Below are 55384 nucleotides of genomic sequence, written 5' to 3'. Positions count from 1 at the left end.
GGACGCGATGACCGACACGCACCAGTTCTTCGGCATCACGCAGCGCTTCGGCGTGAGCCGCATGCAGGCGCTGCGCCTCGCCGATCCGCAATACGCGTATCCGGTCGAAACCGCGCATGCGCTGCGCCACGTGCTCGAACAGGCCGCCCAAAGCGGCCAGCCGATCATGGTGTTCGTCGGCAACGCGGGGATGATCCAGATTCATACGGGCCCAGTCGCGAACGTGCGCGAGGTCGGCGCGTGGATCAACGTGCTCGACCCGGGCTTCAACCTGCACGTGCGCGAGGACCTGATCGCCGCCGCGTGGGTCGTGAAGAAGCCGACGAGCGACGGCATCGTCACGTCGCTCGAGCTGTTCGACCGGCAGGGCGACCACGTCGCGCTGCTGTTCGGCGAGCGCAAGCCCGGCAAGGTCGAACGCGACGACTGGCGCGCGCTCGTCGCGACGCTGCCGGCCGCGGCACGCGGAGGCGCGCGGTGAGCGCGCGACCGTTCGATCCGCGCCGCCGCGCCATGCTGGCGGGCGCGGCGGCCGGCGCGCTCGCCGGCGCGCTGCCCGGCAGCGTGCTCGCCCAGGCCGCACCGGCTGCGCCGAAGCGCGTGGTCGTGATCGGCGGCGCGCTCGCGGAAACCGCGTTCGCGCTCGGCGGTGCCGAGACGCCGCGCTACCGGCTCGTCGGCGCCGACACGACCTGCACGTATCCCGATGCCGCGAAGCGTTTGCCGAAAGTCGGCTACCAGCGCGCGCTGTCGGCCGAGGGGCTGCTGTCGCTGCGGCCCGATCTCGTGCTCGCGTCGGCGGAAGCCGGCCCGCCCACCGCGATCGCGCAGGTGAAAGGCGCCGGCGTCGCGGTGACGACGTTCGACGAACGGCACGACGTCGAATCGGTCCGCGCGAAGATCACGGGCGTCGCGCAGGCGCTCGACGTGCGCGACGCGGGCGCTGCGCTGCTGCAACGTTTCGACCGCGACTGGCAGGCCGCGCGCGACGCGGTCGCTGCCCGCGCGCCCGGCGGCGCGCAGCCGCCGCGCGTGCTGTTCGTGCTGAACCATACCGGCAACCAGGCGCTCGTCGCCGGCCAGCGCACGGCCGCCGACGCGATGATCCGCTACGCGGGCGCACGCAACGCGATGCAGGGTTTCGATCACTACAAGCCGCTGACGACCGAGGCGCTCGCGGCCGCCGCGCCCGACGTCGTGCTGATTTCCGACGAAGGGCTCGCGGCAGTCGGCGGGCGCGCGGCGCTGCTCGCCACGCCCGGCTTCGGCGCGACGCCGGCCGGCCGCGCGCAACGCGTCGTGTCGCTGGATGCCCTGTTCCTGCTCGGCTTCGGCCCACGCCTGCCGCTCGCCGTCACGACCCTGCACCGACGGCTGTCGGATGCACTCGCCTGATCCCGGATCGCCCCGATGCCCGCTCATGCTTCGCCCTTCCCCGCACCGTCGCCCGCGTCGCGCTCCGGCGCCGCGCGCATGGGCACGTCGCGCCGCTTCGCGCCGTTCGCGCTGGCCGTGCTCGCCGTTCTCGTGTGCGCGATGTCCGTCGTCGCGCTGTGCGTCGGCGCATACCGCATTCCGCTCACGGAAGCCTGGGCCGCGCTGACCGGCGACACCGCCGCGCAGCAGGCGCGCGCGGTGCTGCTCGACATCCGCGCGCCGCGCGTCGCGCTCGCACTGCTGGTCGGCGGCGGCTTCGGCGCGGCCGGCGCCGCGATGCAGGCGCTGTTCCGCAACCCGCTCGCCGATCCGGGGCTCGTCGGCGTGTCGAGCGGCGCGGCACTCGGCGCGACCACGATGATCGTGCTCGGCCCCGCGCTGTTCGCCGCGCACGTGGGTGCCGCCGCGTTGCCTGTCGCCGCGTTCGCGGGCGCGCTCGCGGTCGCCGCGCTCGTCTACCGGCTCGCCGCGTCGCGCGGCCGGCTCGCGTTGCCGCTGCTGCTGCTCGCCGGCATCGCGATCAATGCGCTGGCCGGCGCGGCGATCGGGCTGCTCACGTTCGTCGCCGACGATGCGCAGCTGCGTTCACTGACCTTCTGGAGCCTCGGCAGCCTCGGCGGCGCGCAATGGTCCGCGCTGGCGGCCGTCGCGCCGTGCGTCGCGATCGGCTGCGTGCTGCTCGCACGCGAACGCGACGCGTTGAACGCGTTGCAGCTCGGCGAAACCGAGGCACTGCACCTCGGCGTGCCGGTGCAACGGCTGAAGCGGCGCGTGCTCGTCGCGGTCGCGCTCGCGGTCGGCGCGCTGGTATCGTGCGCCGGCATCATCGGCTTCATCGGGCTCGTCGCGCCGCATTGCGTGCGTCTCGCGTGCGGCCCCGACCAGCGCGTCGTGCTGCCCGGCGCCGCGCTGCTCGGCGCGTTGCTGACGCTCGCCGCCGATCTCGCCGCGCGCACGGTCGCGGCGCCGGCCGAAATTCCGCTCGGCGTGCTGACCGCGCTGCTCGGCGCACCGTTCTTTCTGGCGCTGCTGTGGAAAAGCCGCGGCGCGCTCGGCGGGTAACCCTTTCTTCACGACGACCATGCTGACCGCTCACCATCTCGACGTCGCGCGCCGCCACAACGCCATCCTCCGCGACCTGTCGCTGTCGATCGAACCGGGCCGCGTGACCGCGCTGCTCGGCCGCAACGGCGCGGGCAAGAGCACGCTGCTGAAGACCTTCGCCGGTGAGCTGACCGGCAGCGTCGCGCCGAGCGGCGTGCGCGTGACCGGCCACATCACGCTGAACGGCGAACCGCTCGCGCGCATCGACGCGCCGCGCCTCGCGTGCCTGCGCGCGGTGCTGCCGCAGGCCGCGCAACCGGCCTTTCCGTTCAGCGTCGACGAAATCGTGCTGCTCGGCCGTTATCCGCATGCGCGGCGCAGCGGCGCGACGTCGCATCACGATCGCGACATCGCGTGGCGCGCGCTCGAACGCGCGGGCGCCGACGCGCTCGTCGGCCGCGACGTCACGACGCTGTCGGGCGGCGAACTCGCGCGCGTGCAGTTCGCGCGCGTGCTCGCGCAGCTATGGCCGGACGAAGAAGCAACGGAGAGCGGCCCGCGCTACCTGCTGCTCGACGAACCGACCGCCGCGCTCGACCTCGCGCACCAGCACCGGCTGCTCGACACCGTGCGCTCGGTCGCGCGCGAATGGCGGCTCGGCGTGCTCGCGATCGTCCACGATCCGAACCTCGCCGCGCGGCACGCGGATACGATCGCGATGCTCGCCGACGGCACGATCGTCGCGCACGGCACGCCGCGCGACGTGATGACGCCCGCGCATATCGCGCAGTGCTACGGGTTTTCCGTGAAGATGGTGGAAACCGGCGACGGTGCGCCGCCGGTCATGGTCCCGGCATGACGCCGCGGGTGCATGCGGGGCGGCCGCTTCCCGGTTGTCTCCCGGCCGTCGATCGGTGCGCCCGGCTTTCAAGCAGCCTCATTCGCGCTTCCCTTTCGAGGAGACTCCCGTGCCGCTTCCGATGACCCGCATCATCCTGTACGTCCAGGACGTCACGCTGCTGAAGGCGTTTTATCAACGCCATTTCGATCTGCCTGTCATCGAGGAAATCGACGGTGAATGGGCGGTGCTCGACGCGGGCGCGATCGAACTCGCGCTGCATCTGGCCGGCCCGGCGTTTCGCCACGCGGCCGAGCCGTCGAATGCGAACCCGGCGACGAACAACGTGAAGCTCGTCTTCCGGATCGACGCCGACATCGACGCGCATCGCGACCGTCTCGCGCGCGACGGCGTCACCGTGCGCGACGTCAAGCGCTTCGACGGATTCCCGTACCGGCTGCTCGACGGCATCGATCCGGAAGGCAATGTCTTCCAGGTGATGCAGCCGGACTGAACGCCGCCGCGCGGCCGCGCGTCAATGCCCGACGTCGGCCGCGCCGAAGGTCCGCATCTTCCACCCGAGCCGCACGGCCAGCATCCGCATCGAGAAACCGGCCACCAGCGCGACCACGGTCGCCGCGCCCGCATCGATGCCGAGATGCTGCATCCCGACGTACAACGCGCCCGTCACGAACGCGACGCTCGCGTACAGTTCCTCGCGCAGGATCAGCGGCATCTCGTTGCACAGCAGGTCGCGCAGCATCCCGCCGCACACGCCGGTGATCGCGCCGGCCAGCACGACGATGATCGGCGCGGCGCCGGTCGACGCGCCGATGTCGCAGCCGATGATCGTGAACGCGGCGAGGCCGATCGCGTCGACGGTGACGAACAGCGTCTTCATTCGCGCGACATGCCGGGCGGCCCACGATGCGACGGTTGCCGCGGCGAGCGTAATCACCAGGTATTCGGGATGCGCGATCCAGCCGAGCGGATAGTGGCCGAGCAGCACGTCGCGCACGGTGCCGCCGCCGAGCGCCGTCACCGCGCCGACGAGCGCGAGCCCGAAGCGGTCCATCCCGCGCCGCATGCCCATCAGCGCACCCGACATCGCTTCCGCGACGATCGCAATCAGATAAAGCGTATGCATGGTGCGCGTCAGTCGTCGGTACGGAACAGGTCGAGCACGCGTTCGCGCTCGGCCGCGTCGACGGCCGCGGGCATCGGCTCGTCGGGTTTGCCGCTGCCGGCCGGCGCATCGGAGGCGTCCTGCGCCGCCGCGCCGCCGCAGGCGAAGCGGCTGCGGATGTACGACGGCACGTCGGCCGTGCACGTGCCGCGCGTGTATTCGGCGTAGACGAAATCGCCGTCGACGAGCGCGACGTCCTGCGGCGGCGTCGCATCGACCGGTGTGCGTCCGTCGACGGCCGTCTTCATGTAGTCGAGCCAGACCGGCAGCGCCAGCGTCGCGCCGGTCGCGCGCCCCATCGGGCGCGGCGTGTCGTAGCCGAGCCACGCGACCGCGACGACCCCCGACGAGTAGCCGGCGAACCACACATCCTTCGACCCGTTCGACGTGCCCGTCTTGCCGGCCGCGTCGTCGCGGCGCAGCGCGAGCGCGCCGCGCGCGGTGCCGGCCTTCACGACGTCGCGCAGCATGCTGTCCATCAAGAACGCGTTACGCGCCGACACGACGCGCGCGCCTTCCGGCGTCGTGGCCTCGTACATCGCGCCGCCGTGGCGCTGCTTCACCGACAGGATCAGGCGCGGCTCCATCCGCGTCCCGCCGTTCGCGAACACGCTGTACGCGCTCGCGAGTTCGAGCGGCGTCACCGCGCCCGCGCCGAGCGCGAGCGGCAGCGACGCCGGATTACGCTGCGCGTCGAAGCCGAAATGCACCGCGTGCTGCTGCACGTAGCGCGCGTCGGTGGCCTGCATCAGGCTGACCGCGACCAGGTTCTTCGAGCGCACGAGCCCGCGCCGCACCGGGATGAAACCCTCGTAGCGGTTGCCGAAATTGCGCGGACGCCACGGCCGCGCGCCGGTTTCCTCATGGGTGAGCGTGCGCTGCGTATCGTCGACGAGCACACCCGGGAAGTAGCCCTTCTCCAGCGCGGCCGAATAGACGAACGGCTTGAAGCTCGAACCCGGCTGGCGATACGCCTGCAGCGCATGGTCGAACACGTTGCGATTGAAATCCGCGCCGCCGACGAGCGCAAGCATGTCGCCGGTGGCCGCATCAAGCGACACGAGCGCGCCTTCGAGCCCGTTGCGCGCATCGCGCTTCGCGCCCGGCTGCCGGCTCAGCGTACGCTGGAGCGCGGCTTCGGCCGCGCGCTGGTCGCGCATCGAGATCGTGGTCGTCACGTCGAGGCCGAGCGTATACGCGTCGTCGTGAAAGCGCTCGACCATCATCCGGCGCGCGCGTTCGGCGACGTACGGCGCGGCGACGATCCCGGGCGGCGGCGTGGTCGCCAGCGCGATCGGCGCGTCGACGGCTGCGCGATAAGTTGCGTCGTCGAGCTGACCGAGTGCGTGCATCCGCCCGAGCACGTAGTTGCGCCGCGCGGTCGCGCGCGCCGGATTGACGACCGGGTTGAACGCGGACGGCGCCTTCGGCAGCCCCGCGAGCACGGCCGCCTCGCCCGCGTTCAGCGCGTCGAGCGGCTTGCCGAAATACACGTTCGCCGCCGCCGCGAAACCGTATGCGCGCTCACCCAGGTAGATCTCGTTCATGTACAGCTCGAGCAGCTTGTCCTTGCTGTATTCGCGTTCGAGCTTGGCCGCCATCAGGATCTCGGCGAGCTTGCGGCTCAGCACCTTGTCGCGCGTCAGGTAGAAGTTGCGCGCGACCTGCATCGTGATCGTGCTGCCGCCCTGCCCCGGCTGCCCCGTCACGACGTTCGCGAACGTCGCGCGCGCGAGTCCGCCGACATCCACCGCGCCGTGCTGATAGAACTTCGCGTCCTCGGCCGCGAGCAGCGCGTGCCGCATCAGCGCCGGGATGCGTTCGAGCGGCACGAACTCGCGCCGCTCGACGCCGTATTCGGCGAGCAGATCGCCGTCGCGCGAGAAGATCCGCAGCGGCAGCGCGGGACGATAGACGGCGAGGTGCTCGACGGACGGCAGCTGCGTCCAGATGCGATTGATCGTCCATGCGCCGATGCCCGCGCACGCGAGCGTCAGGCCGAGCAGCGCGCCCGCGAGCGTGCGCCATGCGCGACGGCGGCGCGGCGGCGGCACGGGCGGCGGCGGAGGGGATGCGGTGTGGTCGGTCATGTCGGGCTCCTTCTTCGATGCTGCGACGGCCGGCGCGCGATATGCACCGACTGGTCACGAAAGGCGCGCATTGTCGAAGGGATCGCGCGAAACCGGAACATTCTTTAGCCAAAGTTTGGCTGGCTAAATTTTATTTAGGAATGGGTGTCGGGCCGTTCACGTCGAACGCGCGGGCACGTCAAACGCGGCCGGGAGAACCGCGCTGCGCGCGATCCGTTTCGCCTGTAGCATCGTGTGATGTTCGATCGATACCTCGGCCTGTGGGGCCTCGTACCCGACGGCGGCCCGATCCTGACCGCGAGCGGCGGCCTGTTGCCCGTTCTCTGGCAGGCGCGGCCCGCGATGCTGAAGGTCGCCACCTGCGACGAAGAGCGGCGCGGCAACGCGCTGATGACGTGGTGGAACGGGCACGGCGCGGCGCAGGTGTGGCAGCACGACATCGACGCGATCCTGCTCGAGCGCGCGCAGCCCGCGCCGTCGCTGGCCAAATTGTCCGCATCGGGTCACGACGACGACACGATGCGCATCGCATGCGGCGTCGTCGCCCGGCTGCACGCGCATCGCGCGCCGGAGCCGGCTTCGGTCGTGCCGCTGCGCGACTGGTTCCGTTCGCTGCTGTCGGACGACATTGGCGACGACGTGCTGCATTGCTCGGCAACGATCGCGCGCGAGCTGCTGGGCGGACCGCCCGTCGACGAAGTCGTCCTGCACGGAGACATCCATCACGACAACATTCTTCATTTCGGCGATCGCGGCTGGCTCGCGATCGACCCGAAAGGGCTGCGCGGCGATCGTGCGTTCGACTACGCGAACCTGTTCTGCAATCCCGCGCACGAGATCGCGGCCGATCCGGCGCGCTTCACGCAACGCGTCGTGTGCGTGGCCGATGCCGCACGACTCGATCGCCGTCGGCTGCTGAAGTGGATTCTGGCGTGGGCGGGCCTGTCGGCGGTGTGGCTGATGGAGGATGACCTGCTGCCCGACACGCGGTTGGCGGTCGCGCAGCTCGCCGCGCACGCGCTCGGCTTGTAGCCGCGCAACGCAGCGGCATCCGCGAGCAGCCGCGCATCGTCAGGATGCGCCGCATGCGTCCGTTCCACCTCCGAGGCTTGGAATCACCGGCTGCGCCTTTTCACCAGCGATGCGCGTGCGATGTGCAGCCGCATGAGATACGCAAACGCGACCGCACGGCGGACAAGGGCATTGAGGGCAAGTGCCTGCTCACGCGACCCGGCTTGCGCGCCCGATCACCGGTGATGCATGCGTGATGCATCAGCATGAGAGACGCAAACGCCCCCGCACGGCGTACAGGGGCATCAAATGCGAGCTCCCGCTCACGCGACCCGGCTTGCGCTCCCGATCAGGGTCTTGGGCTCCAGATACGCGCCGATGCCCCACCGGCCCATTTCCCGCCCCAGCCCCGAATGCTTGAAGCCGCCGAACGGCGCAAGCGGCTCGTGGGCCAGCGTATTGACGAGCACGCGGCCGGAATCGATCTGCAGCGCCACGCGCTCGCAGCGTTCGGAGTCCTTGCCCAGCACCATCGCGCTCAGGCCGTAGCGCGTATCGTTGGCGATGGCGATCGCATCGGCGTCGTCTTCGTAAGGGATGAGGGTCAGCACCGGCCCGAAGATTTCCTCCTGCGCGATCCGCATCCGGTTGTTCGCCCGGGAAAAGACCGTCGGTTTCACGAACCACCCGGCCTGCAAGCCGTCCGGCCGCCCTTCACCGCCCGTCAGCAGCACCGCGCCTTCTTCCTGCCCGATGCGGATGTAGTGCTGCACCCGCTCCCATTGCTTCGCGCTGACCATCGGCCCGATGTCGGTGCCGACATCGCGCGGATCGCCTGTGCGCACACGCGCCACCGCCTGGCTGATCGCGTCTTCGAATTCCGCGAGCCGATGGCGCGGCACCAGCACGCGCGTCCCCGCGATGCAGGCCTGACCGCTGTTCATGAATCCCGCCTGCAGCACGAGCGGCATGATGCTCGCGAAATCCGCATCGTCGAGCACCACCGTCGGCGATTTGCCGCCGAGCTCCAGCGTCACGCGCTTCATCGTCGCCGCACCGGCGCTCACCAGATGCTGGCCCACCACGGACGAGCCGGTGAACGAAATCTTCGCGACGTCGGGGCTGCGCGAGATCGCGTCGCCGACCACGTCGCCGCGCCCGTTGACGATATTGAACACCCCCTTGGGCAAGCCCGCCGCATGCAGCGCCTCGGTGACGACCTGCGTCTGCATCGCGCTCATCTCGCTGGGCTTGATGACCGCGGTGCAGCCTGCCGCCAGCGCGGTGGCCAGCTTGTTGCAGATGAACCCCGCATCGCTGTTCCACGGCGTGATCAGGCCGGCCACGCCGACGGGCGTCATGATCACGCGGGCCGAGCCGGCCTGCTCCTCGAACGCGAACGTCTCCAGCGCGGCGATGGCCTGCCGGATCGCGTCCGCCGGATAGGTCGCCATCCAGCGGCCGCGCTCGACCGGCGCGCCGTATTCGGTCACGACGGCCTCCATCAGGTCGTCTTCCCGCGCGACGACGGCGTCGCGCATGCGCTCGAGCGCGGCGATCCGTTCTTCCCGCGTGGTGCGCGACCAGCCGGGAAACGCGGCCTTGGCCGCGGCGATCGCCCGTTCGGCATCCTGCTCGTCGCCGAGGCGGACCTGCCCGATCACCCGCTCGGTGCTCGGGTCGTGCAGGTCAAACCATTCGTCGCCGTGCGGCGTCACGAATTCGCCGTCGATGTAGATCTGTTCGATGCGTTGCATGGTGCGTACTCCTTGTGTGCGTATCCGACAAGCCGTCATGACACGCAGTCTAAGAATACATTACTGTTCCGATAAGCCGTCTTATCTCTGATGACTCATCCCGAAAATCAGGACAATCGATGCACCGCACCGGAATGACCGAGCTGGAAGTGGTCCTGGCCGTCGCGCGCCGCAGCAGCTTTCGCGGCGCGGCGCTGGAGCTGGGCATGTCGACGACGGCGGTGAGCAGCGCCGTGGCCGGACTGGAAGCGCGCCTGAAGGTGCGCCTGTTCAACCGCTCGACGCGCAGCGTGTCGCTGACCGATGCGGGCCAGCGCTACGTGGAGCGCATCGCGCCCGCGCTCGCCGAAATCAGGAGCGCCGGCGAGGATGCCGCCGCCGGTCCCGACACACCGAGCGGCACGCTGCGCATCAACGCGCCGCAGGGGGCCGCGCATCTGTTGCTGGGGCCGCTGTTCCATCCGTACGCGCAGCGTTACCCCGACGTCCGCATCGACATCGTGAGCGAGTCGCGCCTGATCGACATCGTCGCCGAGGGGTTCGACGCCGGCATCCGTCTGGCCGAAGCCGTGCCGCAGGACATGATCGCCGTCGCGCTGTCGCGCGATATCCGCATGCTGGTGGTCGCAACGCCCGAGTATCTGAAGCGCCACGGCACGCCGCGCCATCCGCGCGACCTGCTCAAGCACCAGAGCATCGGCATGCGCATGGCCCACGGCGGCATCTATCACTGGGAGCTCGAACGCAACGGGCAGAAGCTGCAGATGGACCTGCCCGTGCGGTTCGCGCTCAACGAACTTGCCGCGATCAAGCAGGCGATCCTGTTCGGGCTGGGCATCGGCTTCATTTCCGAATGGTTCATCGGCGAAGAACTGAAGAGCGGCGCGCTGGTGCCGGTGCTGGCGCCGTGGTGCCCGTCGTTCGGCGGGCTGCGGCTCTACTATTCGGGCCATCGCTTCGTGCCCGCGCGGTTGCGCGCGCTGATCGACCTGGCGCATGAGCTGCGCCTGACCGATGCGCCGTTGAGCGTCGGACGCAAGGGATGACGCACGGGATGGCCCGCGCCGCCGCCGTTCGGGCGACGGCAAGGTTACCGGTCCTGGAATCGACATGCGCATCCCGGACAACCGCCGCGCAAAGAAAAAACCCGCCGGCATGCGCCGGCGGGTTTTTACATTCGACTGCTGGCGCAGCGCTTCAGCGCGCGGGGTTCAGCGTCAGGTTCATGTGACGGTTCACGTCTTTGTACAGCAGGTAGCGGAAGCGGCCGGGGCCACCCGAATAGCATGCCTGCGGGCAGAACGCGCGCAGCCACATGAAATCGCCCGCTTCGACCTCGACCCAGTCCTGGTTCAGGCGATAGACGGCCTTGCCTTCGAGCACGTACAGCCCGTGCTCCATCACGTGCGTTTCAGCGAACGGAATCACGCCGCCCGGTTCGAACGTCACGATGTTCACGTGCATGTCGTGGCGCATGTCGCTCATGTCGACGAAGCGCGTCGTCACCCATGCGCCGTTGGTACCCGGCATCGGGATCGGCTCGACGTCCTGCTCGTTGGTCACGAATGCGTCCGGCAGCGGAATGCCGTCGACGGCCTGGTAATGCTTGCGCACCCAGTGGAAACGCACCGCGGCATCGCTGACGTTGTGCAGCGTCCAGTCCGCGCCCGGCGGAATGAACGCGTAGCCGCCCGGCTTCAGCACGTGCTTCGTGCCCTGCAGCGTCAGCTCGGCTTCGCCTTCGACGACGAACAGCACGGCTTCGGCGTTCTTGTCCTGCTCGGGCTTGTCGCTGCCGCCGCCCGGGTTCACTTCGACGATGTACTGCGAGAAGGTTTCCGCGAAACCCGACAGCGGGCGGGCAATCACCCACAGGCGCGTGTTCGTCCAGAACGGCAGCCAGCTCGTGACGATGTCGCGCATCACACCCTTCGGGATCACCGCGTACGCCTCGGTGAACATCGCGCGATCGGTCAGCAGATCGGTCTGCGGCGGGTGGCCGCCGTGCGGCGCGTAATACGTTGTCTTAGACATAGTGCATCCAGGCAATGGGTTGGTCCGGCCCCGGGCGCCAACGGCATCGGGCGGCACGCATGCGCGTGGGGCACGCATGCGGCGGCGGGACATCGTTGCCGGGGTGGCTTGAAGGCGCACGCGCCTTCGTTCGGTCGGCCAGGCTTCGCGACGGGTTCGTCCGGTTCATCGGACGCAGCGGCCCATGCTTGCGGGGCCGGCGGCCGGGCCGTGGCGCTTCCGTTCATGCGGCGACGCGCGGCCGGCGGCACGGTTCGACGCCGTACGCGAGCATCGCCGACGATAGCGAAGTCGTTCGCAATCGACCAATTAAATGTTGCGATGGATTCCATTCGATTTCCCACTACCTGCCGGCACCCGCGATACGCGGTGAGGGAGCGTGGCGCGACGGTCTGGCTATCCGGGAAATCCTGACGGGCGGGGCCGTGCAAACGCACGTCGGAGGCGCTGGAGGCGCTGGAGGCGCTGGTACGCAACTGCGGTCACGCCGATCGCGCACGCGGGTCGCGATACATCCGGTTACGCAGATTGGCGTGCGCCGAAGCGTGCACGGCTGCGAGCCGCTCCGCACCGATCATGAGCCGTCGTCGAACCGGAACGGGCCAACGGGGCGGAACGAGGATCGAACGGGGTCGAATGGAACGCCAAGGATGTCGACGCTGCGCGGACGCATTCCGTCGCGAGAGGTGGTGTAGCCGGAAAACGGGGAAATGCTGCGAGGAGGGGAAACTGGCCGGCCCGTCGATCGGGCATCCGGCCGCGGCTGGTGAAGCCGGAAAATGTTCGCCGGTCTGGCCGGCGATGGCGGCCCGGCAGGCCGCCGGGCCGAATCTCGCGTCGGAAGCCGACGCCGTCTACGCGCCGGTGCGCGGTTCGCGCACCGTGCCGCGCGAGCGGCGATCAGTCCCAGTCGCGGTGGTGACGATGCTTGCGGTGGCGATAGCCACGATCGCCATGATCGCGCTCGTACGAGCTGCGCGACATGTTGCCGCCGAGCGCCGCGCCGGCGCCGCCGCCGACCGCCGCACCCAGCAGGCCACCCGTACGGCCACCCATCGCGTTGCCTGCCGCGGTGCCTGCGCCGCCGCCGAGGGCGCCGCCGATGATCGCGCCGGTGCGCTCGCGACGGTTCGACGTCACCGCGCCACCCGCGCCGCCGCCGATGGCGCCGCCGATCACCGAGCCCGTGCTGCCGCCGAGCGCACCGCCGACCGCTGCGCCGGCTACCCCGCCGAGCGCGCCGCCAAGCGCGTTGTTCATGTCACCTGCCAGAGCCGGCAGCGCAGTCGCGCCGGTCAGCGCGGCGACGACGAGAGCGGGGGCGATTTTCTTCCACATTCCCGTATTCTTCCTTGTTCGCAATCTGGTTATCGAAGGTCCGCTCGGTACGACGATCTGAATCGATCGACGTCGGGTCTGGCATTGTGCCGAACCGCGGACCAATTCATTTCAATGAGCTTGCGGCGAAGAATAGCACCGGTCCCGCATCCTTGCCGTCGACATTCTGGTAACAAGTTGTTTACGAACAGGCGCCCCCGAACGCCCGCACCAGAATGCCCGCAAACCCGCGCCGGCATTGACTCCGCCGAGGTTCCGGCCCTGCGCGACGACGGGTCGTCCATGCGGGGCTTCGCACGTTTGCGACACACGTGGCAACACATCGGGCACGTGTCGTGAGCGGGCCCGGAAACGACGGTCGGGGAAAAATGAAGGGGGTCAGTACACGCCGGGCAGCAGCCGCCAGGTTCGCGCGCAATACGCGTCGTACTCGGCGCCGAATTGCGCACGCAGCAGCGCCTCTTCGGAGCGGATACGCGCGACGAGCGGGATCATCGTCAACACGACCAGCAGCACGCCGACACCCGAGCGGAAGGCGAGCGCCCAGCCGACCGAATTGACGAGCAGGCCGAGATAGCTCGGATTGCGGATGCGGCGGTAGATGCCGTCGGTCACGAGCGTATGGCCCGGCTGGATCGCGACGAGCCCGCTGAAGCGCTTGCCGAGCACGAAGACGGGCCAGATGCGCAGCACGCCGCCCGCGATGTAGAGCGCGACGCCGGCCCAGCGCACCGCGTCGCCGCCGAAGGTCCAGAAGTCGAGCCGGTCGGTCAGCGCGGGCAGGTAGGCCAGCAGGAACCCGCTCACCCCGAACGCCGCGAGCACCCAGCGGTTGTCGCGGTTCTCGCGCTCGCCGCTGCTCAGGTTGCCTTCGGTGAACATCGCCGCGACGGCCATCGCGAGTGTCGCGACGACGACGGCAATCAGCGGCGGATGCGAGAAGAAGGCCGCGAACCCGCCGCTGCCGAGCACCGCGAGCCCGAGATAAACGAGCGTGGAGATGCCCGACAGGGCGGCGACCTTGCGGGTGACTGTCATGACTGCCTCGCCGGAGTGCGCTTTCCTGTGAAGTATAGGAACCGCGCACACGCCGCGCGGCGCGCCGCCGTCATGCGGCGCGCGAATCCGCGCGCATCGTCCGGCACGACGCCACGACCCTGGCCGGGGCGGCCAGGGCCCGCGCCCGGTGCCGGGTCAGCGGATGCGGAAGTTGCCGCCGATCCCGACGCTGACAGGCGGCGCGTAATACGCCGGCGCATAGCCGTAGTAGGCCGGCGCGGGCGCATAGCCGTACGGCGGCGCGACGTAGCAGCCGGACAGGCCGCCGATCAGGGCAAGCGTAATGAGAAGTCTGGACATGGCTCGATTCCCGGCGCGAAAGACGAATGGCACCTCGCGAACGCCGCGCCGCCGCGAGGTGCGGCGGCCGGCACGAAGAGGCGATCCGCCCTTCCTGTCGCTCGATGAAGCAATGCGCCGAGTCTAGCGCCGGGTCGGCCGGGCCGAGTTTCGCCGGCGGTTACACGTGTTACCTCGCATGACCGCCGAAACAGGTAATGGCGCGACGGCCGGTGTGCCGTGGCGCGCCGTGCCGCGTGCAATCGACGCGTTACACGAAGCGCGCGCGAATGCGCTGCGCGAGCGCTTCGAGCGTCGCCGCGTCGGCGATCTCGCGCGCGTGCATCCGCAGCTCGGCGCCTTCCCAGCGCGGGATCACGTGGAAGTGCACGTGCGGAACCGTCTGGCCGGCTGCCGCGCCGTTGAACTGGCCGATGAACACGCCGTCCGGCTCGAGCGCCGCGCGCACCGCCGCCGCGACGCGCTGCGTCATGCGGATGCCGGCCGCGGCTGCGTCGCCGGACAAGTCGAAGATCTGCGCGGCCGGCTCCTTCGGGATCACGAGCACGTGGCCGTCGGCCTGCGGCATCAGATCCATGATCGCGAGCGTCGTGTCGTCTTCCGCGACCTTCACGCACGGCAGTTCGCCACGCAGGATTCTGGCGAACGGGTTGTTGTTGTCGTAGGACATGTCGGGTTCCGATATCGGTTGGACTGGGAAAGCGCGAGTGCAATGCCGGACGATTATCGGACGACGACGGGTCGGATTTCAACTTGCCGGGCCGGGTCGCGCTGGCGCTCTCACCGAACGGCCATCTCTTGACCGCGAACGGCGACGCAGTCAACTGCCGACCCGCTGCAGCCGAGCGAGATCGTCGAATTCACGGTGGACGGGCGCTTCGTCGCGCAAATGCAGGTCGACACCGTTCCCGGGCCGCGTTCGGACAGGCGTTCGGGCACGGCCGCAAAGGCCAGCCGCAATTCGCAGCCGTCGACGACGACACGAATACCGCGACGGTCTGGACCCTGCGCTCCGACCACGACAACGCGCAGTGATACACCGCTTGAACGGGCCGCACGCGGCCCGTTCGACCTCGGCGATCGACACAGACGATTCGCACAGGCCGGGCAATCCGCGCCGTGTCGATGCTGCCCGGCATCGCCGCCCCTCGCGATTGCCACCGCCGGCCCGAACCTGCGACACTGCCGGTTCGTGTTCCGCCTTCAGACAACCGAGGACACCCGCGCATGACGATCCCCTTCAAGAAGCCGATCCTGCGCGGCGTCGCGCTCGCGGCCGTCGCCGCGATCGGCTACACGGGCTACATGCTGTCCCGGCTCGCGCCGGTCGCGACCGGTTATGCGGCGAAGGCGCTGTGTTCCGGCGTGTACGTATCGGGCCGCCCTGCCGCGTCCGTGATCGACGTCGACATCATGGCCGGCGTGCATCCGCTGCTGAAACTGGTGCGCCCGTCGATCGATCCCGACCATCATCGCGCCGTGGCGACCTTCGCCGGCTTCGCCCGGCGCGATGCCGACTTCCGGCCCGGGCTCGGCTGCACGCTCGCGATCGGGCCGTCGCCCGGCGCGTTACCGGCCGCGCTGCCGCCCCTCCCCGATCCGCCGCCCGCGCAGCCCGCACCAGCCGCGCCGGCCACGCCGCCGGCCGGCATCGACGCACGGAAACTGCAGACCGCGCTCGACCGCGCGTTCGAGGAGCCCGATCCGGCACGACCGCGGCGCACGCGCGCAGTCGTCGTGATGTGGCGCGGCCAGGTGATCGCCGAACGCTATGCGCCCGGCTTCACGGCCGACACGCCGCTACCCGGCTGGTCGATGACGAAGACTGTGACGGCCGCGCTGGTCGGCGCGCTCGTCGCGCAGCACAAGCTGTCGCCCGATACGTCGGCGCTGCTGCCCGAATGGCGCGGCAGCGGCGATCCGCGCGCGGCCATCACGCTCGACGAGCTGCTGCGGATGACGAGCGGCCTGCAATTCAACGAGGACTACGACGACCCGCTGTCCGACGTCGCGTTGATGCTGTTCACGCAGCCCGATACCGCGCGGTTCGCATCGGCGAAGCCGCTCGCGGCGACACCCGGCACGCAGTGGTCCTACTCGAGCGGCACGAGCGCGATCGTCGCACGCGTGATGCGCGAGGCGCTGGGCGGCAGCGGGGACGACTATCTCGCGTTTCCGCGTCGCGCGCTGTTCGCGCCGCTCGGCATGCGCAGCGCGGTGTTCGAGCCCGATGTGTCGGGCACACTCGTCAGTCCGTCGTACATGTATGCGAGCGCACGCGACTGGGCGCGCTTCGGGCAGCTTCTGCTGCAGGACGGCGTGTGGGACGGGCAGCGGCTGCTGCCGGACGGCTGGGTACGCTACCTGACGCGCGCGACGCCGCAGTCGTCGCGCCAGGAATACGGCGCGCAGCTGTGGGTCAGGGTGCCGGAGCCGTTCAACGATCGCGATCCGCACGCGGTCGCGATGCCGGCCGACGCGTTTCATGCGGTCGGCCATGAAGGCCAGTTCGTGAGCGTGGTGCCGAGCCGTCAACTGGTGGTCGTGCGGCTCGGGCTGTCGCGGCCGGAATCCGCGTGGAACCACGAGGCGTTTCTTGCGCGCGTGCTCGACGCGCTGCCGGCGCCCGGCGCGTGACGACGGGTACTTGGATCGATGAATCAGGCGTGAAGCGGCAGCGATGGCAACACGGCCGCCTCACGCGCTACCGGCCGGCTTACGGATTCGCGCTGCCCGCGTATTGCTTGAAGCCTTCGCGCGTCGCGAGACGTTCGATATAGCGTGACACCGCCGGCAATTCCGGATGCTCGAACGGCGTGCCGAACCAGCGATTCACCGACAGGCCGATCGGAATGTCCGCGAGCGTGAACGTGTCGCCGGCCACGTACGCGCCCGTCTTTTCGAGCTGCGCGTTCAGCACCTGCATGTGCTTCGTCCAGCCTGCGATCGACTGCGCGATGCCGGCCGGATCCTGGTGATCGGGGGATTTCCGCACGAGGCCGAGGAACGCGCCGACCCACGAGCGGTTCAGGTCCGCGCCCTGCCAGTCGATCCATTGGTCGACCCGCGCACGCGCCTGCGGCTCGGCCGGATACAGCGCGTCGCCGCCGTAACGATTCGCGAGGTAGCGGATGATCGTGTTCGATTCCCAGAGCACGAAATCGTCGTCCTTGATGACGGGCACGAGCGCGTTCGGGTTCAGCGCGAGATAGGCCGGATCGTTGGTCGTGCGAAAGCCCGCGCCCCAGTCTTCCTGTTCGAACGGCAGGTTCAGTTCGGTGCACAGCCACAGCACCTTGCGGACGTTGATGGACGGAATCTTGCCGAGGATGTGCAGCATGCAGTCTCCTTGTGAGGTCGGATGCGGAGCGTTCGGGGCGCACGACGCGCCACGAACGCATTCACGCCGAATTTATACACGACGGCGCGGCAAACGACATGCCGTACGCGGAAAATCCGCGTGCGGCCGGTTCGTCAGGTCGCGCAGCGCGTGCTCGGCCGTCGGGAACCGGAACATGAATCCGTCCTGATGCAGCCGCGCCGGCATCACCCTCTGCCCGTCCAGCAGCAGCGCGGCCATCTCGCCCATCGCGATGCGCAGCGGCGCGGCCGGCACGTGCAGAAACGCGGGGCGACGCAACACCTTCGACACGACCTGCACGAACTCGCGCTGGGTCAACGGCGCGGGTGCGACCGCGTTGTAGACACCGTGCATGCCCGGGTTCGACATCGCGCGTGCAATGATCCGCAGCACGTCGTCCCGGTGAATCCAGCTCATCACCTGCGTGCCGTCGCCGAATCGCCCGCCCATCCCGAAGTAGTGCGGCAGCAGCATCGGGCGCAACGCGCCGCCGGGGCCGAACACGAGGCCCAGCCGCAGCACCACCGAGCGCACGCCATGACGCTCGAGCGCCTGCGCGGACTGCTCCCACTGCCGGCACAGCCCGGACATGAAGCCGGTGCCGGCACTGCTGCGCTCGTCGAGCCGCTCGTCGGAAGGCCGCACGCCGTAGTAGCCGATCGCCGACGCCTGGATCCACGTGCGGGGCTTGACCTCGGCGGTCTCGACCCAGCGCATCAACGATTCCGTGACGCCGACACGGCTGGCGAGCAGCACCGCCTGCCGGCGCTTGCTCCAGCGCGCGCCCAGCACCGGTGCCCCCGCGAGGTTGATGACCGTGTCGAAACGCTCGTGCGGCCGCAGTTGCCCGGCGGACGTCACGCTGCGCACACGGCCCTGAAACTGGTAGGCCGCGCGCAGCGGGTCGCGCGCCAGCAACGTGACCGTATGGCCCGCATCGAGCAGGTGGTTCACGAGGGTTTCGCCGATGAAGCCGGTTCCGCCTGTGACGAGCACGTTCCCCGGCGGCTGCCCCGCAAACGGATTGGCGGCCGGCGCGCGCTGCCCGATCCGGCAGGCCGCGATTCCGTCGCGGAGGCCCGATACCGTCACGCCGACGGCAAACACGCTCAGCAACCCGCCGCGCCAGCCGAGGTCGAGTACCTGAAGCGCGGTCGGCTCGTGCGCCCAGACGGCCAGCTGCATCGCGATCATCCCGAACAGCGCGCCGCCGTTGACGGCCAGCAGCGTGTGCAGCACGCGCTCGGTCGCCGGCAGCTTGCGGCTCTGGTCCTCGACGACGAAATCCCACAACGTCAGCACCACCTCGACGACCACCACCGCCGCGAGGGCCGCGACCCACGCGCCGTGAAAGGCGACGTTCGCGATCGACGCGAATACGAGACCGTAAAGCACGGAGCGCACCGCGTGAATCCCCAGCTCGAGCCGCGCGCGCGGGCTGTGCGGCAGATCCTGCGTGAGCTCGTGGTGATAGAGCGTATCGAATGCGCCCATCGCGCCCTGCACGATCAGCAGGTTGAGCGCCCAGTCGTAAGCAGGCAAGGTGTTCATGGGGTATCCCTCCTCCACAGCCACACAAGTGGCGGCACCATCGCAACGAGTGCCGCCGCGTCGATCGCCACGTGGCCCGATACTCGGGCCTGCAATGAAAACAGCATGTCCTGCGGCGCCCAGATCGCCAGGCCGGCCAGCAGCCATCCCCACACTTCCCGCCGGCGCAGCCGGTTGCCGAGGTGGACGAGCGCCAGCATCCAGACCGACGCGCATTGCACCGTCGCGCCGATCAGCGACATCCACCAGACCTGCTGCGCGCGCGCCGGGCCGGGCGCCGCGCCCGCCCAGAAATGCAGCTCGATGACGCGGTGATACGCGTCGAGCCACGGCGTGCCGGCCACCCACGGAACGGCGATGCCGACGAGCAGATGCGCGAGCGCCGCGCCGTACATCCAGGTCACCACGATGCGGCGTACGTCGTCACGTGCGGGACGATCGGCCGCGGGTTCGGCGGGTTCTGCGGCACGGTCGCTACCGCACGCCGGCCCGTCGCACGTCGCTTCGGGGCGATAGCCGAGCCAGCGCGAAACGGCGTGCCGGTTGCGCGCGAAGCGGCGATACAGCGGTGCCAGCACACCGCGCACGACCGGCGCGCGAAGCAGCCGGACGAGCCAGCCGCGCCCGGTCAGCGCATGGGCGGCGAGGATGCCGTCCACACCGGTCAGCATGCGTCCGTCCGGCAGACGCGCATGAAGCTCGCGATTCAGCGCGGGCAGGCCGACGCCCAGCGGCGCCGGGTCGAAGCCCGGCCCGGCGATATCGACGAAAGCCAGCCGCTGATGCGCGTCGCGGGCGCCGAGACGCCGTATCTGCGCGACACATAACGGACATCGTCCGTCGAAGTACAGCACCAGTTCACTTGATTCCATGATTCGCATTCCTTCTTGTCTTTGCGTGCATCGTGAATCGATCGACTGCTTTCCCGCACGCCGTACCGCCGCTCCCGTGCGCGGCGGCCACGCGCTTACATCGGCTTGAGCACCATCAGGAAGTAGACGGACAGCATCGCGAAGAACGCCGGGTAGCCGAGCAGTTCCCAGCGCTTCGCATAGCGCCAGTAGCGCTCCGGCAATGCCGCGTCGCCGTTCGCATGGGCGAGCTTCGCCATCGACGCAAGTTCGAGCTGCAGCCACACGACCGGCAGCCAGCACGCCCCGGCGATCGCATACAGCACGATCGATGCGAGCAGCCACGGCGTATGCCACGGCCAGCCGGCGGTGTGCGCGAGCCAGAGCCCCGATGCCGGCTGGAAGATCACGGCCGGCGTCGTGAACCACCAGTCCGCGCGCACCACGAGGCGCGACACGGCCGCGATCGCGGGCACCGACTGCGTGCGGTTCGCGAAAAAGAGGTAGAACGCGGTGCCGAAGCCGGTGCCGACCAGCAGCACCGAGGACAGGATGTGAAGCGCCTTGATGACGAGATAGGTATTCATGCTTGTTCTTCTTCTGAAAAAAGGATCAACAGGATCGCGAGAATCGGCACGTTCTTGAGTACGGGGCCGAACGGCTCGGCGAGCAGCGCCGGCATCGTGATCGCGATGACGGCCGAGTACGCGACGATCAGCGCCGCTTGCGCCGCCCACAGGCGCCGTGAAGGCGCGGCGACGGTCGCGATGCCGAACGCGAAATCCAGCGCGCTGGCCGCGTACAGCGCGATCAGCGCGGGCAGCCCCGTGAGGTGCGCAGGCGCGAGCAGCGCGAGGCTCGCGGGCAGCGGATGGATGAACGCGCTGGCGATGGCCGTCCAGATCCACACGATCGCGAGCGCGCCGCGCAGCAACGGCCGACGCCACATCGCCAGCGCATCGCGACGCAGCGCGGCGGCTTCCGTGCCGATGAAGCCGTCGATCCCGCGCGGCGGCCGGCCGAGCATGGTCGTGACGGCGGCCGGATCGCCGGTGTTCCCGCCACGCAGCATCGTCCACGTGTCGCGCGTGAACATCGCGCCCGGCAGCGTGCCGAGCAACGCGGCCGCCGCGCCGGCCAGCGGGCCCGGCAGCGTCACGCGGGCGGCCGGAGGAAATCCCAGCGCGGCACGGTAGCGGGCCAGCATCTCGCGGTATTCGACTTCGTCGTTGCCGACCACGTCGATCACCGCGCGGCCGGCCGCCGACGCATCGCCCGGTTGCACGACGAGCCGCGCGACGACTTCGGCGAGATCGTCGACGTGCACGGGGCGCAGCCGCTGACGGCCGCCCGCCGGCAGCACCTGCACGGGCAGGCTCGCGAGCATCCGGAAAAACCGCGCGGACGCGCCGTCCGTGCCGTAGACGAGCGCGGGCCGCACGATCCGGAAGTCGATCGGCAGCGTCTGCAGGAAGCGGTCGGCGGCCAGCTTGCTGGCGAAGTAGCGCGTGCCGCCGCGCTCGACGCCGAGCGCCGAGATCTGGATCACGCGCCGCACGCCGGCGCGGCAGCACGCGGTAAAGAGTGCGCACGGCGCGGCACGGTGCACGGCGTCGAGCGTCGCGCCGCGCCGATCGGCGAGGATGCCGACCGCATTGATCACCACGTCGACGCCCTTCAGCCGCGCGAGCCACGCGTCGGGATCGATGTCGGCGGCGAAGTCGATCGCGACGTCGCACGGGCCGGCCGCATGCCGCACGCCGCGCAGCACGCGATGGCCGCCGGCTTCGAGCTGCGCGCACAGTGCCCGCCCGATGAAGCCGTTCGCGCCGCACACGAGGACCGTCATGCGGCGCGCCCCGGTGCGGCCCTGCGGGCAGGTCGACGGCAAGACAGCGTTCATTTTCATCCTCTACTTACAGTTATTTCTGTACAGACAGAAATAAAAACCCCAAAAAAAGCGGGCTGCCTGCCCGCACTGCGCGTAACGCTTACTTCGACGGCTTGCGCCTGACCGTCTGGCTGATCTTCGCGCCGATGCCGAGCGCCTTCATCAGCGTATCGGGCTTGAGCCGCAGCATCTCGTCCGACCAGGTCGTGAGCGTCTCGACGAACTGCAGCGTGTCGCGGATGCGCTGCTCGGTCTCGCGGCTCTCGTTCGCGATCTCCGGATTCGTCAGGCAATCGCGCAGCACCGTGAGCGTCGGTTCGATCTCGCGCTGCCGCCGCCCTTCGACGATCAGCTTGAACAGTTCCCAGATGTCGGTCGACGTCTCGAAGTGGTCGCGGCGATCGCCCAGCACATGCACGACCTTCGCGAGCCGCCATGCCTGCAGCTCCTTCAGGCTCGTGCTGACGTTGGAGCGCGCGACGTTGAGCGTCTCGGCGATCTCGTCGGCCGCGACCGGCCGGCCGGCCAGATACAGCAGCGCGTGGATCTGCGAGACGGTGCGGTTGACGCCCCACCGCGAGCCCATTTCGCCCCAGTGGAGAATGAATCGTTCGGCAATCGGTGTGAGTTCCATAGCGTGAAATTTAGGCATTTCAGTTATTTCTGTCAAGAGAGAAATAACCGGACGATCCGCCAGGTTCCGGCCGCGCCCGCCCGCGATCGGCCGCTTCCATTACAATGCGCGGGATTTTTCCGATTTCAGGCCGTTTCTGCCTTTCTGACTAGAGGGTTTCCATGATCATCAAACCGCGCGTGCGTGGCTTCATCTGCGTGACGACTCATCCGGTCGGCTGTGAAGCCAACGTCAAGGAACAGATCGACTACGTGACTTCGCACGGCCCGATCGCCAACGGCCCGAAAAAGGTGCTCGTGATCGGCGCGTCGACCGGCTACGGCCTCGCCGCCCGGATCTCGGCCGCATTCGGCTCGGGCGCGGACACGCTCGGCGTGTTCTTCGAGCGCGCCGGCAGCGAAACGAAGCCGGGCACGGCCGGCTGGTACAACAGCGCCGCGTTCGAGAAATTTGCCGCCGAAAAAGGGGTCTATGCGCGCAGCATCAACGGCGACGCATTCTCCGACAAGGTCAAGCAGGTCACGATCGACACCATCAAGCAGGATCTCGGCAAGGTCGATCTCGTCGTCTACAGCCTCGCGGCGCCGCGCCGCACGCATCCGAAGACGGGCGAAACCATCAGCTCGACGCTCAAGCCGATCGGCAAGACGGTCACGTTCCGCGGCCTCGACACCGACAAGGAAGTGATCCGCGACGTCACGCTGGAACCGGCGACGCAGGAAGAGATCGACGGCACTGTCGCCGTGATGGGCGGCGAGGACTGGCAGATGTGGATCGACGCGCTCGATGAAGCCGGCGTGCTGGCCGACGGCGCGAAGACGACCGCGTTCACGTATCTCGGCGAGCAGATCACGCACGACATCTACTGGAACGGCTCGATCGGCGAAGCGAAGAAGGATCTCGACAAGAAGGTGCTGTCGATCCGCGACAAGCTGGCCGCGCACGGCGGCGATGCGCGCGTGTCGGTGCTGAAGGCCGTCGTCACGCAGGCGAGCTCGGCGATCCCGATGATGCCGCTGTACCTGTCGCTGCTGTTCAAGACGATGAAGGAAACCGGCACGCACGAAGGCTGCATCGAGCAGGTATACGGGCTCTTCAAGGACAGCCTGTACGGTGCGACGCCGCACGTCGACGAGGAAGGCCGCCTGCGCGCGGATTACAAGGAGCTCGATCCGCAGGTGCAGGCGAAGGTCGTCGCGCAGTGGAACCACGTGACGAACGACAACCTGTACGAGCTGACCGACTTCGCCGGCTACAAGACCGAGTTCCTGCGGCTGTTCGGCTTCGAGATCGCCGGCGTCGACTACGACGCGGACGTGAACCCGGACGTGAAGATCCCGGGCATCATCGACACCACGGCCTGACGGCCCGGCCCGCCGCCCGTACCGCATACGCGGCGCGGGGGGCGGGTTCGAGGCTCCGGCGGCGTCAACGCGGCGCCGGTTCTTCCAGATAGACGCCCGACGACAGCGTGGCCTTCACCTGCCGCGTGAACTCGTCGGTCGACACTTCTTCTTCCCCTGCTTCGATCGCTTCGTACGCCTGGCGCACGACGTCGGCCGGCGTCGCCTTCGGCACGTCGAGGCCGGCCGTCAGATCGGTATCGATGAAGCCGGCATGCAGCCCGACGACCTGCGTGCGCTGCTCGCGCAGCGAATGGCGCAGCCCGTTGGTCAGCGCCCACGCGGCCGATTTCGACACGCCGTAGCCCGACAGGATCGGCCGGTTCACCCAGCTCGCGACGGACAGGATGTTCAGGATCGCGCCGCCGCCATGGCCGGCGAGGATGCCCGCGAACGCGCGCGACATCGCCAGCATCCCGAACACGTTGGTTTCGAAATGGTCGCGCAATGCGTCGGTCGCACCGTCGTCCGTCAGGCTGCCGAGTCGCGCGATGCCCGCGTTGTTGATCAGCAGCGTGACGTCGCGCGCCGCGTCGGCGGCCGCCGCGACGGCCGCCGGATCGGTCACGTCGAGCTTCACCGGCACGACGCCCGGCAGCGTCACGGTGGCCGGATCGCGCGCCGCCGCATAGACCTTGCGCGCCCCTCTCGCAAGCGCCTGCTTCGCGAACTCGAGCCCGAGCCCGCGATTCGCACCCGTGACGAACACCACTGCACCTTCGATCTTCATGACGCTTCCTTTCGCATGATGAATCGCATGCGCGCCGGCTCGCCGCGCGCGTGAGATCCGGTGAAAAACCAGGCTGCCATTGCGTTCCGAACCGGTACGCCGCCGGCAGACGGCGAGCCGCCCGTTGCCCGATACACGTGCCCCGGCGGCGCCCAAGACGCCGATCGATTGCCATCGGCCGTTCCGGCAGCGGCTTTGCACCCTCCGCCAAGTCGGCTACACTCGATGTCAATGTCGATCACCATTGTCTTTGCCGTGCATTGTGTTCACGCAATCTGCTCATGTCAATGGTGGTCGCCATTGTGATTTTCAATCGACGCGATCGGCAAAAAATCAGGGAGGGATCGATGGGCGTTTCAAGACAGCAGGCTGCCGAGAACCGGAGCGCGATTGTCGCGGCCGCCGAGCGGCTGTTCCGCGTGCGCGGCGTCGACGCGGTAGGACTCACGGAGCTGATGAAGGAAGCCGGCTTCACGCAGGGCGGCTTTTACAACCACTTCAAGTCGAAAGACGCGCTGGTCGCCGAGGTGATGGAAAAGGCCATGCAGGACCGCGCGGATTCGCCGAACGCCGGCAGTCTCGACGCGCAGGTGGCGTCGTATCTGTCGGCCGCGCATCGCGACAACGTCGAGGCCGGGTGCCCGCTGTCCGGTTTCGCGGGCGATGCGCCGCGACTGACCGATGCGGCGCGTGCGTGCTACGCGCACGGCCTCGCCACGTATCTCGACCGGCTGGAACGGATGGTGGCCGTCGAAGGCGGGACACCGGCGCAGACGCGTCGCGACGCGATCGCCGTCTTCAGCCAGATGGTCGGCGCGCTCGTGCTGTCGCGCGCGATCGCCGGCACCGAGCCCGCGCTGGCCGACGAAATCCTCGCGGCAGGGCGGGACGCGCTCACCGCCGGGCGCGACGATCCGGTCGCGCCGGCATGACGGGCAGACGGCGGGGCAAGACGGCGCGCTCGGCGCCCTTGCCGCGCTATTCGACCGCCCGCGCGGCCTCCCACAACGGCTGCCCGCCCAGCGCCGCATGCCATGCGCCGAAACGCGTGCGCCACGCTTCGAACGGCTCCGCCAGCGGATGGCGCGGATCGTCGCTGAGCGAATACGCCATCCCTTCGATCAGCCAGCGCGGCTTGGTCACGACGGCCAGGTTGCCGAGCACTTCCGCCTGGCGGTGATGGATCAGCTCGTGCGCGAGAAAGTAGGTCTGCCAGCCGCGCGGTGCGACAACCACGCCGAAATTCCCGAGCGTCAGCGCCGCGCGCTGGCCGAGGCCGAATGCATCGGCGCACGCGCGGGTCGAACAGAACACGACGCGCGGCGCCTCCCGGAACGCACCGACGGCTGCCGCCGCGCGCGCATAACCGTCGCGATAGAGCTGCCGTGCGTCGCCGAGCCTCGCGGCATCGTCCGTGCAGATATCGGCGCTCGGGCACGACACGCCGGGAACCAGCGCGGGCGCGACGACGCGCAGCGGCTTGACCAGCGCATACGCGGCAATCGGCAGCGCGACGAGCAGGCCCGTGAGGGCGTAGACGATATGGGAGCGTTTCATCGAGGCGGGGGTTCCGGGGCGTGCTGCTGAAATCTTCCTGCGTGACTATATCGGACTGGCGACGTCTCCGGCCCTGCCTGATTCCCGGACGGAGCGCGGTCGCCCCGGGCCCTGCGCTCGCCGCGACCGGGGAGACATTCCGGCGCTTGCCGTTGCGATCTGCCGTTTCGTCGAACCGGGGACCTTTTACCCGCTGATGCCGCCTGGATAATCAGATGCGCCGGCCATCCGGCGGCCGAACCCGCTGCAAACGGCTGACACGCCCCCTGCCCGTCACGCGACGTGCCCCGTGCTCGCGCCTCCGGCACCCGCCGCCCGGCGGCTCCAGCGAATGCCCAGCAACAGGAGCACGACACTGCACGCGAACAGGGTCGCCTCGACCAGCACCGTATCGACATGCCAGTACCGCGTCGTCAGCACGACAACGAGGTCGAACACGAAATGAAGCGCAATCGCATACACCAGCCAGCGCTTCGTTCCGCGCACGAACGTCTGCAGCACGATCAGCGACAGCCCCACATGCGCGGCCAGCGCGCTCGTGCGCTCGAGCAACGCGAGAACGGGCGACGCGAGCGTCATGCCCGCGAACTGCGACCCGACCAGCGACTGCACGCCCTCAGGCACCACGACACCCGCGTGCGCAAGCAGATAAGCCGTGCCGAGCGCGAGAAACCCGACGCCGACCAGCAGCATCGCCTCCAGTCCGCCGTGCCCGAGCCCGAGCATCACGGCCGTCGGCGCATCATGCCGCTTCGGCAGCAGATACCGGAAGGCGACCCAGCGCCCGCATTCCTCGAAGAGCCCGGCCGTCAATGCCGCGAACACGAGCATCGGCAGGTGCCAGCGCGGGTCGTGAGCAAGCCAGCGGTACAGCGGAATCTGCCACGACATGCGCAGTACCGGCTGGAACACGAAGAAGGTCAGCATCCCGTAGAAAAACACTCGAAGCGGCACCTGCGTGCGGCGTCGCCACGCGGCCGCGAGCCACGCAGGCGCGAGCAGCGCGACGAGACCGGCCGCGAGCGTAAGGAACAGGAGCGCGGGAGCGACGGGATGCATCGCGCGCCCCGTTACGCGAGTTGCTTGTGGAAAACCGTCGTCGCGCAGGGCGTGCCGTCGGGCATCAACGCATAGTTCGGCACGACGCCGACGCGCTGCCAGCCGGCCCGCTCGTACAGCCGCTCGGCGTCGCCGCCCGTCACGGTATCGAGCACGAGCACGGTCTTGCCGGCGTCGCGCGCGGCCGCGTCGGCCGCCGCCATCAGCCGCCCGGCGATGCCCTGCCGGCGCGCGTGACGCGACACGAGCATCTTCGCGATATCCGCGCGATGCGGCTGGTTCTCCGGCTGCGCGGTCACGACCTGCACGGTGCCGACGATCCGGCCGGCCGCGTCCTCGGCAACGAGCAGGATGCGCTCGCCGTTCGCGACGCCGTGGGCGACGTGGGTCCAGAACGCGACGGCGGTCGGCCGCCCGATCGGCAACATGAAGCTGACGGACGCGCCGCCCTCGACGCAATCGATCAGCACGTCGGCCAGCGCATCGACGCAGGTCATCGCTTCGCCCGCGTCGACGCGGCGGACGGTAACGGATTCGGTCATGCCATCCCCGTAATCAGGTGGGCCGCCCGCACGGGTTCGGCGGGCGGCCGGATCGGAAAGAACACCGGCCGATCGTCGCGGCTCGCGCAACGGCAGCAGGCGTGCGGCGATACCGCGCCCGGTCGGCGCGTGTTACCGCCCCATCATCCTACGCGACGAAAATTTCCGTTGCATCGCCGTTCGCATTGCCTACACTTAGCCACATGGCTAACTTTCAACCCGGCATCAGCGACGTCTTCCACGCCCTCTCCGATCCGACGCGCTGCGCGATCGTCGGCGCGCTCGGCCAGGGCGAGCGGACCGTCTCCGCACTGGCCGAGCCGTTCGACATGGCGCTGCCGTCGTTCATGAAGCACGTGGCCGTGCTCGAGCGCAGCGGCCTCGTGCAGACCCGGAAATCCGGCCGCTCGCGCACCTGCACACTGGTCGGCAGCCGGCTCGCCGAGGCCGAGGCATGGCTCGCCGCGCAACGCGCGCTGTGGGAAGCACGATCCGATCGTCTCGTCGAATTCGTCGAACGCCGTCACCAGGAGGAGCACGATGTCAGCCAGCCCCGTCGACCCCGCTGAAGCCCACGATCTCGTCATCACGCGCACGTTGCACGCGCCTCGCCACGCGCTGTGGCGTGCGTGGACCGACCCCGAACTGCTGAAGGAATGGTGGTGCCCGAAACCGTGGACCACCGAAGTGCGCGCATTCGACCTGCGTCCGGGCGGCGCTTTCCACACGTTCATGCGCGGCCCCGACGGCGGCACGAGCGATAACCCCGGCTGCTTCCTCGAAATCGTGCCCGAATCGCGCATCGCGTTCACGTCGATGCTCGCGGGCGGCTGGCGGCCGCAAGTGCCGTGGATGGGGTTCACGGCAGTCATCACGATGGCCGACGACGATGCGGGCAGCCGCTACGAGGCGCGCGTGATGCATCCGGACGCCGCCACGCGCGAGCGCCATGAAGCGCTCGGCTTCTTCGAGGGCTGGAACACCTGCATCACGCAGCTCGACGCCTTCGCGGCCGCGCTGCGCTGAGCGCGGCCGGGTGCGCGATCATTGCATGCCGCCTCGTGCGCGCCTAGGATTCCTGAAGGAAGCGCGACGACACGCCGGCCGCCGGCATGCACCGTCGCGCGCGCTCCGCGGGAGGCGACATGTTGCACACGCACACGCATTCGACCCGGGTCAGCCGGCACCTGAACGCCCCGCGCGGGCGCGTCTACCGCGCGCTGCTCGATCCGCACGCAGTCGAACAATGGAAGGTACCCGACGGCATGACGTGCCGCGTGCATGCGTACGACGCGCGCGAAGGCGGCGCGCTGCGCGTGTCGCTGAGCTATGACGCACCGTCGGCCGGCACCGGCAAGACCACCGCGCGCACCGATACCTATCACGGCCGCTTCGTCACGCTCGTGCCGGACGAGCAGATCGTCGAGATCGACGTGTTCGAAACCGACGATCCGATGCTGCGCGGCGCCATGACGATCACGATCACGCTGTCCGACGAAGCGGGCGGCACGCGCGTGGACGCCGTGCACGACGGGGTGCCGCCCGGCGTGCCGGTCGCCGACAACGAAACCGGCTGGCAAATGGCGCTGGCGAGGCTGGCGGCGCTGGTGGAAGCGGAGTGAGCAAGCGCCGGGCCTGTCGTCGCGACGCGCGTCAGCCGAGCCGGTAAGCCCGCGTGACCGTGCCGCGGAACAGCGCGTCGCGCTCGTCCTGACTTGCCTGCGCCGTCAGGCGCTTGAACGCATTCCAGCCGTTCACGAACGAATACGAGCCCTTGTCGACCGGAAAATTGCTCTCGAACATGCAGCGCTCGGGGCCGAATGCGTCGATGCAGGTCATCATCCACGGCTTCCACGCGTCGGCGAGTTGCACGGAAGACGGCGGCCGCGCACCTTTCTCGAAATCGAAACCGTTGATGCGCATCCCGAGCCCGCCGACCTTCACGTACACGTTCGGCAACTGCGCAAGCGCGCGCATCGACGCCGACCAGCGCTCGAACACCTCCGGCCGCTTGTCGGCATAACTCGCGATCCGTACGACGCCGCCGCAGTGATTGACGATGATGCGCGTATCGGGATTCGCCTTCGCGAGCTCGAACAGTTCAGGTAGCTGGGGAAAGAACAGCCACGCGTCGTACGACAGCCCGAGCGGCGCGAGCTGCGCGACGCCCGCCCGGTACGCGGAATCGAGCAGCATGCCGCGCGGCACCGCCGATAGCGGATTGGCGAGCGTCGGATCGGCATCCCAGGTCGTCAGGTGACGAACGCCGCGAAACCGCCCGCGCCCGGCTTCGAGATGTGCTTCGAGCACCTCGCGCACGCGCTCGCCGAGACGCAGGTCCGCATGGCCGACGATGCCTTTCGCGACAGCCGGACGGCCGTGCTGCTGCAACGGCTCGGTCACGCCGGCAACGTAGGCCGTCTCGCCCGCCGGCTTCAGTTCGACCGGGCCCGCATCGCGATAGCGCGTCTGCGCCTGCATGTAGACGGACGCCTGGATGTTGTGGCCCGAGCGCGCATCCTGCAGATAGTCGTCGAGCATGTAGATCCAGCCCGGCCGCTCATAGAAATGATGATGCGCGTCGACGATCGGCAGGTCGGGCTCGAGCACAGGTTCGAGCGCCGACGCGAGCCAGTCGGGGCGGACCGCCAGATAGTTGCTTTGCGTCGTCATGCGGGAAACTCCCTCCTGGGTCGCCGCGCGCGTCTCGGCGAACGCGGGCAGCGCGAGCGATGCGGCGGCCGCGCCGAGCAGCCGGCGCCGCTTGATCGAAAGCGTCGTGTCCATGTCATTCGCTCCGGTCGAACGCATACAGCGACAGCGTCAGCAGCGTCGTGATCGCGAGCACGATCGCGAGGCCGAGCATGCCGGCGGTAAAGGTGCCGAAGCCGTCCTTCAGGTAGCCGACGAGATAAGGGCCGGCGAAGCCGCCGAGCGCGCCGATCGAGTTGATCAGCGCGAGCCCGCCGGCCGCCGCCTGGCCGGACAGGAAGCGCGAGGGCAGCGTGTAGAAGATCGTGCGGCCGGCGATCGTGCCGACCAGCGCCAGCGTAATGCCGGCGAGTGCGGGGCCGAGCGTCAGGAAGTGCGTCGAGACGCCGAGCGCCACCGCGCCGATGAACAGCCCGATCGCCAGGTTCGCGACCGGGCCGCCGCGACGGTCCACGCGCTTCGCCCACCACAGCAGCGCGACGGTCGCGAAGAAGTACGGCACCGCGGACAGCCAGCCCGTCTGCATCGTCGACATGCCGTGCGCCTTGAGCATCTGCGGCAGCCAGATGCCGATCCCGTAAGAACCCATCGTGAAACCGAACGAGATCAGCGCGAGCACGTACACGCGCACGTCGCGCAGCGCGACGCCGAAGCGCTTCTTGCGGCCGGCGGCCGCGCCTTCGCGCTCGAACGCGCGCTGCAGCGCGGCACGCTCGTCGCTCGACAGCCACGCCGCATCCGCGGGCGAATCGGACAGCAGCTTCAGCACGAGAAAACCGAGCGCGCACGCCGGCAGCCCTTCGACGATGAACATCCATTTCCAGCCGGCCAGCCCGAGCGCGCCGTCGAGCTGCAGCAGCCACGTCGACAGCGGCCCGCCGATCAGCGACGACAGCGGCGTCGACACGGTGAACCACGCCAGCACCCGCGTGCGGTAGCTCGCCGGAAACCACACGGCGAGGAAGAAGATCACGCCCGGAAAGAACCCGGCTTCCCCGATACCGAGCAGCAACCGGATCGCATAGAAACTCGTCGGCCCGGTCGCAAGCGCGGTCGCGGCCGCCATCACGCCCCACGTGATCATGATGCGGGCGAGCCAGCGGCGCGCGCCGAAGCGGTACAGCGCGAGATTGCTCGGCACCTCGAACACGCAGTAGCCGGCGAACATGATCCCCGCGCCCCAGCCGAACTGCGTCGCCGTCAGCCCGAGATCGCGGTTCATCGTGAGCGCCGCGAACCCGACGCTCGTGCGGTCCAGGTAATTGAAAAAATACGCGAGCGCGAGCAGCGGGATGAAGCGCCATGCGGCCTTGCGCACGGCCCGCTGCTCGATCGATGCATCGGTCTCGCGATCGGCGGCCAGCGCCGGGAATGCGGATGTCATGGTTGTCTCCGTGGATAGGGCGATCCTCGCCCGCGCGTGGCGCGGTCGGGACGCCTTTGTTCGATCAGGGGATCGCGGCCGCGCTACGCGCTCGCCAGTTCGTTCGGCGACGGCGCGCCGCCCGCCGCCGCGCCGTCCGCGTCGTGCCGCCCGGCCACGACGCCGGCTTCGATCAGCGCGCGCGCCTCGTCCGGCGTGTAGCCGAGTTCGCCAAGCAGCGCGCGCGTGTCTTGCCCGAGCGCCGGCGGCGCCGAGCGCAGCCGCAGGCGCTCGCCCGCGAGCGTGAGCGGCAGCAGCGCGGTGCGCGTGTCGACCGGCCGCCCGGCGCTGCTCGCATCGGCCGGCAAAGTCACGTCCGCGAGGCCGCCCGTCGCCAGCAGGTGCGGATCGTCGAACAGGTCCTGCGGCCTGGTGATCGGTGCATACGGCAGGCCGATCGACTCGAAGATCGCGCCGATTTCCGCGGCCGAATGCGGCGCGAGCCGCGCGCGCAGTTCGGGCAGCAGCCACTCGCGCGCCTGCACGCGCAGGTTGTTGGTCGCGAGGCGCGCATCGTCCTTCAGCGCAGCCAGCCCGAACGCATCGCAGAACAACGCCCACTGCGTATCCGATACGACCGCGAGAAAGATCTGCTCGCCGTCCTTCACGGAGAACACGTCGTAGACGGCCCACGCGGAAATCCGGCTCGGCATCGGCGATGCGGCCTGCCCCGTCACCGCGAACTGCATCATGTGCTGCGCCACGAGGAACACGTTGTTTTCGAACAGCGAACTCTGCACCTGCTGGCCGCGGCCGGTGCGCTCGCGCTGCGCGAGCGCGGCCATCGCGCCGATCGCGCCGAACATGCCGCCCATGATGTCGTTCACGCTCGCGCCCGCGCGCAGCGGCCGCCCCTCCGGGCCGGTCATGTACGCGAGGCCGCCCATCATCTGCACCACCTCGTCGAGCGCGGTGCGATGCTCGTACGGCCCCGGCAGGAAACCCTTGTGCGACACGTACACGATGCGCGGATTCAGCGAGTGCAGCGCCGGATAACCGAGGCCGAGCCGGTCCATCGTGCCGCTCTTGAAGTTCTCGCTGAACACGTCCGCCGTCGCGACGAGCCGCAGCACGATCTCGAGCCCGCGCGGATCCTTCACGTCGACCGCGAGGCTCTTCTTGTTGCGGTTGAACATCCCGAAGAATCCCGCGCCCGAACCGCGCAGCGCGCGCGTGCTGTCGCCGGCGATCGGTTCGATCTTGATGACTTCCGCGCCGAGATCCGCGAGCAGCATCCCGCAGGTCGGGCCCATCACCATGTGCGTCATCTCGATCACGCGGACGCCGGCGTACGGCAGCATCGAAGCGGGTTGGCGGCCGTTCATTGCGCGACTCCCGCCAGGCATCCTTCCGGTTGCGGCGCGGCTGGAGAACGGCCGTCCGCGTAACGGAAGCCCTTCGGCAAACCGGCGTCCGGCACATGGCCGTACAACGCCTCGGCCGGCAGCGCCGCGTGCAGGATCGCGCGCGCGGCGAGCAGGGCGTCGACGTCGATACCCGTGTCGAATCCCGCCGATTCGAGCAGGAACACGAGATCCTCGGTGACGATGTTGCCGGTCGCACCCGGCGCATACGGGCAACCGCCGAGGCCGCCCTGGCTCGCATCGATCGTCGTCACGCCCGCGTCGAGCGCCGCGACGACGTTGGCGAGCCCCTGCCCGCGCGTATTGTGGAAATGCGCGCCGCCCGCCTTGTCGCCGACTTCCCGGCGCAGCCGGGCAAACAGCCGGCGCACCTGCGCCGGGTTCGCATAGCCGCTCGTGTCGGACAGCCCGATCTCGTCGACCCCGCATTCGGCCATCGCCACCGCCATCGCGATCGTCTCGTCGTCGCTGACCGCGCCCGCGATCGTGCAGCCGAACGCGACCGACACGCCCGCCTCGATCTGCACCGACGGGAACCGCGCATCGCGCAGCGCGACGATCGCGCGCACCTCGTCGATCATCTGCGCGGGCGTCTTGCGGATATTCGCCAGCGAATGCGCCTCCGTCACCGATACCGGCAGCGTCAGCTTGTGCACGCCTGCTTCGAATGCGCCCTCGGCGCCGCGCAGGTTCGGCGCGAGCGCGGCGACATGCAGCCCGGGAATCGCCAGCGCATGCGCGACGACCTCACGCACGTCGGCCATCTGCGGCAACAGCCTCGCCGGCACGAACGACCCGACCTCGATCTCGCGCAAGCCGGCCGCGGCCAGCGCCGTGATCCAGCGCAGCTTGCCGGCCGTCGGCATCACGGCCCGGATGCTCTGCAGGCCGTCGCGCGGCCCGACCTCGCTGACCAGCACCTTCGGATATTCGGAAACGCTCATTTGATACTCCATCGTTCTATCTGAAAGAACATCATTCTGTTTGATAGAACTCTAAGCGTGCGTCGAACGCGCTGTAAGCGGGGTATACCCGTGAAATTGCGATTTTCTGGAACTTGAGTTCTGTCAGACAGAACGATATAGTCGACCGATCATCCTCTGAAGGAAGCAGGCAGTGCCTACGACTCACACCGATCACGCCGGCAGCGAGCCCGATTCGCCGGCCGAAGAAGCGTCCAGCGGCGTCGCCGTCCTCGATCGCGCGTTCGCGATCCTCCGCGCCTTCGGGCAGACCGACGACAGACTGTCGCTCGCGGAGCTGTCGCGCCGCACCGGGCTGTACAAGAGCACGATCCTGCGCCTGCTCGCCGCGCTCGAGCATGGTGGCTTCATGCGCAAGCTCGACGACGGCCAGTACGCGATCGGGCACGAGCCGCTGCGGCTCGCCGCGCTGTACCAGCGTTCGTTCCGGGTCGGCCCGGTGGTCGAGCCGCTGCTCGAAACGCTCAGCCGCGAACTCGGCGAAACGGCGTCGTTCTACGTGCGCCAGGGCGACATGCGCTCGGTGCTGTACCGGGTCGAGCCCGCCCGCGCGGTGCGCGTGTCGATTCGTGTCGGCGAGGAATTTCCGGTTCGCCAGGGCGCGTCCGGGAAGGTGCTGCTGGCGTTCACCGACACGCAGGATGCGCAATGGCACGACGTGCGCGAACGACTCTGGGCCGCGTCGTACGGCGAGCGCGACCCCGAGACGGCTTCGGCGTCCGTACCCGTGTTCGGTGCGGCCGGCGAGTGTGTCGGCGCGCTGACCGTGTCGGGCCCGAAATCGCGGCTCGCCGCCGCACCGGCCATGGCGGCAGCGCTCGCGATGCTGCTGCCGCTCGCGCAGAAGGCGACCGTGGCGCTCGGCGGCGCAGGCGCACGCTACGATGCGGCGGCCGTACGTGACAGCCTCGCGCAGTTCGCGCCGGCAGCAGGCCACGGCGACACGGCGTCATGACCGGCGGCGCGCGCCCCGCCACGCAACAGCGCTACAGCAACAATGCAAAGGGCAGCCGCGTGCGACACTGGCCGCCGATGCATGCATCGCGCGCCGCCTGCGGGCGTGCCGCGCATGCCACCGCCAACCGGACACCCATGAGGGCAGCCACCATGAACGCCGCGCGCACCGCCATCTGGTATTTCGATTTCGTGTCGCCATTCGCCTACCTGCAGCAGGAACAGTTCGACCGGTTGCCGGCCGCCGCCGCGTTCGCGCCGCGGCCCATCGTGCTCGGCGCACTGCTCTCACACTGGGGCCAGAAAGCGCCGGCCGAGATCGCGGCGAAACGCGTCTTCACCTATCGCCACGCGCAATATCGCGCGGACAAGCTCGGCATTGCGTTCCGGATGCCGCCCGCGCACCCGTTCAATCCGATCAGGCCGCTGCGTCTCGCGATCGCGATGGGCAGTTCACCCGACGCGATCCGCCGGATCTTCCGGCATATCTGGCGCGACGGCCGGGACGTGTCGACGCCGGAAGGCTTCGCCGCACTGTGCGAAGCCGTCGGCTTCCCGGAAGGCGTGACGGCCGTCGAAGCCCAGCCGGTCAAGGACGCGCTGCGCGCGAACACCGACGATGCGATCGCGCACGGCGTATTCGGCGTGCCGACCTTCGAACTCGACGGCGACCTGTTCTGGGGCGAGGATGCGACCGACATGTTCGCCGACTGCGCGACGTCGCGCGCGTGGCTCGATTCGCCCGAAGTGCGCCGCATCAGCGCACTGCCAGAAGGCATCCGGCGCGGCTGACGGCGCCGCGGCCGCCCGGCGCTCACGGCACGAATCCGGCGCCGCCGAATTTCCGCACCGCACGCACGTGGCGGGCAGCCCCACAGGGCTTGCCCGCCTTTTCTTTTATTTTCGATCGGCGCACGCATGACGCCGCGCGGCCCGGCAGATTCGCGCGCATCCGGCGCGAGAACCGCTCATCCGGTGCAAGATCCAGACCGGCCGGCGCGACTGTCCAGTTCTACCGATTATTTTTCCGATGGCCGCGCGCATCGACGCGGAAATATCGGACGATTCCGATCCCCCCGCCACACGGCGCCCGCCCATCCGGCCCCATCGCACAGCCCCGTTTCATCAGGGGATTCCCGGTATTTTTTCGCATTTTCTTCGAAATAACGGGTGACATACTTGCCCCCCGTTGCGCTCCGGTGCGAGCGCGCTTCCAGATCCGGCCGGCCGCGTGTGATGCATCGGGCGTCCGCCGGGATCGCACGACATGAACAATTTCGATACCACGATCCAGACCTTCCTCACCCACATCACGTTCGGACCGCTGATGAATCACGCGATCCGCGTGATCGCGGGCCTGTACACGTTCAAGGGCTTCGTGCTCATTCCCGTGCTGTGCTGGCTGTGGTTCCAGCCGGGCCCGAACCGCGAGCGGCAGCGCGAGCTGGTCGTCGCGACGATCGCGAGCGGGCTCATTGCGCTCGCGTTCGGCCGGCTGCTCGCCCAGGTGCTGCCGTTCCGCGTGCGGCCGATCTACAACCCCGAACTGCACCTGCACTTCCCGTCGGCAGGCCTGCGCGCGGCCACGCTGCAGGCATGGAGTTCGTTTCCCAGCGATCACGCGATGCTATGGATGGCGATCGCCACCGGCATCTTCATCATCGCGCGCCGTGTCGGCGTGCTCGCGCTGCTGTATGCGGTCGTGTTCATCTGCGTACCGCGCGCCTATCTCGGCTTCCACTACCCGACCGACCTGATCGCCGGCGCCGCGATCGGCATCGCGATCGCGTGGCTGCTGACGCGCAACGCGATCCGCTCGCGCTTCGCGCCGCAGGTGCTGGCGACGATCCGGCGCTTCCCCGCGCCGGCCTATACGCTCGCGTTCCTGCTGTGCTTCGAGCTGATCACGCAGTTCGACGAACTGCTGACGCTCGCGCAGTCGGCCACCCGCACGATGTAACGGGAGACGCCGCGATGCTGCCGCTGCTTTCGTTCCGTCGCCCCGGCACGCGCTGCCGGCCATGCGCGGCGTCGGCGCGCCGCGCGACGCCCGCGCCGTTCAGTCGCGATCGGGCGCGCCCAGCGGAAAGAACGGGCGATACGGCCGCGCCTCGTCGACCGCGCGCGCAAACGACGGCCGCGCCAGCAGACGCTTGCGATACGCGATCACGTTCGCGAACGACGGATCGATCCGGTGCGTCCAGTCCGCATAGAACAGGAACGGCGCCGCGCCGCAGTCGGCGAGGCTGAAGCGGTCGCCGGCCGCCCATTCGCGATCGGCCATCTTCCTGTCCAGCCACGCATACGACGTGTCGAGCATCGCGCGCGCATCGGCGACACCGCGCGCATCGCGCTCGGCTTCCGGCCGCAGCGCATCGAACACGACCTTCTGCTGCGGCGTCGACACGTAGTTGTCGAAGAAACGATCCATCGTGCGCACCTCGAGCGCCGCGTGCGGATCGTCGGGCAGCAGCCGCACGGGGCCCGGATGGTTCAGGCCGAGGTACTCGATGATGATGGACGCCTCGATCACGGTGCGGCCGGCATCGACCAGCACCGGAAAGCGCTTCAGCGGCCACAGCGCGGCCAGTTCCTGCATCGGCTTCGGATCGTCGTGCGCGAGCACGCGATACGCGAACGGCGTGCCGTTCTCGTACAGCGCGGTCAGCACCTTCTGGCAGTAGGACGAAAAGGGATGGGCGTAAAGCGTCGGTATCATCGTGCGGTCTCTCCGGGTTTCGGCGCCGCGTCGTGCGGCGCCACGTGATCGGATACCTTGACGACGAACGGCACCCGGCCGTTTCGACAGCGGTCCGGAATTTTTTGTCGTGCGACTTGTGCCGTTACGACCGGCCGTCCATCACGACGCGCCCCTCGGCACGCCAGCGCAGCATCCCGCCGCCGAGATTGGCGACCGTGTCGAAGCCGGCTTTCAGCAGGATCACGGTCGCCTGCGCGGATCGCCCGCCGGCCCGGCACACGGTCACGACCGGCCGGTCGCGCGCGATCTCGCCGGCACGCGCGGCCAGTTCGCCGAGCGGAATCGGCATCGCGCCGGGCAGGTGACCGAGCGGGCCCGTGAATTCGTCCGGCTCGCGCACGTCGACCACCTGCACCGCCTGCAAATGATCCTCGAGCCATTGCGGATCGATTTCCCAGAACCCGGCGAACGTATAGACGAGCGGCGCCCAGTCGGGTGCCGCCTGCGCATCGGGCGCGTTCGCGGCGACGCCGCATTGAAGGTTCGCCGGCACCGCGACATCGATCTGGCGCGGGTGCGCGAGCCCGAGGTTGCGCATGTAGCCCGCGAAATCGTCTTCGCTCAGATCGCCGCCGAGGCGCGGATTGAAGCGCCGCTCCTCGCCGACGCTCGTCACCGTGAGCCCGCGATAGTCGTGCGCCGGATACAGCAGGCACGCGGCCGGCAGCGTGAAAAGCCGGCCGTGCACCGCGCGATACAGCGCGCGCGGGTCGCCCTGCTGGAAGTCGGTGCGGCCGGTGCCGCGGACCAGCAGGCAATCGCCGGTGAACGCCATCGATTCGTCGTCGAGCACGAGGCTGATGCAGCCGCTCGTGTGGCCGGGCGTCGCGCGCACGGTCAGGTAGCGCGCGCCGAACGCACAGCGGTCGCCGTCGTTCAGATAACGATCGGCGCCCTGCGCGCCGCTCGCGGCCGAGATCGCGATCGTGCTGCCCGTGCGCTGCTTCAGCAGCCACGCGCCCGTCACGTGATCGGCATGCACGTGCGTGTCGACGGTCGCGACGAGCCGCAGCCCGAGCTCGTCGAGCAGCGCCGCGTCGCGGCGCACCTGCTCGAACACCGGATCGATCAGCAGCGCTTTGCGCGACGCGCGGTCGGCGAGCAGGTACGTATACGTCGACGATTGCGGGTCGAAGAGTTGCCGGAAGATCATCGCGAAGTCGCTCCGTCGCTGGTTGATGCGCATTGTCCGGCCCGCGCCGCCGCCGCCGCGGCCGCGGCCGCCGCGCGGGCCGCCCCGTCACGGTCCTGCACTGCCGGCATCCGGCCGGCACGGCGCGTCAGCCCGGCTGCGTCACGTAACGCAGGTACGGCTTCAGCGTCCGGAAGCCCTGCGGATACTTCTGCTTCGCCGCATCGTCCGACACCGACGTCGGAATGATGACATCGTCGCCGGGCCGCCAGTTGACCGGCGTCGCCACCGTATGCTGCGCGTTGAGCTGCAACGCGTCGAGCAGGCGCAGCACCTCGTCGAAATTGCGTCCCGCGCTCATCGGATAAACGAGCATCGCCTTGACCTTCTTGTCCGGCCCGATGACGAACACCGAGCGCACGGTCGCGTTGTCGACCGCCGTGCGCGGGCCGCCGCTCGCATTCGGATGAATCATGTCGTACAGCTTCGCGACCTTCAGCTCGTCGTCGCCGATCAGCGGATAGTTGACCGCGTGACCCTGCGTCTCGGCGATATCCGCCACCCACTTCCGGTGATCGCTGACCGGATCGATCGACAGCCCGATGATCTTCGTGTTGCGCTTGTCGAATTCCGGCTTGAGCCCGGCCATGTAGCCGAGTTCGGTCGTGCATACCGGCGTGAAATCCTTCGGATGGGAAAACAGGATCGCCCAATGGTCGCCGATCCATTCATGAAAGCGGATCGTTCCCTCGGTGGTCTCCGCGGTGAAATCGGGCGCGTCCTCGCCTAGTCGAATCGACATGTTCGTCTCCGTCAAATGGGAATCGTCACGACGCCCGCGCCGCGGCTTGCGCGCGACGCGCGATCGTCCGCGCGCGGAGTGCAGGCATGGCACATGCCCGGGTTCCGCGCGTTCATATAGCCTAGTTCAAAATGCGCGCACCACCGGGATGCGGTGTGCGCGATGTCTCGGCCGATTCCGACGACCAATGCGGCACGGCAGCACGATGCGCCGCAACCGGGCGCGCGTGCGGGCTGCCTTACACTAGCGGCTCCTCTCGTCTTACGTTCACAGGAATGCCACCGACATGTCGATGACGATCGATCCGAAGCAGGCCGCCGCACTGCTGGCCGTCGCCGACACGGGCAGCTTCGAGCAGGCGGCCGTGCGCCTGCACGTGACCGCATCAGCGGTCACACAGCGGGTCCGCGCACTGGAAGCGAGCCTCGGCACGCCGCTCGTGCTGCGCACGCGGCCGTGCCGCCCGACGGTGGCCGGGCAGCGCGTGCTGCAGCACCTGCGCCGCGTCGCGCTGCTGCAGGCCGACCTGCAAAGCACGCTCGCGACCGAGCGCGAATCGCCGATCTCGGTCACGATCGCGCTCAATTCCGACAGCCTCGGCACGTGGTTTCTCCCGGCACTGACGTCCGTACTCGCCGGCGAGCGCATCCTGTTCGAGCTGATCGTCGAAGACCAGGACCACACGTTCGCGCTGCTCGAAAGCGGGATGGCGGTGGGCTGCGTGACGACCGAGCCGAAGCCGATGCGCGGCTGCCTCGCGACACCGCTCGGCACGATGCGCTACCGGCTGCTCGCGGCCGCCGCGTTCGCGGTGCGCTGGTTCCCGCGCGGGCTGAACCGCACGAGCGCGCGCAAGGCGCCCGTCGTCGCGTACTCGCGGCGCGATACGCTGCAGTCGTCGTTCCTGAAGGAGAAGTTCGGGCTGCCCGAGGGCGCCTACCCGTGCCACTACGTGCCGGGCACCCATTCGCACTTCGCGGCGGTGCGGCACGGGCTCGGCTACGCGATGGTGCCGGAGCCGCTGATCGGCGCCGCGCCGCTCGACGCGCAGGGGCTCGTCGATCTCGCGCCCGCGCATCCGACCGACGTCACGCTGTACTGGCACGCATGGACCGTGCAGTCGCCGACGATGGCGTCGTTGTCGGAACGCGTCGTCGAGGCGGCACGCCGGCTGCTCGCGCCGCTGCCGTGACGCGCGGGTGATCGACACCGCCAGGGCGGTGCATGGCGCGCGGCGCGGTACGCATTGCGGCGAGAAACCCTGCCGCGCCGCCTATACTTTTTCCATCGGCCTCGCGAACGCGCCGCGCGGCCGATCACGCACATCCGGCCGTTCCCTTTCCCGCAAGGAGAACATCATGTCCCGCCGCTATATCGATTGCCGCGAGTTTCCCAGCGCGACGCATTGCTCGGTCGCGATTTCCGCCGACTCCGACAACGAACTGCTGGAGGCCGCCGTGCAACACGCGGTGCTGGTGCACCAGCACACCGACAGCGCCGAACTGCGCACGCAACTGAAAGCGCTGTTCCGCGACGGCACGCCCCCCGCCGACGCACCCCGGCAAGCGTAATCCGCCGGCTCGCCCGATATCGACAGACGGGTTGCCCCGTCGCCCCCGTCGCCTCTTCGCTCCCTGCTTCGCGCCACCTCGTGCCGGCTCTCCCGCCGGCCGGCGCATTCCCCGTTACGCGCGGCGCTGCGCGAAATACGCGCCGACCGCGTCGACGAAGGTATCGATGTCCGCGCGCGACACGTCGCAGTGCGTGACGAAGCGCGACGCGTACAGCATCTGCGTGAGGATCCCGCGTTCCTTGAGCCACGCCTCGAGCGGCGCGCAATCGGCTTCGGGGAATTGCGCGAACACCATGTTCGTCGCGTGCGACAGCACCTTCACCGCGTCGATGCGCGCGAGGCCCGCCGCGAGATGCGCGGCGTTCGCGTGATCGTCCGCGAGCCGCTCGACGTTGTGGTCGAGCGCATACAGGCACGCGGCCGCGAGAATGCCCGACTGCCGCATCGCGCCGCCGAGCACCTTGCGCCAGCGCTGCGCGCGCTCGATCAACACGCGGTTGCCGACCAGCACCGAGCCGACCGGTGCGCCGAGCCCTTTCGAGAAGCAGATCGACACGGTGTCGAACGGCGCGCACAGCTCGGCGATCGAACGGCCCGACGCGACGGCGGCGTTGCACACGCGCGCGCCGTCGAGATGCAGCGCCAACCCGCGGCTGCGCGCGAACGCGGTGGCTTCCTGGACATAGCCTTCCGGCAAGACCTGGCCGCCGATCGTGTTTTCGAGCGCGAGCAGGCGCGTGCGGGCAAAGTGATTGTCGATCGGCTTGATCGCCGCGGCGATCTTCGCGAGCGGCAGCGTGCCGTCCGGCGCGTTCTCGATCGGCTGCGGCTGGATGCTGCCCAGCACGGCCGCACCGCCGCCTTCGTACTTGTAGGTGTGCGCGAGCTGGCCGACGATGTACTCGTCGCCGCGTTCGCAATGGGCCATCAGCGCGGCGAGGTTGCTCTGCGTGCCGCTCGGGAAGAACAGGCCGGCTTCCTTGCCGGCGCGCTCGGCCATCACCGCCTGCAGGCGCAGCACGGTCGGGTCGTCACCCCATACGTCGTCGCCGACTTCGGCGGCAGTCATCGCGGCCAGCATTGCCTGGCTCGGACGTGTCACGGTATCGCTGCGTAAATCGATCATCGCTGAGTCCTGGGTAAACGCGGACCGGAACCGATGCGCCCGGCCCTGCCGAAACGAGACTCAGAGTGTACGCAATTCACGCAGCGTGTGTGCGCCGACGGGCGACGGTCGACGCGAGCACGGCGCACCGGCTCGCGATGCGGCACGCCGCCGCCCGGGCCGCCGTCAGTAGCGCGGCGGCGGCGGCTGGACACCCGCCGGCGGCATCGGCGGTGCCGCGCGCGGTGCGCCGCCGTATCCGCCACCGCCGTATCCACCGCCCCCACCGCCGCCGCTCATCCCGCCCGGCACCGGCACGCGGTTGCCGGTCGCGTACATGCATTGCAGGTAGCCGTAGTCGTAGCGGCGCTGGATGTCGTAGGCCGAGCCTTGCGCCGCACCGGCGCCGACGACGCTGCCCGCGAGCAGCCCCGCGCCTGCGCCGACGGCCGCACCCGTGCCGCCGTTGAACGCCGCGCCGGCCGCCGCCCCGAGCGCGGTGCCGACGGCCGCGCTGCCGACCGCGCTCGCGGTCGACGCTTGCCCGGCACTCACGCCGCCCGATTGCTCGAACGCGTATTGACGGCAGTTCGCATCGTCGGCACGGAACTGGTCGAACGACTTGCCGGTGCCGGGCAGCGCCATCACGCTCGGCCCGGTCGGCATGTACGCGCACGCGCCGAGCAGGCCGGCCAGCGCCAGCGCGGCCGGCACGCGCAGTGGTCGAAACAGGGATTTCATCGTCGCGCCTCCGTCACTGCGGCCGTGCCGGCACCGATCGCCAGCCCGACTTGCAGGTCTTCACATGCGGGTAGTAATGCTTCGACGCGTCGCAGTAGTACCAGACGTTCGCGTCGCCGTCGTCCTGCGGCTGCCCTTTCTCGACGTACTCGGGCGGCGGCCCCGGGGCGACGGGTACCGCGACGACGGGCGGCGGGTAGTAATAAGGCGCAGGGACGACGGGGTAGTAATACGGGTAGCCGGGGCCGACATAGACCCCGACCCGGGCGGCATGCGCCACGCCGCCCGTCGCGATCGCCACTGCGGCCACCGCGCCCAGTGCGAGCTTCAATCCATTCACGTCACGTTCTCCGGCTGGCGGTTCGTCGATGCGAACCCGACATACCGAACGCTACGCCGCGCGCGATCCGTCATCCATTACGGGCGCACGCGCCAATGTTGCGCGGCGTTACCGATGTGACAGACCCCATCACCCGCGGCCCGCCGGCACGAGCGGGTGCGTTACGCGATAACGCACCGCAACGGTTCGGCCGCGCGCGGGCGCCGAGGGGGGCGGTGTCGCGCAGCGTTCGCGCCCGGATCGAACCGTTCCGATGACGCGACGCGCCATATTGACGCACGTGCGTCAGACCGCCACGCCGCGGCCGCGCGCGCCGCAAGCAGCCTTCTTGATACGAATCAACGATTTACCCCGGAATCGCGCGCGGCGGGCTGGACATCTGCGACGAGTTGGCGCATTTCGCGGTGCAACATCGCGGCCCATACTCCAGCCAACCCCGACGCCCGTCCGCCGGGGTCCGCCGGCACCCGCCGGCGGGTATCGTCAGCCTCGGTCAACTGGTATGGACACCGCTCTTTCGGCCCTCGATCTGGCCCGCCTGCAATTCGCGTTCACCGTCTCCTTTCACATCGTCTTTCCGGCGCTGAGCATCGGCCTCGCCAGCTTCATCGCCGTCCTCGAATATCGCTGGCTGAAAACCGGCAAGCAGTACTACAAAACCCTCTGCCTGTTCTGGTCGAAGATCTTCGCGGTCGCGTTCGGGATGGGCGTCGTTTCCGGCGTCGTGATGAGCTACCAGTTCGGCACGAACTGGTCGGGCTTCTCGAGCTTCGCCGGCGCCGTCACCGGGCCGCTGCTGATGTACGAGGTCATGACCGCGTTCTTCCTCGAGGCCGGTTTCCTCGGCATCATGCTGTTCGGCTGGAACCGCGTGAGCCCCCGCGCGCACTTCGGCGCGACGCTGATGGTCGCGATCGGCACGCTGATCTCGACGTTCTGGATTCTCGCGTCGAACAGCTGGATGCAGACGCCGCAGGGCTTCGAGATCGTCGACGGCCGCGTCGTGCCGACCGACTGGTTCGCGATCATCTTCAACCCGTCGTTCCCGTACCGCCTGTTCCACATGGCGATCGCCGCGTTCATCGTCGCCGCGCTGGTGGTGGCCGCGACGGGCGCATGGCACCTGCTGAAGGGCCGCCGCGACAAGGGCGTGAAGAAGATGTTCTCGATGGCGCTGTGGCTGCTGCTCGTGCTCGCACCGCTGCAGGCCGTGATCGGCGACCAGCACGGCATCAACACGCTGAAACACCAGCCCGCGAAGATCGCCGCGATCGAAGGGCTGTGGGAAACCGAGAAGGGCGGCACCGCGCTCAACCTGTTCGGCATCCCGGACATGAAGGCGGAAACGACCCGCTACGCGGTGAAGGTGCCGCACCTCGGCAGCCTGATCCTCACGCACAGCTGGGACGGCGAGATCCGCGGGCTGAAGGAATTCCCGCCGGAAGACCGCCCGAACTCGACGGTCGTGTTCTGGAGCTTCCGGATCATGGTCGGCCTCGGCATCGCGATGATCGGCCTCGCCGCGCTCGCGTGGCTCCTGCGCCGCCGCGGCAGCCTGTATGAATCGAAGTGGTTCCAGCGCTTCGCGCTCGTGATGGGCCCGACCGGCTTCGTGTCGCTGCTCGCGGGCTGGGTCACGACCGAAGCGGGCCGCCAGCCGTGGGTCGTGTATGGCGTGATGCGCACCGCGCATGCGGTGTCGCCGCTGTCGGTGCAGCAGGTCAGCCTGTCGATGATGACGTTCGTGATCGTGTACTTCCTCGTGTTCGGCACCGGCGTGTACTACATGCTGAAGCTGATGAAGGCCGGCCCCGCGCTGCCCGACGTGAAGCACGACGACACACCCGACACGCGCCCCGATCACACCGCGCGCCGCCCGATGTCGGCCGTCGACGAGCTGATCGAGACCGTCTGACCCACCCCGGGTCCACCCCATTCCGCACACGAGAAAACCTATGGACGTCACCGTAATCTGGGCCGCGATCATCGCATTGGGGCTCTTCATGTACGTCGTGCTCGACGGCTTCGACCTCGGCATCGGCATCGTCTTCCCGTTCTTCCCGGACGAGAAGGAACGCGACCTGATGATGAACACGGTCGCGCCCGTGTGGGACGGCAACGAGACGTGGCTCGTGCTCGGCGGTGCCGGGCTGTTCGCAGTGTTCCCGGTCGTCTATTCGACCGTGCTGTCGGCGCTGTACCTGCCGCTGATCTTCATGCTGGTGTGCCTGATCTTCCGCGGCGTGTCGTTCGAGATCCGCGCGAAGGCGCGGCGCACGAAGCAGCTGTGGGATCTGGCGTTCATCGGCGGCTCGGCCGGCGCGACGCTGTTCCAGGGGATCGCGCTCGGCGCGTTCCTGCAGGGCATCAACGTGAAGGACGGCGTGTTCGCGGGCGATGCCTTCGACTGGCTCACGCCGTTCAGCCTGCTGACCGGCCTCGGCCTGATCGTGACCTATGCGCTGCTCGGCTGCTGCTGGCTCGTCGCGAAGACGGAAGGCGACCTGCAGCGGCGCCTCCATCGCGTCGTGTGGCCGCTGACGCTCGTGCTGCTCGGCTTCATCGCGGTCGTCAGCCTGTGGACGCCGCTGCAGGATCCGGCCATCGCGCAGCGCTGGTTCGATTCGGGGCTGTTCTGGCGCCTGCTGCCGGTGCCGTTCCTGGTCGCGGCGTGCGCGGTATGGATGCGCCGCGCGGTGCGTGACCGGCATGACATGACGCCGTTCGTGCTCGCGCTGGCGCTCGTGCTGCTCGGCTACGTCGGCCTGCTCGTCACGCTGTTCCCGTATGCGATTCCTCAGACGATGACGATCTGGGAAGCCGCGGCGCCGCGCTCCAGCCAGACCTTCACACTGGTCGGCGCAGCGGTTATCCTCCCGATCATCATCGCCTACACGACGATGGGTTACTGGGTATTCCGAGGCAAGGTGCGCCATGAAGACCAGCATTACTACCACCACTGATTCCGCCGAACACTCCGCCGCGGCGGCCCCCCGGCCGCGGATGCGCGGCTGGATGTGGTTCGTCGTCCTGTGGGCCGGCGGCGTGATCGGCGCCGTCACGCTCGGTTACGCGTTCAAGATCTTCATGAACCTGACGCTGTTCGCGGTGAAGTAGGCTCCTTCCGCGTTGCACGCCGGAGCGCATGCCGGGCCCGTTCCGCGCAATCCGCCTCCGGCGCGCCACCGTCGCCGCCGGCACGCCGCCGTGGCGATCCTCCTCCCCGGCATTCACGCTTTCACGCGCCGGCGCGCACCCCGCTCACCGCTCGCACTTCGTCGCGCACATCGCCTTGTCCACTTCCGCGAAGAACGCCTGGTAGTACTCGGGCTCCATGACGGTCTTGGTACGCGAATCGCCGGCGCTGTCCCACACCGTACGATCGAATCGCGCCCGCACGATCGCGACGTGCGCGTCCCGCCCCGCCCGAACCGTCACGATCGCGGCCACGCGTTCATGATCGGGCTTCGTCGGCAGCATCCCGATGCGCGCCTTCAGCGCGCCGCGCAGCAGCTGACGCCACTTCGGGATCAGCGTGTCGCTGCGCCCCGCTTCCACCAGCCCCGAATCGCGATCGACCGTCACCGGCGCATAACCCTGCGCGCGCAGCGCGCCGGCCACCGCGTCGAGCGCGCGCGCCTGCGTCGCGTCCGCATAGCGGCGGTCGCTGAGCATGCGCAGCGTCTGCTGCTCGGCATCGGTCAGGTCGACTTCGGTCTGGCTCGAGCTGTAGCGCACCAGCGATCCGCCGTTGCCGATCTGCCGCTCGTTGTCGGCTTTCGTCGCGCATCCGGTCAGCGCCGCGAACAGTCCGGCACAGGCGAGCGCCAGCGCGCCGCGGCCGCGCACGGGCGGCACCGCGGCCGGGCGGTTCGTCGCACGACGTGCCGCGCGCCGGACGCGAAGACGGTGGCGAAATCCGGTTGCCCGGGCGTCGGGTGGCGATATGATCGTCATCGGGGCGTTCTCTCCTGTCGGCGCCATGATAGGGAGGCGCCCCGGCCGCCACAAACGACATTTTTTGACCCACTGTGTAGCTTTTCTTCGCGATCTCACGATGCGCCGATTGCCGCCCCTGAATGCGCTGCGCAGCTTCGAAGCTGCCGGCCGCCTGCAGAGCCTCACCCTCGCCGCCGACGAACTGAACGTGACCCAGAGCGCGGTCGCGCAGCAGATCCGCGTGCTCGAATCGTTCTTCGGGCAGAAGCTGTTCGAACGCGACGGGCGCTCGTTGCGGCTCACGCCGCGCGCGCGGCATTACCTCGTCGACGTCGCGAGCTGCCTCGGCCGGCTCGCGCAGGCCACGGGCCAGATGCTCGAACCGGTCGGCGGCCATCCGGTGCGGATCAACACGTCGGTGTCGTTCGCGCATGGATGGTTGCTCACGCAACTGGCCGCATTCCAGGCCGGGCATCCGGATATCGACGTGCAACTCGTCACGACGCCCGACACCGAACGCGACCAGTTCGACGAAACCTGCGACATCGTCATCCGCCGCTATACGCCGGAGCTGCGCCGCAAGGGGTTCGTGTCGCGGCCGCTGCTCGCGACCGTGGCGGTGCCGGTGTGCGCGCCCGGCCACCCGGTGCTCGATGACGCGCGCACGCCGGCCGACCTGCGCAACGCGCCGCTGCTGCATTACGCGGGCTTGCCGCAGGCATGGCAATACTGGTTCCACCAGGCGGGCTCGGTCGTCACCGAGACGCTGCGCGGGCCGTTCTATCGCGAGTTCTTCCTGATGACCAAGGCTGCCGCGAGCGGGCTCGGCGTGTGCCTCGCGCCGCGCGCGGTCGTGCGCGACGATCTCGAGCACGGGCGGCTCGTCGCGCTGTTTCCGGAAGTCCACCTGGAAGGGCCGCCGTTTCACTGCCTGTATCGCGACGACGGCGATGCGTCGCTGCGCACGTTCGTCGACTGGCTGTTCGCGCGGGCGGAGGCGCTGGAAGGGGCGCCGCCGGGATAGCCGACGACGCGCACGGAACTCGCCGCTTCCGCTGCCGGATCGACGAAGCCCGGTATACGGGGAATCGCCCGGGCGCTTACTTTTGCCCGCGCAGCGCCGCTTCGATCTTGCGATCGGTCTTGTACTGGCTCAGCGCATACACCGACCAGATCGCGGCCGGCAGCCAGCCGACGATCGTGATTTGCAGGATCAGGCAGATGATCCCGGCGATCGGGCGGCCGATCGTGAAGAACTGGAACCACGGCAGCAGCAGGGCAAGCAGAAGGCGCATGAACAAACCTCTCGGTGCGTCGTTGAACGGGTGATGCGTGGCGAATATGCCGGTACGGGCGACAGAATTCAAGCCGTTCGTCGCGATACCCGCCTGCTACACTCGCGCGTCGTCGAACGAAGCACGACGAGAACAACAACGGAGAAAGAGGGCAATGAACACCCCGTCGTCACACCACGGCCACGAGCCGCCCGCCATCACGCACCCGAGGAAGGCCCGGCGCCGCTGCGCGGCCGTCGCGCTCGCCGCGCTCGCCGCCGTCGGCGTCGCGCACGCCGAAACGAAGCCGACGACGCGCTACGCGATCAACCTGACCGGCGACAGCGGCAGCGAAATACCGCTGAGCAGCGAGCCCTACAGCTGGACCACGCACGACGGCAAGGTGCTGTCCCAAGGCGTGACCGATGACAAGGGGCATGCCGCCGTCGCACGGCAAGCGGGCGAGACGCACTATGTGCTGGAGACCGTCAACACCCGCTGGATCTACACGGTCGACAACGCGTGCTGGGCGCGCCGCGACGCCGCCTTCGCCCGCTGCGCGAAACTGACCGACGCCGTCAACCTCGTCGCGCAGCGCATGGCCAACGACACGCGCGACGAGCAGGCCGCGGCCGCCCGGCGCCGCGATGCCGCGCTCGCCCGTTACCGCGCGGCCGCGGCGGCCAACGACGACGAACTCGTGTGGCTGGGCCCGCTGCCGGCCGAATGGTCGAGGGACGACGTCCAGAAACAGCTCGACGACGTGTACGGCAAGATCAAGCACGAGCTCGACAATCTCGGCGATGCCGACATCGACGTGTCCCGCTTCGTGTGCAGGTCGCCCGACCAGATCGGCCCGGCTCCGGACCAGCAGGCCGTGATCGACTACATGAGCAGCCTGCGCGAACCCGGCTCGACGACGCCCGCGCAGTGGACGGCGCTCGTCGAGGCCGCGCGCAAGGGCAACTGGCTCGCGCGGCTGCAGATCTTCGTCGCACTCGGCTCGCGCCCGAAGGACGACCTCGTGTCGGTCTACCGGCGTATCCAGCTGATGGGGTGGCTGCAGGCGAACCACGTCGGTGCGCTGTACACCTACTACCTGGGCGAACTCGCCGCAACCGGCTATTTCGAAGGGCCCGGCCCCGGCGCCACGTCGCCGATTCCGTTGTATGCGGCGATGCACGGCAGTTATGCGGCGATGAAACGCGCGGGCGATTCGCTCATGGCGCAGGACGAGCCGGACGTGCAGGCGATCGGCAAGCGCATGCACGATTGCGCGGTGCAGATGATGCCGGTGCTGTTCGCGAAGTAGACGCGGGCAGCACCTCGCGCGGCACCTCACGCGACACGCAGGCCGCCCGCCGCGCGTCCGGCGGCGGGCAGTCCTGCGGCGTCGCGTCGCTCAGCGACCGATACCGAGCCCCGGCAGCACGCCGGTATTCTCGGCCACCACCGCATGCAGCAGGCGCGGGTCGGCACCGAGCAGCCCGAGGATCGTCGGCGCGACCTGCTTCGTGCCGACCGTGTCGGTCACCGTGCGCGCGCGATGCAGGCCCGGATACGACACGAGCAGGCCGAGGTGGCTGTCGTCCGGCGCGTTGCCGCCGTGCTCCTCGTCCTTCTTCGTGCTCGACGTGTAGATCACGCCCGGATTCGGCTGGACGACGATGTCCGGCGTGCGGCCGTTGGCCGGATCGCCGAACCGCTCGGCGAGCGCCGCGCCGTACAGGATGTACGCCTGCGGGCCGTCCGCGCAGATCCCCGGCGCGTTGCAGCCCAGGTTCGCCTTCAGCGTCTGCACCACGGCCGTGCGCTGGTTGCGGTCGCGCAGCCAGATCAGGCCGACGTCGTCGGTCTGCACGAAGCCCGTGCCGACCAGGCCCGAACCGTCGTTCAGGTTGCCCGTCTTCGTGTTGTTCTGGCCGAAGTTGCCGTTCGGGTCGAGATAGTTGTTCGCTTCGAGCAGCTTCGTCAGCGTGTCGCCGTTCTTCACGAGCTTCGTGTGATCGGTCGGCGACTGGCCATGCTTCGACGTGACGATCACGGCCGTCGACGAATACAGGTTCGCCTGCTTCAGCGCCTCGACGACATGGCCGATCGCGTTGTCGACGTACGTGATCGCGTTCGCGACCTGCCCGTTCGGCGTGAAGTTCGCATCCAGGTAGCCGCCGCCCTTCGTCACCACCGCCTTCTGCGCGACGCTCAGCGTCTGGAAATCGGCGCCGAACAGCGTCGGCACCGGCGCGCGCTTCGTGCCCGTCGAGTCGCGGCCGTTGATCTGGTTGATCAGCGCCTGCACGTGCAGGTTGTCGAATTGCGCGGTATGCGAATAGACGTCCGTGTAGTCCGTCTGGGTCGCCGGGTCGATCGAGTTGATCTCGGTGCGCGCGAGATCGTCGACGCCGGTGCCCGACGGCCCGTTCAGCCAGTCGTAGCCCCATGCGTGCTTGTCGGCCCACGCGGTGGTCGCGTTCGGGATGCCCGCCTTCACGGCCTCGAACACCGTGTTGGTCTTCACGTAGTTGTGCGGATAGACCGGCACGCACTTGCCGTCGACCTTCGCGTTCGGGATCGCCTGCGGATTGAATGCGCCGCCGCCGTTCAGGTGAACCAGCGCGCCGCCGTTCTCCGCGTCGATGCCGGTCGTCTCGTCGAACACGACGTTCCAGCCCTGCTTGCCCGAGCAGCTCGTGTCGCCCGGCGCGTACAGGTTGCGATCGTACGACACGTCGTAGAACAGGCCGGCCGTCTTCGGCGAGCCGCCGGTCACGAGCGCGGCGAGGCCCGGAAACGAATCCGACAGGCCGGGCGTATAGGCATTCGTGTAGGTCACGCCGCTCTTCGCGAGCACCGCGATATTCGGGCACGTGTTCGCGCCGATGCAGCGCGCGAGATCCTGCTCGTGCAGGCCGTCGACGCTGATCAGCAGCACGTGCTTCACGACGCGGCTCGCGCGGCCGCGGTCCGCGCCCTGACGGTTGCCGTCCTGCTGCGCCGCATGCGCGCCCGCGCCTGCGAGCGCCAGCGCGCCCGCCACCATCCCCACCCACTTCCGCTGCTTCCCAAGGAAAGACATGATCACCCCACCTCATCGATTGACGTTGAACTGCGTGACTTGCCATCAGGCGCGCAAGAATATGGCTGCGCCGTGGGTCGTTCGCATGAAGCGGGGCTTTCTGTTTTCTATCAAACGTAACCAATCGCAAGTGACACGATGCGGTCGCAAACCAGCGTGGCCGGGCGCGCGTTGCGGAATCGCGCGCTCACCGGCAAGCACCGCCCCGGTGCATCGGCCACCGTCCGCGGCGTCACCCGCCGCACGATTTTTTTTCAGGCTTGGCGCGCGACTATTGGCGTGTGATAAAGGGTTTTCCCTGACCCGGAGCAAGAGTATGTCGACCCTGGAAGCCCTCCGGTTCGTGCTGGACGATGCACGCACCCCCGAAATCATTCGCCACCACGTCGTCGACGCGTTGCAGTACGCGTTGCGCAACTACGGACAGGTGTTCACCGCGAAGGAAGTCGAATGGCTGGCGCAGTGGGACGACGCGCGTCTGCCGCTGGCCGCGAAGAAGGAATTGGGCAAGCGCGAGGAACCGGCGATCGCCGCGCGCTGAAGGCAGCGCGCCGCCGCGCCCGAACGGAGGAACGGGCGCAGCGGCGGCGGACGGCCTGCTTACTGCAGGCCGAAATCGACGCGGGTGGTCGCGCCCTTGTCGTCGATGCCCTTCGCATCGAGCTTCGGTGCGACGACGAACACACGGCTCGAATCGATCTTCCCCTCGAGGTACTGGCGCACGGCCTGCGCGCGCTGCTGCGCGAGCGCACGCAGCGCGTTGTCGTCGGCCGGCGCGTGTTCGGCGAGCGCCTTCTTCATGTCGGCATCGGGCAGCGTCTTCTGCAGGCCGATCAGGTTGCGCGGCTTCTTGAAGTCGGCGGCCTTGTACGCGCGCGTCAGGTACTTGCTGTACTCGGCCGGCTCGACCTTCACCGACATCGGGTCGATGCTCTCGCCCTGCCCGATCACGTCCTTCAGCTTCTGCTGGCGCACCAGCCGCTCGACGTACGCGTCGCCGAGCCCCGACGTGTCCTTTGCCGGGTCGACGCGGCCGATCAGGTCGAGGCGGATCGACGGCTTCTCGGTCAGCATCTTCACGACGGTGTCGAGCTTCTTCTGCTGCGCGTCGTCGAGCTGGTACGAGCCCGGCGCGAATTCGACGTAGCCGAGATCCTCGCCGCCGCTGCCGAACGCATGCGCGAGCAGCGAGAACGGCGACGTGACGGCCTTCGCGATCAGGTTCAGCACCGCGCGCCAGATCAGCCCGCCGACACTGAACTCGGGGTTCGACAGCGAGCCCGACACCGGCAGGTTCACGTCGATCTGGCCGCGCGTGTTCTTCAGCAGCGAAATCGCGAGCTTCACCGGCAGCCTGGTCGCCGTGTCGTTCTCCACATGGTCGCCGAACGTGAGCTGGTCGATGAAGATGTGGTTGTTCGCCTTCAGCTGGTCGTTCGCGAGCTCGTAATGCAGGTCGACGTTGAGCTTGCCCTTCGTGATCGGGTAGCCCGCGTACTTCGCCGAATACGGCGTCAGGTTGGTCAGCTCGATGTCGTGCGCGGTCGCGGTGAGGTCGAGCGCCGGTTTCTCGATCAGCGGGTTTACCGAACCCTTGATCGAGATCGGCCCGTTGCCCGCGAGGTTCGCGGCGACGTCGACCGGCGCGGAGGTCGTCGAATCCGTGCCGAACGCGCCGACCGTGCCCTTGATCGCGACCAGGTTCGCCGTGTAGTTCGGCTTGATGAAGTTGTCGGTGTAGGTGACGCGGCCGTTCTGCAGCAGCAACTCGCCGAAATGCATCCGCACCGGGTTCTGCGGCGGCTGCGCGGCCTTCACGACCACCGTCGCCGACGCGGCGGCCGGCGCGGATGCCTGCTGCGCGGCAGCCGGCGGCGTCACGCCCGGCGACAGCGGCACCGGTTCGCCCTTGCTCGCGTCGCGCGTGAGCGACTGCGCCGGGCCCGTCTCCTTCGCGACCACGTCCTTCAGGTTCAGCCGCCCCTGCGCATCGAGCAGCACGCGGCCGTAGAAGTTCGAGAACGTCACGCGCGCCGCGTCGACGTCGGTGCCCTTCTCGTCGTAGTTCGCCTTCAGGTTCGTCAGCGCGAGCGAGCGCCAGCCCGCGAACGGGTCGGAGGTCGCCTTGTCGAGCATCCGCACGTCGACGAGCGCGACGTCGCCGCGATAGGTCGCGCGCGGGGCGTCCTTCACCTGCGCGAACGTCAGGTTGCCCTGCGCGTTGAGCAGCGCGCTGGCGATCGTCGCGTTCAGCGCGCTGCCGAAGTACGGCTCGAACGCGGCCGCGTCGAGGCGGTTGCCGTTGATCTTCAGGCCGAGCTTCAGCGGCTGCGCGGTCACGTCGCCCGTCACGTTCAGCGAGCCCTTGCGGTTCAGCGTCGCCTTCAACTGCACGGGCAGCGGCTTGCTCATGTCGTCGCTGATCTTCTGCACCGACAGGTCCAGCGGCTTGATCGCCAGCTTCACCGGGCGCGGCGTCGACAGGTCGGTGAAGTTCGCGGACGAATCCTTCACGTTCAGCGCATCGATCCGGTAATGCCACGACGGCGCGGCGGCCTCGGCCTTGCGCGCGACCGTGCGCTTCGGCACCGACGCCTGCGCGGGTTCGGCCAGCGCCGCGAGGTCGATCTTGCCGTCCTTCAGGCGCTGCACGTCGAGCGCGAGCCCGCTGGCGTCGACGCTCGCGATCTCCGCGGTGCGCGCGGCAACGTCGACCTTCGCGATCTTCGCGCTCGCGTCGGGCAACACGATCGCGGGCGCCTTCGCGTCGGGCGTCGCGATCTTCAGCGACTTCAGGCTGACCGTGCTGTCGGCGACCTGCGCGGCGAGCGGCGTCTTGCCCCAGTCGGCCTTCGCGTTGACGGTGGCGCCGAGCGTGCCGTCGAGCACGCGCGCACGCGTGGCCTCGCCGAGGTACGGTTGCAGCGCCGGCAGCGCGAGGGCGGCGACCGTCAGCTTGCTGTCGGCCTGCTTCTCCGCGAGATTGAACGTGCCTTCGGCCGTCACGTCGCCGCCGCGCGACAGCGACGTCGACAGCGTGTATTTCGCGGGGGTCTTGCCCTGCATCGAGAAGCCGTCGAGCGTCGCGGCGAGCTTCGTGAGCGACAGCGCGGTCGGCGTTGCCGGCACGCGGTCGTCGACGTTGACCGTGCCGCCGTCGATCGCGAAATGGCGGATCGTCAGGTCGAGCGGCGGCGCCGCCTTCGCGGCGGCTTCGACCTTTGCGCCGCTGGCGGCGGCTACCGCAGCCGCAGAAGCGGCCGCGGCGCCCGGCGCCGCCGGCTTGCCCTCCGCGGCGTTCGATGCGGCTGCCGGCTGCGCGGCGAGCTTCTCGACGTTCAGCACGCCCTGCTTGTCGCGCGACAGGTCGACCACCGGCTGGTCGATCCGGATCTCGTCGAAGTGCAACGCGTTGCGCAGCGGCTCGAGGCTGGCCGCCGCGACATGCACGCCGCGCGCGGCGAACAGCGGCGCGGACGCGCGGTCCGTCACCTTCGCGTCGTTCAGGTCGACGGTGCCCGATACGCGCAGC

General features: G+C 68.9%; 56 protein-coding genes and 1 pseudogene (2 of these 57 running past the window's edge). 25 read left to right on the top strand and 32 right to left on the bottom strand.

Annotation, left to right across the window (positions count from 1 at the left end; all coding sequences use genetic code 11):
* From E9536_RS16390 to E9536_RS16370, 5 genes are all read left to right on the top strand, one after another.
* Positions 1–481: the 3' end of a hemin-degrading factor gene (locus E9536_RS16390; RefSeq protein WP_027790408.1), read on the top strand. Its footprint begins 611 nt before the window's first position; the window shows 481 of its 1092 coding nt (coding positions 612–1092); its start codon lies beyond the left edge, outside the window; its stop codon occupies positions 479–481.
* A 32-nt stretch (positions 482–513) separates the two neighbouring features.
* A complete protein-coding gene (locus tag E9536_RS16385; RefSeq protein ID WP_211097467.1) occupies positions 514–1395 on the top strand; it encodes a helical backbone metal receptor in 882 nt (293 codons plus the stop codon).
* 15 nt (positions 1396–1410) lie between these two features.
* Complete coding sequence (locus E9536_RS16380; RefSeq protein ID WP_136470179.1) at positions 1411–2499, top strand: iron ABC transporter permease; 1089 nt, start codon at positions 1411–1413, stop codon at positions 2497–2499.
* Positions 2500–2518: 19 nt separating this feature from the next.
* Positions 2519–3340 (top strand): heme ABC transporter ATP-binding protein, encoded by an 822-nt coding sequence (locus E9536_RS16375; protein ID WP_136470178.1) that lies wholly within the window; start codon positions 2519–2521, stop codon positions 3338–3340.
* 109 nt (positions 3341–3449) lie between these two features.
* Positions 3450–3833 (top strand): VOC family protein, encoded by a 384-nt coding sequence (locus E9536_RS16370; protein WP_060083792.1) that lies wholly within the window; start codon positions 3450–3452, stop codon positions 3831–3833.
* 21 nt (positions 3834–3854) lie between these two features.
* Here the strand turns inward: E9536_RS16370 and E9536_RS16365 are convergent, their stop codons facing one another.
* Positions 3855–4466, bottom strand: coding sequence for a trimeric intracellular cation channel family protein (locus E9536_RS16365; protein WP_136470177.1), 612 nt, complete (start codon positions 4464–4466; stop codon positions 3855–3857).
* Between the two features lie 8 nt (positions 4467–4474).
* Positions 4475–6595 (bottom strand): PBP1A family penicillin-binding protein, encoded by a 2121-nt coding sequence (locus E9536_RS16360; RefSeq protein WP_136470176.1) that lies wholly within the window; start codon positions 6593–6595, stop codon positions 4475–4477.
* Positions 6596–6832: 237 nt separating this feature from the next.
* Between E9536_RS16360 and E9536_RS16355 the strand changes: the two genes are divergently transcribed.
* A complete protein-coding gene (locus E9536_RS16355) occupies positions 6833–7627 on the top strand; it encodes an aminoglycoside phosphotransferase family protein (protein WP_136470175.1) in 795 nt (264 codons plus the stop codon).
* A 302-nt stretch (positions 7628–7929) separates the two neighbouring features.
* Here E9536_RS16355 and E9536_RS16350 read toward each other — a convergent pair whose 3' ends face one another.
* Entirely contained in the window at positions 7930–9363 is a 1434-nt protein-coding gene (locus E9536_RS16350) for an aldehyde dehydrogenase family protein (RefSeq protein WP_136470174.1), read from the bottom strand.
* A gap of 119 nt (positions 9364–9482) precedes the next feature.
* Between E9536_RS16350 and E9536_RS16345 the strand changes: the two genes are divergently transcribed.
* On the top strand, positions 9483–10409 hold the full coding sequence (locus E9536_RS16345) for a LysR family transcriptional regulator (RefSeq protein ID WP_166741981.1): 927 nt from the start codon (positions 9483–9485) through the stop codon (positions 10407–10409).
* Positions 10410–10560: 151 nt separating this feature from the next.
* On the opposite strand, the gene E9536_RS16340 is transcribed toward E9536_RS16345, so the two are convergent.
* From E9536_RS16340 to E9536_RS16325, 5 genes are all read right to left on the bottom strand, one after another.
* Positions 10561–11397: a bifunctional allantoicase/(S)-ureidoglycine aminohydrolase gene (locus E9536_RS16340; RefSeq protein WP_027790398.1), complete on the bottom strand. Its 837-nt coding sequence runs from the start codon at positions 11395–11397 to the stop codon at positions 10561–10563.
* 900 nt (positions 11398–12297) lie between these two features.
* Positions 12298–12735, bottom strand: a complete 438-nt coding sequence (locus E9536_RS16335; protein ID WP_027790397.1) for a hypothetical protein — start codon at positions 12733–12735, stop codon at positions 12298–12300.
* 378 nt (positions 12736–13113) lie between these two features.
* Positions 13114–13773 carry an isoprenylcysteine carboxylmethyltransferase family protein gene (locus tag E9536_RS16330; RefSeq protein WP_091920641.1) on the bottom strand — a complete coding sequence of 220 codons (660 nt, stop codon included), beginning with the start codon at positions 13771–13773 and terminating at the stop codon, positions 13114–13116.
* Positions 13774–13929: 156 nt separating this feature from the next.
* Positions 13930–14094 carry a hypothetical protein gene (locus E9536_RS41435; protein ID WP_162836114.1) on the bottom strand — a complete coding sequence of 55 codons (165 nt, stop codon included), beginning with the start codon at positions 14092–14094 and terminating at the stop codon, positions 13930–13932.
* Between the two features lie 250 nt (positions 14095–14344).
* Positions 14345–14764, bottom strand: coding sequence for an HIT family protein (locus E9536_RS16325; RefSeq protein WP_021159927.1), 420 nt, complete (start codon positions 14762–14764; stop codon positions 14345–14347).
* 74 nt (positions 14765–14838) lie between these two features.
* Here E9536_RS16325 and E9536_RS42080 point away from each other — a divergent pair.
* Together E9536_RS42080 and E9536_RS16315 are read left to right on the top strand one after the other, a co-directional pair.
* Positions 14839–15129: pseudogene (locus E9536_RS42080) on the top strand (hypothetical protein); the annotation flags it as partial.
* Positions 15130–15321: 192 nt separating this feature from the next.
* Positions 15322–16731 carry a serine hydrolase gene (locus E9536_RS16315; RefSeq protein WP_136470173.1) on the top strand — a complete coding sequence of 470 codons (1410 nt, stop codon included), beginning with the start codon at positions 15322–15324 and terminating at the stop codon, positions 16729–16731.
* Positions 16732–16810: 79 nt separating this feature from the next.
* On the opposite strand, the gene E9536_RS16310 is transcribed toward E9536_RS16315, so the two are convergent.
* The 6 genes from E9536_RS16310 to E9536_RS16285 form a co-directional block, all read right to left on the bottom strand.
* Entirely contained in the window at positions 16811–17434 is a 624-nt protein-coding gene (locus tag E9536_RS16310; protein WP_021159929.1) for a glutathione S-transferase, read from the bottom strand.
* Positions 17435–17506: 72 nt separating this feature from the next.
* Positions 17507–19006, bottom strand: a complete 1500-nt coding sequence (locus tag E9536_RS16305) for a TIGR01777 family oxidoreductase (RefSeq protein WP_136470172.1) — start codon at positions 19004–19006, stop codon at positions 17507–17509.
* Positions 19003–19878, bottom strand: a complete 876-nt coding sequence (locus E9536_RS16300; RefSeq protein ID WP_136470171.1) for a DUF393 domain-containing protein — start codon at positions 19876–19878, stop codon at positions 19003–19005. Before E9536_RS16300 ends, E9536_RS16305 begins: the two co-directional genes overlap by 4 nt.
* A 95-nt stretch (positions 19879–19973) precedes the next feature.
* On the bottom strand, positions 19974–20444 hold the full coding sequence (locus E9536_RS16295) for a DUF2269 domain-containing protein (protein WP_021159932.1): 471 nt from the start codon (positions 20442–20444) through the stop codon (positions 19974–19976).
* A complete protein-coding gene (locus E9536_RS16290; RefSeq protein WP_136470170.1) occupies positions 20441–21760 on the bottom strand; it encodes an SDR family oxidoreductase in 1320 nt (439 codons plus the stop codon). The genes E9536_RS16295 and E9536_RS16290 overlap by 4 nt, the downstream gene beginning before the upstream one ends.
* A gap of 88 nt (positions 21761–21848) precedes the next feature.
* Complete coding sequence (locus tag E9536_RS16285; RefSeq protein ID WP_006480371.1) at positions 21849–22382, bottom strand: MarR family transcriptional regulator; 534 nt, start codon at positions 22380–22382, stop codon at positions 21849–21851.
* A 161-nt stretch (positions 22383–22543) separates the two neighbouring features.
* On the opposite strand from E9536_RS16285, the gene fabV reads away from it, so the two are divergent.
* The gene (fabV, locus tag E9536_RS16280; protein WP_021159934.1) at positions 22544–23746 is read left to right on the top strand and encodes an enoyl-ACP reductase FabV; all 1203 of its coding nucleotides are present in this window, start codon (positions 22544–22546) and stop codon (positions 23744–23746) included.
* 64 nt (positions 23747–23810) lie between these two features.
* On the opposite strand, the gene E9536_RS16275 is transcribed toward fabV, so the two are convergent.
* On the bottom strand, positions 23811–24515 hold the full coding sequence (locus tag E9536_RS16275) for an SDR family oxidoreductase (protein WP_048023522.1): 705 nt from the start codon (positions 24513–24515) through the stop codon (positions 23811–23813).
* 347 nt (positions 24516–24862) lie between these two features.
* On the opposite strand from E9536_RS16275, the gene E9536_RS16270 reads away from it, so the two are divergent.
* The gene (locus E9536_RS16270) at positions 24863–25447 is read left to right on the top strand and encodes a TetR family transcriptional regulator (RefSeq protein ID WP_059621826.1); all 585 of its coding nucleotides are present in this window, start codon (positions 24863–24865) and stop codon (positions 25445–25447) included.
* 46 nt (positions 25448–25493) lie between these two features.
* Here the strand turns inward: E9536_RS16270 and E9536_RS16265 are convergent, their stop codons facing one another.
* The 3 genes from E9536_RS16265 to E9536_RS16255 all read right to left on the bottom strand — a co-directional run bounded on the left by E9536_RS16265 (position 25494) and on the right by E9536_RS16255 (position 27673).
* A complete protein-coding gene (locus tag E9536_RS16265) occupies positions 25494–26072 on the bottom strand; it encodes a membrane protein (RefSeq protein WP_027790388.1) in 579 nt (192 codons plus the stop codon).
* A gap of 273 nt (positions 26073–26345) precedes the next feature.
* The gene (locus E9536_RS16260; protein WP_136470169.1) at positions 26346–27131 is read right to left on the bottom strand and encodes a YhfC family glutamic-type intramembrane protease; all 786 of its coding nucleotides are present in this window, start codon (positions 27129–27131) and stop codon (positions 26346–26348) included.
* 11 nt (positions 27132–27142) lie between these two features.
* Positions 27143–27673, bottom strand: a complete 531-nt coding sequence (locus E9536_RS16255) for a GNAT family N-acetyltransferase (RefSeq protein ID WP_059699822.1) — start codon at positions 27671–27673, stop codon at positions 27143–27145.
* 203 nt (positions 27674–27876) lie between these two features.
* Between E9536_RS16255 and E9536_RS16250 the strand changes: the two genes are divergently transcribed.
* From E9536_RS16250 to E9536_RS16240, 3 genes are all read left to right on the top strand, one after another.
* A complete protein-coding gene (locus E9536_RS16250; protein WP_027790385.1) occupies positions 27877–28242 on the top strand; it encodes a metalloregulator ArsR/SmtB family transcription factor in 366 nt (121 codons plus the stop codon).
* Positions 28214–28699 (top strand): SRPBCC family protein, encoded by a 486-nt coding sequence (locus E9536_RS16245; protein WP_060173999.1) that lies wholly within the window; start codon positions 28214–28216, stop codon positions 28697–28699. The genes E9536_RS16250 and E9536_RS16245 overlap by 29 nt, the downstream gene beginning before the upstream one ends.
* A 119-nt stretch (positions 28700–28818) precedes the next feature.
* Positions 28819–29295 (top strand): SRPBCC family protein, encoded by a 477-nt coding sequence (locus E9536_RS16240; protein ID WP_027790383.1) that lies wholly within the window; start codon positions 28819–28821, stop codon positions 29293–29295.
* 31 nt (positions 29296–29326) lie between these two features.
* Here the strand turns inward: E9536_RS16240 and E9536_RS16235 are convergent, their stop codons facing one another.
* From E9536_RS16235 to E9536_RS16220, 4 genes are all read right to left on the bottom strand, one after another.
* Complete coding sequence (locus E9536_RS16235; RefSeq protein ID WP_136470168.1) at positions 29327–30460, bottom strand: amidohydrolase family protein; 1134 nt, start codon at positions 30458–30460, stop codon at positions 29327–29329.
* 1 nt (position 30461) lies between these two features.
* A complete protein-coding gene (locus tag E9536_RS16230) occupies positions 30462–31769 on the bottom strand; it encodes an MFS transporter (RefSeq protein ID WP_059699828.1) in 1308 nt (435 codons plus the stop codon).
* 83 nt (positions 31770–31852) lie between these two features.
* On the bottom strand, positions 31853–33133 hold the full coding sequence (locus E9536_RS16225) for a CaiB/BaiF CoA-transferase family protein (RefSeq protein WP_048023531.1): 1281 nt from the start codon (positions 33131–33133) through the stop codon (positions 31853–31855).
* A complete protein-coding gene (locus tag E9536_RS16220) occupies positions 33130–34116 on the bottom strand; it encodes a hydroxymethylglutaryl-CoA lyase (protein ID WP_027790379.1) in 987 nt (328 codons plus the stop codon). The genes E9536_RS16225 and E9536_RS16220 overlap by 4 nt, the downstream gene beginning before the upstream one ends.
* A 172-nt stretch (positions 34117–34288) precedes the next feature.
* Here E9536_RS16220 and E9536_RS16215 point away from each other — a divergent pair, with 172 nt between their 5' ends.
* From E9536_RS16215 to E9536_RS16205, 3 genes are all read left to right on the top strand, one after another.
* Complete coding sequence (locus E9536_RS16215; RefSeq protein ID WP_060083806.1) at positions 34289–35110, top strand: IclR family transcriptional regulator; 822 nt, start codon at positions 34289–34291, stop codon at positions 35108–35110.
* Positions 35111–35262: 152 nt separating this feature from the next.
* Positions 35263–35901: a 2-hydroxychromene-2-carboxylate isomerase gene (locus tag E9536_RS16210; protein ID WP_136470232.1), complete on the top strand. Its 639-nt coding sequence runs from the start codon at positions 35263–35265 to the stop codon at positions 35899–35901.
* A gap of 475 nt (positions 35902–36376) precedes the next feature.
* On the top strand, positions 36377–37069 hold the full coding sequence (locus tag E9536_RS16205) for a phosphatase PAP2 family protein (protein ID WP_136470167.1): 693 nt from the start codon (positions 36377–36379) through the stop codon (positions 37067–37069).
* Between the two features lie 99 nt (positions 37070–37168).
* Here the strand turns inward: E9536_RS16205 and E9536_RS16200 are convergent, their stop codons facing one another.
* The 3 genes from E9536_RS16200 to E9536_RS16190 all read right to left on the bottom strand — a co-directional run bounded on the left by E9536_RS16200 (position 37169) and on the right by E9536_RS16190 (position 39804).
* Positions 37169–37828, bottom strand: coding sequence for a glutathione S-transferase family protein (locus E9536_RS16200; protein WP_021164299.1), 660 nt, complete (start codon positions 37826–37828; stop codon positions 37169–37171).
* 124 nt (positions 37829–37952) lie between these two features.
* Complete coding sequence (locus tag E9536_RS16195; RefSeq protein ID WP_136470166.1) at positions 37953–39023, bottom strand: MBL fold metallo-hydrolase; 1071 nt, start codon at positions 39021–39023, stop codon at positions 37953–37955.
* 127 nt (positions 39024–39150) lie between these two features.
* Complete coding sequence (locus E9536_RS16190) at positions 39151–39804, bottom strand: peroxiredoxin (protein WP_027790373.1); 654 nt, start codon at positions 39802–39804, stop codon at positions 39151–39153.
* Positions 39805–40090: 286 nt separating this feature from the next.
* Here E9536_RS16190 and E9536_RS16185 point away from each other — a divergent pair, with 286 nt between their 5' ends.
* Both E9536_RS16185 and E9536_RS16180 read left to right on the top strand, forming a co-directional pair.
* Positions 40091–40996 carry an HTH-type transcriptional regulator ArgP gene (locus E9536_RS16185; RefSeq protein WP_021164296.1) on the top strand — a complete coding sequence of 302 codons (906 nt, stop codon included), beginning with the start codon at positions 40091–40093 and terminating at the stop codon, positions 40994–40996.
* 166 nt (positions 40997–41162) lie between these two features.
* Positions 41163–41375, top strand: a complete 213-nt coding sequence (locus tag E9536_RS16180) for a DUF1059 domain-containing protein (RefSeq protein ID WP_027790372.1) — start codon at positions 41163–41165, stop codon at positions 41373–41375.
* Between the two features lie 114 nt (positions 41376–41489).
* Here E9536_RS16180 and ltaE read toward each other — a convergent pair whose 3' ends face one another.
* From ltaE to E9536_RS16165, 3 genes are all read right to left on the bottom strand, one after another.
* Entirely contained in the window at positions 41490–42503 is a 1014-nt protein-coding gene (gene ltaE, locus E9536_RS16175) for a low-specificity L-threonine aldolase (RefSeq protein ID WP_059699840.1), read from the bottom strand.
* 165 nt (positions 42504–42668) lie between these two features.
* Entirely contained in the window at positions 42669–43223 is a 555-nt protein-coding gene (locus tag E9536_RS16170) for a YMGG-like glycine zipper-containing protein (RefSeq protein WP_060083809.1), read from the bottom strand.
* A 13-nt stretch (positions 43224–43236) separates the two neighbouring features.
* The gene (locus tag E9536_RS16165) at positions 43237–43563 is read right to left on the bottom strand and encodes a hypothetical protein (protein WP_060315703.1); all 327 of its coding nucleotides are present in this window, start codon (positions 43561–43563) and stop codon (positions 43237–43239) included.
* A gap of 502 nt (positions 43564–44065) precedes the next feature.
* Between E9536_RS16165 and E9536_RS16160 the strand changes: the two genes are divergently transcribed.
* Genes E9536_RS16160 through E9536_RS16150 form a run of 3 tightly spaced genes read left to right on the top strand, consistent with a single transcriptional unit; the run spans position 44066 to position 46680 of the window.
* Positions 44066–45478 carry a cytochrome ubiquinol oxidase subunit I gene (locus tag E9536_RS16160; protein WP_027790368.1) on the top strand — a complete coding sequence of 471 codons (1413 nt, stop codon included), beginning with the start codon at positions 44066–44068 and terminating at the stop codon, positions 45476–45478.
* Positions 45479–45518: 40 nt separating this feature from the next.
* Positions 45519–46526, top strand: coding sequence for a cytochrome d ubiquinol oxidase subunit II (gene cydB / locus E9536_RS16155; RefSeq protein WP_027790367.1), 1008 nt, complete (start codon positions 45519–45521; stop codon positions 46524–46526).
* Positions 46498–46680 carry a hypothetical protein gene (locus E9536_RS16150; RefSeq protein ID WP_027790366.1) on the top strand — a complete coding sequence of 61 codons (183 nt, stop codon included), beginning with the start codon at positions 46498–46500 and terminating at the stop codon, positions 46678–46680. The genes cydB and E9536_RS16150 overlap by 29 nt, the downstream gene beginning before the upstream one ends.
* 144 nt (positions 46681–46824) lie before the next feature.
* Here E9536_RS16150 and E9536_RS16145 read toward each other — a convergent pair whose 3' ends face one another.
* Entirely contained in the window at positions 46825–47520 is a 696-nt protein-coding gene (locus E9536_RS16145) for a hypothetical protein (protein ID WP_136470165.1), read from the bottom strand.
* Positions 47521–47620: 100 nt separating this feature from the next.
* On the opposite strand from E9536_RS16145, the gene E9536_RS16140 reads away from it, so the two are divergent.
* Entirely contained in the window at positions 47621–48526 is a 906-nt protein-coding gene (locus tag E9536_RS16140; RefSeq protein ID WP_059523230.1) for a LysR substrate-binding domain-containing protein, read from the top strand.
* Positions 48527–48602: 76 nt separating this feature from the next.
* Here the strand turns inward: E9536_RS16140 and E9536_RS16135 are convergent, their stop codons facing one another.
* Positions 48603–48797 (bottom strand): YqaE/Pmp3 family membrane protein, encoded by a 195-nt coding sequence (locus tag E9536_RS16135; protein WP_021163564.1) that lies wholly within the window; start codon positions 48795–48797, stop codon positions 48603–48605.
* A 154-nt stretch (positions 48798–48951) separates the two neighbouring features.
* Between E9536_RS16135 and E9536_RS16130 the strand changes: the two genes are divergently transcribed.
* A complete protein-coding gene (locus tag E9536_RS16130; protein ID WP_136470164.1) occupies positions 48952–50088 on the top strand; it encodes a hypothetical protein in 1137 nt (378 codons plus the stop codon).
* 90 nt (positions 50089–50178) lie between these two features.
* Here the strand turns inward: E9536_RS16130 and E9536_RS16125 are convergent, their stop codons facing one another.
* On the bottom strand, positions 50179–51858 hold the full coding sequence (locus E9536_RS16125; RefSeq protein WP_136470163.1) for an alkaline phosphatase family protein: 1680 nt from the start codon (positions 51856–51858) through the stop codon (positions 50179–50181).
* Positions 51859–52168: 310 nt separating this feature from the next.
* Between E9536_RS16125 and E9536_RS16120 the strand changes: the two genes are divergently transcribed.
* Positions 52169–52393 carry a hypothetical protein gene (locus E9536_RS16120; protein ID WP_027790361.1) on the top strand — a complete coding sequence of 75 codons (225 nt, stop codon included), beginning with the start codon at positions 52169–52171 and terminating at the stop codon, positions 52391–52393.
* A 59-nt stretch (positions 52394–52452) separates the two neighbouring features.
* Here the strand turns inward: E9536_RS16120 and E9536_RS16115 are convergent, their stop codons facing one another.
* On the bottom strand, positions 52453–55384 hold the 3' portion of the coding sequence (locus E9536_RS16115; protein WP_136470162.1) for a DUF748 domain-containing protein. 848 nt of this gene lie beyond the right edge of the window; 2932 of the gene's 3780 nt are visible here — the last part of the coding sequence; its start codon lies beyond the right edge, outside the window; it ends in the stop codon at positions 52453–52455.

Source organism: Burkholderia sp. LS-044 (assembly GCF_004803625.1).
In the GTDB taxonomy this organism is placed as follows: Bacteria; Pseudomonadota; Gammaproteobacteria; order Burkholderiales; family Burkholderiaceae; genus Burkholderia; species Burkholderia cepacia.
Note: the sequence above shows the minus strand (reverse complement) of the source record. Positions and strands in the feature narration are given on the sequence as shown.

Bases quoted from the DNA above. Each gene is read 5' to 3' on its own strand.
- E9536_RS16160 (WP_027790368.1), top strand. From the start codon at position 44,066: ATGGACACCGCTCTTTCGGCCCTCGATCTGGCCCGCCTGCAATTCGCG.
- E9536_RS16335 (WP_027790397.1), bottom strand. From the start codon at position 12,735: ATGTGGAAGAAAATCGCCCCCGCTCTCGTCGTCGCCGCGCTGACCGGC.
- cydB (WP_027790367.1), top strand. From the start codon at position 45,519: ATGGACGTCACCGTAATCTGGGCCGCGATCATCGCATTGGGGCTCTTC.
- E9536_RS16135 (WP_021163564.1), bottom strand. From the start codon at position 48,797: ATGCGCCTTCTGCTTGCCCTGCTGCTGCCGTGGTTCCAGTTCTTCACG.
- E9536_RS16235 (WP_136470168.1), bottom strand. From the start codon at position 30,460: ATGGACACGACGCTTTCGATCAAGCGGCGCCGGCTGCTCGGCGCGGCC.
- E9536_RS16140 (WP_059523230.1), top strand. From the start codon at position 47,621: ATGCGCCGATTGCCGCCCCTGAATGCGCTGCGCAGCTTCGAAGCTGCC.
- E9536_RS16380 (WP_136470179.1), top strand. From the start codon at position 1,411: ATGCCCGCTCATGCTTCGCCCTTCCCCGCACCGTCGCCCGCGTCGCGC.
- fabV (WP_021159934.1), top strand. From the start codon at position 22,544: ATGATCATCAAACCGCGCGTGCGTGGCTTCATCTGCGTGACGACTCAT.
- E9536_RS16230 (WP_059699828.1), bottom strand. From the start codon at position 31,769: ATGACATCCGCATTCCCGGCGCTGGCCGCCGATCGCGAGACCGATGCA.
- E9536_RS16310 (WP_021159929.1), bottom strand. From the start codon at position 17,434: ATGCTGCACATCCTCGGCAAGATTCCGTCCATCAACGTCCGCAAGGTG.
- E9536_RS16220 (WP_027790379.1), bottom strand. From the start codon at position 34,116: ATGAGCGTTTCCGAATATCCGAAGGTGCTGGTCAGCGAGGTCGGGCCG.
- E9536_RS16190 (WP_027790373.1), bottom strand. From the start codon at position 39,804: ATGTCGATTCGACTAGGCGAGGACGCGCCCGATTTCACCGCGGAGACC.
- E9536_RS16325 (WP_021159927.1), bottom strand. From the start codon at position 14,764: ATGTCCTACGACAACAACAACCCGTTCGCCAGAATCCTGCGTGGCGAA.
- E9536_RS16340 (WP_027790398.1), bottom strand. From the start codon at position 11,397: ATGTCTAAGACAACGTATTACGCGCCGCACGGCGGCCACCCGCCGCAG.
- E9536_RS16285 (WP_006480371.1), bottom strand. From the start codon at position 22,382: ATGGAACTCACACCGATTGCCGAACGATTCATTCTCCACTGGGGCGAA.
- E9536_RS16295 (WP_021159932.1), bottom strand. From the start codon at position 20,444: ATGAATACCTATCTCGTCATCAAGGCGCTTCACATCCTGTCCTCGGTG.
- E9536_RS41435 (WP_162836114.1), bottom strand. From the start codon at position 14,094: ATGTCCAGACTTCTCATTACGCTTGCCCTGATCGGCGGCCTGTCCGGC.
- E9536_RS16300 (WP_136470171.1), bottom strand. From the start codon at position 19,878: ATGGAATCAAGTGAACTGGTGCTGTACTTCGACGGACGATGTCCGTTA.
- E9536_RS16375 (WP_136470178.1), top strand. From the start codon at position 2,519: ATGCTGACCGCTCACCATCTCGACGTCGCGCGCCGCCACAACGCCATC.
- E9536_RS16270 (WP_059621826.1), top strand. From the start codon at position 24,863: ATGGGCGTTTCAAGACAGCAGGCTGCCGAGAACCGGAGCGCGATTGTC.
- E9536_RS16145 (WP_136470165.1), bottom strand. From the start codon at position 47,520: ATGACGATCATATCGCCACCCGACGCCCGGGCAACCGGATTTCGCCAC.
- E9536_RS16385 (WP_211097467.1), top strand. From the start codon at position 514: ATGCTGGCGGGCGCGGCGGCCGGCGCGCTCGCCGGCGCGCTGCCCGGC.
- E9536_RS16210 (WP_136470232.1), top strand. From the start codon at position 35,263: ATGAACGCCGCGCGCACCGCCATCTGGTATTTCGATTTCGTGTCGCCA.
- E9536_RS16120 (WP_027790361.1), top strand. From the start codon at position 52,169: ATGTCGACCCTGGAAGCCCTCCGGTTCGTGCTGGACGATGCACGCACC.
- E9536_RS16275 (WP_048023522.1), bottom strand. From the start codon at position 24,515: ATGAAGATCGAAGGTGCAGTGGTGTTCGTCACGGGTGCGAATCGCGGG.
- E9536_RS16195 (WP_136470166.1), bottom strand. From the start codon at position 39,023: ATGATCTTCCGGCAACTCTTCGACCCGCAATCGTCGACGTATACGTAC.
- E9536_RS16260 (WP_136470169.1), bottom strand. From the start codon at position 27,131: ATGCATCCCGTCGCTCCCGCGCTCCTGTTCCTTACGCTCGCGGCCGGT.
- E9536_RS16245 (WP_060173999.1), top strand. From the start codon at position 28,214: ATGTCAGCCAGCCCCGTCGACCCCGCTGAAGCCCACGATCTCGTCATC.
- E9536_RS16170 (WP_060083809.1), bottom strand. From the start codon at position 43,223: ATGAAATCCCTGTTTCGACCACTGCGCGTGCCGGCCGCGCTGGCGCTG.
- E9536_RS16205 (WP_136470167.1), top strand. From the start codon at position 36,377: ATGAACAATTTCGATACCACGATCCAGACCTTCCTCACCCACATCACG.
- E9536_RS16225 (WP_048023531.1), bottom strand. From the start codon at position 33,133: ATGAACGGCCGCCAACCCGCTTCGATGCTGCCGTACGCCGGCGTCCGC.
- E9536_RS16360 (WP_136470176.1), bottom strand. From the start codon at position 6,595: ATGACCGACCACACCGCATCCCCTCCGCCGCCGCCCGTGCCGCCGCCG.
- E9536_RS16345 (WP_166741981.1), top strand. From the start codon at position 9,483: ATGCACCGCACCGGAATGACCGAGCTGGAAGTGGTCCTGGCCGTCGCG.
- E9536_RS16150 (WP_027790366.1), top strand. From the start codon at position 46,498: ATGAAGACCAGCATTACTACCACCACTGATTCCGCCGAACACTCCGCC.
- E9536_RS16130 (WP_136470164.1), top strand. From the start codon at position 48,952: ATGAACACCCCGTCGTCACACCACGGCCACGAGCCGCCCGCCATCACG.
- E9536_RS16355 (WP_136470175.1), top strand. From the start codon at position 6,833: ATGTTCGATCGATACCTCGGCCTGTGGGGCCTCGTACCCGACGGCGGC.
- E9536_RS16305 (WP_136470172.1), bottom strand. From the start codon at position 19,006: ATGAACACCTTGCCTGCTTACGACTGGGCGCTCAACCTGCTGATCGTG.
- E9536_RS16250 (WP_027790385.1), top strand. From the start codon at position 27,877: ATGGCTAACTTTCAACCCGGCATCAGCGACGTCTTCCACGCCCTCTCC.
- E9536_RS16365 (WP_136470177.1), bottom strand. From the start codon at position 4,466: ATGCATACGCTTTATCTGATTGCGATCGTCGCGGAAGCGATGTCGGGT.
- ltaE (WP_059699840.1), bottom strand. From the start codon at position 42,503: ATGATCGATTTACGCAGCGATACCGTGACACGTCCGAGCCAGGCAATG.
- E9536_RS16290 (WP_136470170.1), bottom strand. From the start codon at position 21,760: ATGAACGCTGTCTTGCCGTCGACCTGCCCGCAGGGCCGCACCGGGGCG.
- E9536_RS16330 (WP_091920641.1), bottom strand. From the start codon at position 13,773: ATGACAGTCACCCGCAAGGTCGCCGCCCTGTCGGGCATCTCCACGCTC.
- E9536_RS16255 (WP_059699822.1), bottom strand. From the start codon at position 27,673: ATGACCGAATCCGTTACCGTCCGCCGCGTCGACGCGGGCGAAGCGATG.
- E9536_RS16265 (WP_027790388.1), bottom strand. From the start codon at position 26,072: ATGAAACGCTCCCATATCGTCTACGCCCTCACGGGCCTGCTCGTCGCG.
- E9536_RS16200 (WP_021164299.1), bottom strand. From the start codon at position 37,828: ATGATACCGACGCTTTACGCCCATCCCTTTTCGTCCTACTGCCAGAAG.
- E9536_RS16240 (WP_027790383.1), top strand. From the start codon at position 28,819: ATGTTGCACACGCACACGCATTCGACCCGGGTCAGCCGGCACCTGAAC.
- E9536_RS16180 (WP_027790372.1), top strand. From the start codon at position 41,163: ATGTCCCGCCGCTATATCGATTGCCGCGAGTTTCCCAGCGCGACGCAT.
- E9536_RS16350 (WP_136470174.1), bottom strand. From the start codon at position 9,363: ATGCAACGCATCGAACAGATCTACATCGACGGCGAATTCGTGACGCCG.
- E9536_RS16185 (WP_021164296.1), top strand. From the start codon at position 40,091: ATGTCGATGACGATCGATCCGAAGCAGGCCGCCGCACTGCTGGCCGTC.
- E9536_RS16315 (WP_136470173.1), top strand. From the start codon at position 15,322: ATGACGATCCCCTTCAAGAAGCCGATCCTGCGCGGCGTCGCGCTCGCG.